The sequence below is a fragment of the Novosphingobium oxfordense genome (genome assembly GCF_044029435.1).
Classification (GTDB): Bacteria; Pseudomonadota; Alphaproteobacteria; order Sphingomonadales; family Sphingomonadaceae; genus Novosphingobium.
This window is the reverse complement of record NZ_CP147005.1, coordinates 2,565,598-2,622,049: the sequence shown is the minus strand read 5'-3', so window position 1 is coordinate 2,622,049 and position 56,452 is coordinate 2,565,598. Positions and strand designations below refer to the sequence as shown.

Genomic DNA, 56,452 nt, shown 5'->3' with positions numbered 1-56,452 from the left:
GCCCGGCGGCCGACGCCGCCGGCTATATCGAGCAGCCCAACGTCAACCCGCTGATCGAGGCGGCCGACATGAAGGCGGCGCAGCGGTCCTACGAAGCCAACCTCAACGCCATCGAATCCGCGCGCGGCATGACCATGCGCACGATCGACCTGCTCAAGTAAGGAAAAGTTCCCATGGCAATCGGAGCCCTCGACGCCGCGGCCGCCTATGGCCGCGCGATCAAGACCACTGCGCCCTCGCTGGGCGGTTCGGAGGATTCCTCCACGTCCGTGACGGGCGCCGCCGGCGGCGGCAGCAGCTTCGGATCGATGGTGGAATCGATGGTTGGCGACGCGGCCGGCGCGCTGCGCACCGCGGAAAGCGAAAGCGCCAAGCAGGTGGCCGGCAAGGGTGACCTGATCGACGTGGTGACCGCCATCGGCGCGGCCGAGACCGCGCTCGATACCGTGGTTTCGGTGCGCGACAAGGTGGTCAACGCCTATTCCGAAATCATGCGGATGCAGATCTAGTCCTGCACCGGTTCCGATAAAGGGGAGAGCGGCGCCATGGATTCGGCTTCCGTCATCGAGCTTACCCGCGCCGCCATGGTGCTGGTGCTGACCATCGCCGGGCCCATGCTGGTTTCTGCGCTGATCGTGGGCGTGCTGGTCGGCCTGCTCCAGGCACTTACGCAAGTGCAGGAAGCGACGCTGACTTTCGTGCCCAAGCTGCTCGTGCTGGGCACCGTGCTGCTGTTCTCCCTGCCGATGATCGGCCATGCGCTTGCCAATTTCATGGATCGCATCGCCGACATGATCATCGTCGGATAGCGCCATGGACGCCGCCGTACTTGCAGCCCTGCCGATCGACGCGGCGACGTTCCTGATCCTGTTCACGCGCGTGGGCGCGATCCTGATGCTGCTGCCGGCGTTTTCCGAGGAATCGGTGCCGATGCAAATCCGCCTGGTGATGGCGCTGGGCCTTACCCTTGGCCTCTACGGCCTGTTGGCGCCGCATATCGCGCCGGCCGTGAAGGGTGGGACCGACCTGCCGATCCTGGTGATTTCCGAGATGCTGGTCGGGCTGGCCTTCGGCACCATCATCAAGATCATGTTCAGCGCGGCGGCCATTGCCGGATCAATGGCTACACACCAGGTGGGGCTTTCCTCCGCGCTGGTGAACGATCCCTCGCTGGGCGGCCAGTCGCCGCTGCTCGCCCGCCTGCTGGGGATGGCGGCAGTGATCGTCTGCATGTCGATGGGCGTACACCACTTGTGGATCGCGGCGATGGTGCAATCCTACACGACCTTTCCCGTGGGCGGCCTGCCGCCGGCGGGGGACTTCGCGCAACTGGCCATCCATGTCGCGGGGCAGGCCATGGCGCTGGGCGTCAGCCTGGCGGCGCCGCTGATCCTCTATGGCGCGCTGTTCAACCTGGGCCTGGGCCTTGCCGCACGCGTGGCGCCGCAGATCCAGGTCTTCTTCATTACCCAGCCGCTGAACCTGATGCTGGGCGTGTCTTTGCTGGGCGTAACCGTGGGCACCATGCTGACCGCCTTCGCCACCGCAATGACGTCCTTCATGCAGGACGGATGGAAGTTCTGACGCCATGGCCGAGAGCGAAAAGGACCAGCGCACACAGGAGCCGACCTCCAAAAAGCTGGAGGATGCGGCCAAGCAAGGCCAGGTGGCAACCGCCCCGGAAGTCCGCCACGCCGCAATGATGGTCGGCGCGCTGGTGGTGACCGGCGGGCTGGGCGCCAGCGCTTTCTCCACGCTGAGCACGCTGATGGTGCGCCTCTGGGGTGATGCCGACGACTTCCGGGTCGATCCCACCGGCGCGCAGAACCTGATTACCGGTCTGGCGCTGCACTTCTTCTGGTCGCTGCTGCCGATCTTCGGCGTGTTGATCGCCTGCGCGCTGGGCATCGGATTCCTGCAGGGCCGCTTCGTGATCAGCTGGACGCGCCTTGCGCCCAAGTGGTCGAAATTCAATCCCTTTTCCGGTCTGGGGCGGATCTTCGGCAAGCGGGCCTTGGTCGAATTCGCCAAGACGCTGGCCAAGTTCATCGGCATTGCCACGGTGGTCTTCACGGTGCTGCGTCCGCGCATCGTCGGGATCGATCAGGTGGTCGGCTATACGCCCGGGGCCCTGGCCCACGCGGCAGGTTCGCTGGTGTTCGAGGCGGTGCGCGCGGCGGCGATCGCGATCATGCTGTTGGCGCTGGCCGACTATGTCTATCAGCGCCGCGCCTTCCTGCAGCGCATGCGCATGACGCTTCAGGAAGTGAAGGACGAACACAAGCAGAGCGAGGGCGATCCCAAGATCAAGGCGAAGATCCGCCAGATCCAGATGCAGCGTTCGCGCCGCCGCATGATGGCGGCGGTGCCCACCGCCAGCGTGATCGTCACCAACCCCACGCACTATGCCGTGGCGCTGAAGTACGACCATGGCCAGATGGCCGCGCCGCTGGTGGTGGCCAAGGGCGTGGACGCCATCGCGCTGAAGATCCGCGAGATCGCCAAGGAGGCGAACGTGCCGATCGTGGAAAGCCCACCGCTGGCCCGCGCGCTGTTCGCCTCCGTCGAGATCGACCGGCCGATCCCCATTGAACACTACGCCGCCGTGGCAGAGATCATCGGCTACGTCATGCGGCTGGCGAAAAAGGGCAGGCGATGACGGGAAAAAGCCCGACGCGCCGTGCCGTGGCGCCATTCCATTTTCCTATAAGGACTGTGATGCAGATGCCCCTGAAATCGAGGATGCGCGCGCCGCTGATCGCACTTGCTGCGGTGCTGGCGCTGGCCGCGCCCGGCACCGCCTTTGCGGACGCGCAGCCGCGCATCAAGGACATCGTCGATGTCGAGAACGTGCGCCCGAACCAGTTGGTCGGCTACGGTCTCGTCGTCGGCCTCCAGGGAACCGGCGACCGCATCCGCAACGTGCCGTTTACCGAGGAAACGTTGCAGGCGATGCTGGAACGCATGGGCGTCAACATCCGTGGCGACCAGATGCTGACCCAGAACGTCGCGGCGGTGACGGTGACGGCCACGATGCCGCCCTTCGCGCGATCGGGCTCCACCATCGACGTGCAGGTCTCCGCACTGGGCGATGCCACCAGCCTTCAGGGCGGCATCCTGCTGGTTTCCTCGCTACGGGCACTCGACGGTGAGATCTATGCCGTGGCGCAGGGGCCGGTCGCGGTTTCCGGCTTCAAGGCGCAGGGCGCGGCCGCCAAGCTAAGCCGCGGCGTGATGACCACTGCGCGGATCGCCGGCGGGGCCATCGTCGAGCGGGAAGTACCTTACGATCTGCGCTCCGCCCAGAACCTGAAGCTGGCGCTGAAAAACCCGGATTTCACCACCGCGCAGCGGATCGCCGCGCGCATCAATGGCGAGGGCAGCGGCTCCGCCGAAGTGCTGGACCCGGCCACCGTGCAGATCACTCCGCGCGGCGGCACCGTGATCGACCTGGTCACCCGGATCGAGAATCTGGCCGTGCCGGTCGACCAGCCGGCGCGCATCGTGATCAACGAGGCGGCGGGAACCGTGGTCATGGGCGCGGACGTGCGCGTCAGCCCGGTGGCTATCGCGCAGGGCGGCTTGACGATCAGCGTCACCGAAAGCCCGATCGTCTCGCAGCCGGGACCGCTGTCCAACGGACAGACGACCACCGTGCCGCGCACCCGCATCCAGGCCGACGACGGCAATGGCGCCTCGCTGGCGATGCTGACCGAGGGCACATCGCTGCGGACGCTGGTTTCGGGGCTGAATTCGCTGGGCGTCAGCCCGCGTGACCTGATCACCATCCTCCAGGCCCTGCAGAGCGCCGGCGCGCTGCAGGCCGAGATCACCGTTCAGTAACGGAGCTTGAGGATGAGCGATACGGCTACCGCTTCGGCCACCGCTTTGGGCGCCACCTCCAGCATTGCCTCGGCATCCGCGCGGCAGACCGTGACGGCGCAGGACAAGTCGCCGGCCGCGGTGGCGCGCCAGTTCGAGGGGGTGTTCGCCGGGCAGATCGCCAAGATCATGCTGGAAACGGTGGAGGTCGACGATCAGTTCGGCGGCGGCCATGGCGAAGAGATGTTTCGCGGCATGATGGCAGAGCAGATCGGCAACCAGATCGCCAAGGGCAAGGGGCTGGGCATCGCCTCTGCCGTGGAGGCGCAGATCATCCGGATGCAGGGGGGCAACCCCAATGCTTCGGCCAGTGCGGCTTCCGGCCCGGCGCCAGGTGCCGCTTCCGGCGGGGCCTCTGGCGTAAAGGCCTATGCCGCGCAGGCCGCAAACGTTCAAAGTGGTGCGACACAGACAGCAGCCAGGCAGGCGGCGGCGGCGGAAGCGATCGCCGCGCAGGCCGGCACCGACCTAGGGGATAGCGGCGATGCCGAATGAAATGATCGAGATCATGACCTCTCTCTCGCTGGTCATGCGTGAGGAGACCGAGCGGCTTCAGCGGCGCGAGCGCGTGCTGGATCTTGCCTCGCTGGCGTCGGCCAAGCAGCGCCTGGTCGCCCAGCTTGAGGAAGTACTGGCGCGCCGCAACCGGCGCGAGCCCGAATGGCAGGTGGCGATGGACGACGAGACGCGCGACCGGCTGACCGAATGCCTGGCAGAGCTGCGCGCCGCCTCGATCGCCAACGCAGCGTTGCTGGAGCGGCAGATCGAACTGTCGATGGAAATGATGACCGCCATCGCCGACGAGGCGAAGCGCCTGAGCGGCAACCGCTCCTACACCTATGTGGCCAGCGGCGACATGTCGCGCGTGGAGGCGGCCACGCCGATCTCCTTCAACGGGGAATACTGAGCGTTATCGAGACGGAAAACGGGTTGGAAAAGATCAGGCGGCTCAGGCGTCCTCGCCCGGGCCGCCTTTTTCGTGCCCGCCATCCTGCTCCGGTGCCGCGCCGATCGCGTTCCGGCGGGCAACGTCGACGGCCACGGTGGCCGGTGCAGGGCGGCCGAACAGGAAACCCTGGCCGAATGCGCAGCCCCGCTCGACCAGAAAACGGGCCTGTTCCTCGGTCTCGATGCCTTCCGCCGTTACCGGCATTCCCAGACTGCGGCCCAGATCCAGCACCGTATTCACCAGCTTGCGGCCCGCATCGCGGTCCAGCGCCTGGATCAGCGTGCGGTCGATCTTGATGGTGTCCAGCGGCAAGTGGCACAGCCGGGCAAGGCTGGCATAGCCGGTGCCGAAATCGTCGAGGGCGATGCGCGCGCCGGCCTTGCGCAGCGCGTCGATGGTGGCGCGGGCATCGGCGACGTTGTTCATCATCGCATTCTCGGTGATCTCCACCGTCAGCCGTTCGGGCAGGAGGCCGCTGGCGAAGACGATCTGCAGCAGCCGCGTGGCCAGCCCGGGATCGCAGACCTGCCGGGGCGACATGTTCACGGCCAGTCCCACGCCATCCGGCCAGTCGCGCGCGTCGCGGCAGGCCTGGCGCAGCAGCGCGAACAGCATGTCGTCGATCAGCCGCAGGTCCTCGCTCAATTGCAGGAACAGGTCCGGGCCCAGCAGGCCGCGATGCGGGTGTTCCCACCGCGCCAGAACCTCGAACCGGGCCACTTCGCGCGACGGGAGCGTGACGATGGGCTGGTAATAGGGAATCAACTCTCCGCGCAGCAGGCCGGAACGCAGCGCCTCTTCCAGAGCGGCGCGATCGGTCAGGCTGGCCAGCATCTCCGGCGTGAAACGGCGCACGGCGGCACCGCCGGAAGCCTTGGCGCGCGACATGGCGATCGAGGCGGCACGCAGCAGCCGTTCGGGCGTGTCGGTGCCGCTGGGATCGCAGGCAATCCCGATCGAGGCGGTAAGGTGGATCATGTGCCGCCCCAGCACGATGGGGGAGGCCAGCACGTCCAGCAGGCTGGCGGCAACGCCGTCCGCAACGTCCACGCCATCGGCGAAAGGCAGCACGCAGGCGAACTCATCGCCGCCGACGTGGACCACCTGGCCCCCAAACCGCGCCGCGATCCGTGTGCAGCGCCCGGCGGCTATGGCGATCACTTCGTCCCCGGCGGCATGGCCGCACAAGTCGTTGACAAGCTTGAACCGGTCCAGATCAAGGATCAGCAGCGACAGCGGCTGTGAAGGGCCGTCGCTATCGCGCAGCAGGCTTACCGCCCGTTCGACGCCGCGCAATGGCGGCTCGTGCCCTTCGAATGAAAGTTCGGCGGCATCGCCACCTGAATGGGGCCGGTCTACCTGCCGTGCATTCGAATCTAGCTGGCCAGCCTTGGGCATCATCCGTCCGTTCTTATCCTATATTCATTATATTGGATAAGATTAGGCGGCGGCCGCTAACTCCCTACAATTTGCAAGTTATTCAAAGATAGCGGAAAGCACCGTGGCAATGCAGGCCGGATCGATAGCGTCCAGCGCCACTTCGTAGTCGGGGTTCAGGCTGAAGCCCAGCGTGTGGCCCTGACGGTCGAAGGTGATTGCGATCACCCGCAAGCCCTGGTCCTGCTCGATCACCGCAAGACCGCCGGCCGAGGGGAAGCGGTCCGGATCGACCACCAGCACCGCGCGGCCGGGAAGCCCGGCGCCCAGCGTCGAGCGGCCGATGCGCAGGCCGTAGGTGCGCGGGCCGGCGCCGCGCGGCGCCTCGACGAAGGCGTCGGTCGGCGTCTGCGCCAGCAGGCCGTCGGGCAGGGGCGAACCGAACACGGGCACCAGCCTGACCACGGCGCTGTCGGTTGCGCAGGCGGAAGCGGCAATGGCCTCGGCTTCGGCCTGGAAGGCCCGCGGCGCGGCGGCATCGAGAACGGGGACCGGGCGTTCGAGCACGGAAGTCTCCAGCGACGGGCGGGCAGAGGTGCCACGCGCCCTTGCGGCAACGACCCGCGACGGCGCGGCGGGCTGGATGGGGGCGGTCAGTTCGGAGCGCAGGGAAGCGGTGCGCGCGCGCGTCTTGGCGATACGCAGTTGCGGGTTGGCGACCAGTGACAGGAAAGGGGCCAGTTCGCCGCGTGCATGGGCGGCGGCGGCGATGGCGGCCAGCGCGGCATCGTCGGCCGCGGCGAAGAGGCGGCGCAGTGCGGCGCGCACTTCGTCGTTCCAGCGCTCATAGGGCTTGTGGGCGTTTTCGATGCGCGAAAGGATGACGGGGGCGATCCCGAACTCGTCCTCAAGCCGGGCGATCGTCAGCGTATCGTCGGCGGCACGGCGCGCGCGCAGGGCGGCCGCGATCAGCACGGCAAGGCGGTCCGCCTCCGGATCGGTGCGGTCGTTGCCCAGGATCGGCTCTGCCCATGCCTCGATATCGAAAGCGGGATCGTCGATGTCGACAAGCAGGTCCAGGGGATCGACGTGAAGGGCGGCGGCGATGGCGCGCATCTCGGCTGCGCGGGCAAATACCTCGCCTCTTTCGATCTTGGAAAGACGAATATAGGTAATATCCGGAAGCTGTTCAGCCAGTTCCAGCAATGAACCTATGTTCCGTTGCTTGCGAAACTTCCTTATCCCGTTTGGAAATACCAGGCTGCGGCAGGCGTCGATCTCAAGGGCTGCGGGTCCGGAGGCGGTCGCCTTCCTTGCCCGCCTGCCGGATCGAACTGATTTTTCTGTCATCGAAGCTCGAATTTCATTGCAATGCCCAAGATGTTTCATGAACTACAAAGGTGGTCAATATCGCACTTGGGGTGATGGCTCAAAACGGGTCACAACAGGATAGCTATCCCGAAACCCGGGTCTTCTCTCTAGTATGACCAGCCAAAGCTGAATGGTCATTGTATCGTCCCGATTGCAGGTTTTTAACCGTTACCTCGGGCCTGTAACGTCGCCGCGATGGCCACCTGCGGTTTGACGCTAGGCGACAAATTATTGAAATAGAGTATCAAATTGCAGGATAGCCGATCGCGGCCGACGCGCGCGAATGCGCGGCGGAAACGCGAACGGCGGCGGAAAACCGCGCTTCGCGATCGGGCAAATTCTGAAAAACCCCTCCTTTGAGGGGAAAACGCCCGAACCGGGAATTTGTTCCTTTAATTCCGGATTCATGCCGAAAAAAAGGAGGGCGCGCTCCGGTGGAGCGCGCCCAGTCTAGTCCCGCCCGATTGTATCTGGGGATGCTTGGACGGGGTTGATGAGAATCGGAAGCGGCCGCGGCGCCGTCTCAGCCGCGCCCAAGCGCGAGCTTGAGCAGGCCGATCTGCTTCTTGTAGACATTGGTCATCGCCGTGTAATCGGCCTGGACCTGCCCCAGCGACAGCAACTGGTCTTCAAGGGTGACGTTGTTGCCATCGGGCTTGGTCTCGCTGGTTTCGCTGTCCAGCACGATGCGCCCGCCGCCTTGCGGGGGCCGCGCGCCCAGCGCCGCCATCGAGGCGGAAAGCTCTATATGCGGGCGCGAGACGTGCGGCGCGCCGGTCGCTTCGCCGTACTGCGACACCAGTGAGGAGAAGTCGGGCGCGGTAACCGTGCGGGCCTTGTATCCGGGGGTTTCGCTGTTGGCGATGTTCTCGGAAATGACGCGCTGGTGTTCGGCCATCGCCTTCATGGAGGCGGCCATGCCGTCGAGCAACGGGGGAAGCGAAGACATCGGGTATTCCTTTAAAAAGGTCCGAAGGATCAGGAGGAACTGGTCAGGCGGGTCAGCGCGGCCTGATAATTGGCCAGTTGTGCCTTCTGGTATGCAGATCCGCCGTCGGAGGAAATGATACCGTCCACCAGCGCGGTCTTGGTCGAATCCCAATAGAGCGAACGATAGGCGGTCTGGATCATCGAAACTGCGGATTTGATCTTGGTCAGCGCGTTGGTAGCGCCGGCCTTGGTGGCAAGGCTCAGCGCGTTGGAAAGCGACAGGCTATAGGATCCGCCCGGTGTGACCTTGGGGTCGTTCTTGCCCTTGACCTTGGGCGTGCTCAGTTTCACCGGCGTCAGACCGAGCTTTGCCAGCGCGTCCTTTCCGGTGGCGCCGGCACCCAGAACCACCGTATGGCCCGAGGCGACGGTGATCTTCAAAGTCGTTTGCCCGTCCACGAGCGAGGTGGCGACGGTCGCGGAAGTGCCTGCGATCTTTTTGATCTTGGCCGCGAGAGTGGTCATCGTCTCATTCTTGTCGATCGTGATCGTCTTGGCATCCGCACCATCGATCGAGAGGCTGAATTCGTCACCTGCGCGCAGACTCGTCTGCGAGGCCAGAGTGGCGGAGGACGTCGGGTTCAACAGTCCACTATGCAGGCCCAGCGCGCTGAGCGCGTTGTCGCCACCGGACAGGGTGGTAATGCGGACCGGCTCTACCGTGGTGGCGGCAAGGCCCCACTGCGAAACTGTTTGTACTTCGCCGGTGCTGCCATCGATGCGGGCGATGAAGCCGTCGACAGTGCCTGCCTTGGTGCCTTCCAGCGTGCCGGCGGTGCGACCGCCGACATAAAGGGTATCGCCCAGCCAGGTCACGCTGTCGCCCTGATCGTCCTCTGATGTGCCGATATAGGTGGTGCTGGCGGAGGTCATGCCTGCATCGATGCGGGTGACGAAGGCGTCGCGCGCCCCGGTGATCGAATTGACCTGATCGCCGTTGACGGCACTGGTGGCGGCGCCGACCACGGCAATCTCGCCACTTTCCGACACTGCGATGGCGCGGGCTTCGACGCCGGTACCCAAGGTGATGGAACCAAGGTCGTTCGATAGCGAATTGGCGTCGATCATGCGCAGCTTGGAGACGCCGTTCTCGTTGGTCAGCGCCAGCAGGTTGCCCGAACTGTCGATCGCCAACGAATTGACAAGATCGTTGCCGCCGCTGTCGATCGTACGCCGTTCCACGGTCTTGCCGGTGGAATCGAGTTTGACGATGACCGCATCGCCGCCGCCTGTGGACGCGCGGCCGGCCACGTAAATGCTGCCGTCGTCGCCGACCGTCAGCGCGCTGGCCGTTTCCGTCCCGATCTGGCGGATCGCGGTGCTCGAAAGCTCTTCGCCGGTAGCGCTGTAGCGGGCCACAAGCAGGTCGGTCTGGCTCGGATCGCTGTTGTTGAATTCGCCACTGACCGAGCCGGCCACAACGATATCGCCGTTCGGCGCGATGGTGACGGCCGATCCGGTGGCGGAACCGGCTGCACCCAGATTGCGCTGCCAGACTACATTGCCTTCGGAGTCTACTTTGGTGAGGAAAAGGTCGTTTGACCCATCCGAGACGTGGCTGTCCAGGTCGCCGGCAGTAGTGCCGACGATATAGCTGAAGCCATTGGAGTCGGTAACCATGCCGCGCGCGGCGGTGGCGGCGTCGACGGTATAGTCTACAGTTGTGGTGCTCGTGGACGAAGAGGAGGTCGTTTTGGTGGTCGTGGTCGAGGCCGCGGCGGCAGCCTTGGCCTGCGCCGTGGCGGTGGCGTCGACGGCGTTGATCGAACTCAGGCGCTGCCAGGTCAACGAGCCGGCAATGTCGCCGAACTTGTAGATTTCGGCATCGGTGGTCGAATCCTTGCGGGTCTCTCCGCTGGCCACCATGATCGCGTCACCAGCATCGACCTGCTCCATCGAGATTTTCTCGATGCCGGATGGTTTGAGGACGAGGCCCCATTTCTCGGTGTCGCTGTCATACGCCACCGTAAACTTGGATTTCCACTCGCTGACGGGATTGCCGTCGGCATCGACCACCGGATTGCCGTTGGAATCGAGCTGCGGCTGTGCGCCGATTGCGGCATTGAGCGCGGCGGCGACAGAATCGAGCGTGGGTGGCTGGGTCGATTGCGAAAGATCGACATTCACCGTCTGCGTAGTCGTGCCCTTGGTCAGGGTGACCTGGAAGACTTCGCTACCGGTCAGTCCGGAAAGCGCATCGCCTTCCTTTGTCGAAACAGTGGTGCCCGCGACCGCGCCGGTTACGTCCGGTTTGTTCACCGCGATCGACTGCACCCTGCTGGCGGAGGTGCCGAAGTTCAGCGTCAGCAGATCGGTGTCCGTGGTGCTGATATAGCTCTGGATGTCGGCAAGGCCCTTGGCGAAGGCCTTTTCGAGCGAGGCGCGCTCGGTCGCGGAAGTGCCGGATTTGGTCGCGGCGTCGGCGAGGACCTGGAGGCTGGTGAGCGCCTTGTAGATCGTGAAAGTGGCGCGCACGTCGGGCAGATCGTCCAGCGAACTGTCGCGGCTGTAGGAACTGTCGATCACCGTCAGCATGTTCTTGATGGCAGTGACTTGGGCACTGGTGGAAGTGGTGGTGGTATCCTCCGTCTTCCACGGCGGCGTCGTCGTCGGCAGGGTGAAGGCCTTCTTGGCCTTCAGCACTGCAGCGCTGTCGGTTGTCGTGCTGGTGGATACGGCTGTCGAATAGGCGCTGCTTCCGCCCAGAATCGAGAGACCGATCAGTCCGCTGTTATAGTTTATCGTCAAATCTGCCTCCCGGGCTTCGCACCCGCCCGCTATCATCCTATAAGATAGACGGTCGCAGGCGCCGACAGGTCGGCATCGCGGACTTTTTTGGGGATGAAAGACGTGACGATGATGGCCCCGGTGGGCGAACCGCCCGAACTCAAGAAGTATTCGGGAATGCAACGCGCTGCCGCTTTGATGCTCTCGCTCGGCCATGAGCAGGGCAGCCCGATCTGGGATCAGCTGACGACGGAAGAGATCAAGGAGCTTTCGGCAACGATCGCCCAGCTTGGCCGCGTGCCTTCGGTGGTGGTCGAGTATCTGCTCGTCCAGTTTTCCGGCGAAGTGTCCAGCATGGCCTCGCTCCACGGCTCCTACGAGACGACCGAGCGGCTGCTGGAGGGCATTCTTCCCGGCGACAAGGTCAAGGAAATCATGGAGGACATCCGTGGTCCTTCCGGCCGCACGATGTGGGACAAGCTGTCCAACGTCAGCGAGGCGGTGCTCGCGGGTTACCTCAAGAACGAATATCCCCAGACGGTGGCGGTGATCCTGCACAAGCTGCGCCCCGATCACGCCGCCCGCGTGCTGTCCGAACTGCCGCGCGATTTCGCCACCGACGTGGTGATGCGCATGCTGCGGATGGATACCGTGCAGAAGGACGTTCTGGTCCAGGTGGAGCAGACGCTGAAGAGCGAGTTCATGACCAATCTCTCGCGCGCGCAGCGCCGCGATCCCCACGAGACGATGGCAGAACTGTTCAACGCGCTGGATCGTTCGACCGAAGAGGCGATGCTGAGCGAGCTGGACGAGAAGGCGCCGGAATCGGCCGAGCGGATCCGCGCGCTGATGTTCACTTTCGAGGATCTGGCCAACCTGCTGCCGGGCGCGATCCAGACGATCGTGCGCAATTGCAACAAGCGCGAGCTGGCGCTGGCCCTGAAGGGCGCGCCGGAAGAAATGAAGCGCGTGTTCTTCAACGCCATGACCGAGCGCGCCGCCAAGCTGATGCGCGACGACATGTCCGCGATGGGCCCCGTCCGCGCGCGCGAATGCGAGGAAGCGCAGACCGCGCTGGTCCGCCTTGCCAAGTCTCTGGGCGATCGGGGCGAGATCATGCTCGTCGATCCCAAGAGCGATGATGCGATGATTTACTGAGGCGTTCGAGAACGTTAGATCAACCCTGGGTGCGCGCGAATGGAGACAACCATGGCTATTGAGCCTTTCGGTTTCGATCGGGTCTTCCGCTTCGCTTCGGCTGAGGCCGAGGAGAAGGAGGGCGGTGAAGCCGTGCACGAGCAGTTGGCCGCGCTGGAAGCGCGGATCGAACGCATGCGTGAAGAACATTCCGCCGAACTGGCACACGCCCGAACCGATGGGTTCGAGGCGGGGCTGGCGCAGGCGCGGCATGAACGCGATGCCGCGCTGCTGGCAGCGGCCGATGCGCTGCATGCCGGGCTGGACGATATTGCCCGTCGTTTCGAAGACGTGGCGGATCACGTGGCGTGCGAAGCGGGATCGGTGGCATTGCTGGCAGCGGAAATGCTGGCCGGCCATGCCGTGGCGCTGGAACCCGCACGCGCCATCGAAGAGGCGCTGGCCCGGGCGCTGGAACAAGTGGCGCGCGGCACGCGGATCACCGTTCGCGTCCACCCCACGATGCGTGAGGATATCGAGCGGATCGTTGCCATGCGCCAGACCAGCGAGCGTCGCTCGCAGACGATCCTGGTGGTCGAGGATGGCAATGTCGCGCCGGCGGATGCCCGGATCGGCTGGGCGGAAGGCGGCCTTGGCGTCGATGCCGCGGCGCGCCGCAAGGCGGTGCTGGCGGAACTTGCCGGCCTGCTGAGCAGCGAGCGCGAAGACGCGTCGTCGGCTTCCCAACATGCTGAAACGGCAGTGGAAGGGGTTGCCGAGGCGGCGGATTCGGCGGTTGAAACGCCGCTGGAAGTGGCTGAAATCCAGGTCGCGACGGGGTTCGACGCCGCCGCGTAAACTTTTCCGGCGACCGGCAAGAGTTGCCTAGTCTCTTATCCTATAATGGACCTGAACGAGACCAGCGGGGTCCCGTCGGGAATAAGAGGCGATCTTGAACGCGTTGCGCAACTTTATCGAGCAGATCGGCACGCGTCGCGCCCTGCTGATGGGGGGCGTGGCCCTTGCCATGCTCGGGGCTCTCGCATGGGTGGCGTTCCGCACGCCGGCCAGCCAGATGGGCTACCTCTACAGCGATCTCGATCCTGCCGCCGCGCAGTCGATCACCGAGAAGCTGAAGGCACAGAACGTGCCTTTCCAGATCTCGGCGGACGGCACGGCGGTCATGGCCCCGGTCGACAAGCTGCCCGAACTGCGCATGTCGCTTGCGGGCGAGCAGTTGGGCGGCAAGATCGGTTACGAAGTGCTGGATGCGGAGGAGCCCTTCGGCGTCTCTTCCTCACGCGCCAAGCTCAACGAGACCCGCGCCATCGAGGGCGAACTCGCCCGCTCGATCGAGACGCTGGAAAAGGTGAGCAAGGCCCGCGTCCACATCGTCATGCCCGAACGCGCGATGTTCGAGACCGAAACGCGCAAGGCCAGCGCTGCCGTTACCGTGAAGACGGCAGGCCGTCTGCCCAACGAGACGGTACAGGCGATCCGCTACCTCGTCTCCTCCTCAGTGCCCGATCTGGCGCCGGAATCGGTTTCGATCGTCGACCAGACCGGCGCGCTGCTGGCGCGCGCGGGCGACGGCGGAGCCGGTGGCTCGGGCGATATCGAGGAACGCCAGTCGGCCATGGAAGGGCGCCTGCGTGACGAGATCGAGGCGATGATCGAACCGATCGTCGGCCAGGGCAAAGTGCGCGCCGAAGTGGCCGCCGTGCTGGAACGCGATCAGGTGCGCGAGGAATCGGAAGTCTACGATCCCGATACCCAGGTCGTCGCCCATCAGGTGACCGTCGAATCCAACGATCAGAACGACGAGAACGCCGCCGGTGCGCGCGGTGCCTCCGTGGCGACGCAGCTTCCCGACAATCAGGGCAACGTCGGCGGCACGGGCGGCGACAGCCGCCGCTCCGCCCGCAACGAAACCTCCGAAGACACCACTTACCAGAACAGCCGCACCAACAAGGTGGCCGTGCGCACGCCGGGCCAGGTCAAGCGCCTGACCGTGGCCGTGATGGTGGACGGCGGCCCGCAGGGTCTGCCCGCGCCGCAAGTGCAGCGCCTGCAGCGCCTGGTCGAGAACGCGGTCGGCTTCGATGCCGCGCGCGGCGACAGCGTGGTGGTGGAGAACATGACGTTCAGCACCCCCGCCGATATCGACGGCGCATCGGCCGGCCTGCCGTTCGGCCTGACCTGGGACCGCCTGTTCGACGTGCTGAAGATCGTGCTCGTCGGCGGGATCGCCCTGATCGGCCTGCGCATGCTGAAGCCCAAGCTGGCCCTGCCGGCCCCGGCGCCGCAGCTTCTCGAAGGCGTGGTGGAGAAGTCCGCCATCGACAGCGAGATGCTGGCGCTGGGCGAGCGCGCCGCCGATGGCGACGAGGAAGCGATGCGCCGCCTCGAACAGCTGCGCGGCGAGAATGGTGAGCCGCTGCTCGACCAGGAAATCGCGCTGGCCCAGGTCGACGGCCGCATCAAGCTCTCCGCCCTGCGGCGCATCGGTGATGCCATCTCCGCAAGTCCCGCCGAGTCCGCCTCGGTGATCCGTCAATGGATGAACAGTTGAAAGGCCCCCTCATGAGCGACGAACTCGAGCCCCGCCAGCTTGCCCCGGCGTTCCTGAACGACGACGAGCCGATGGACGATACCGAGGCGCGCCCCTGGTCGCCCCGTCCGACCACGCCGCCCACGCCCGATGACCTTCAGGCCGTGTTCGATGTGCCGGTGAAGGTGCAGGCCGTCCTCGGCCGCTCGCGCATGGACATCGGCGATCTGCTGCGCCTCAAGCCCGGCATGGTGGTCGAGTTGGACCGCCGCGTGGGTGAGCCGGTGGACATCTTCGTCAACAACCGCCTGATCGCGCGCGGCGAAGTGGTGCTGATCGACAGCGCACTGGGCGTTACCCTGACCGAAATTGTGAGGCAGGACGGATGATACCCGCCGGGAAACCGGATACTCGACCTGAGGTCGGGCCGGAAATCGGGCCGGATACGGGCGTGGATACGCTCATCGGGGCGGACCGCGAACCCGCGGCGGTGGATGGCGCGCAGGCCGATGGCACGCGGCTGATGCTGGTGGGCGAACTGGGCCAGGCGATGGGGCTGGCGGTCGAGATGGTGCGCGGTTCCGCCGCCAGCATCGCCGTCGGCACCGCCGGCGGCGCGATCCGCGAGACCTGGCGCTGCGGCGGCGAAGTGGCGGTGATCGAGATTTCGGTCGACATGCCCGACGTGATCGCGCGGTTGCGCGGGGAGCGTTCGGGCAAGCCGAACTTCCGCCGCTCGGTCAGCGGCCTTGTCGGCCACAGCATCGATCATGTCGAGCGTGAGCTGATCCTGCAGACGCTCGAACGCTGTTCGGGCAACCGCACCAGCGCGGCGTCGATGCTGGGCATCTCGGTGCGCACCATGCGCAACAAGCTGCGCACCTTCCTGTCCGACGGGCAGGTGCTGCCGCCGGGCCTGCTGCGCCATTAACGCAGCCGGGTGCCCGGTAAAAAGCCGAATGCGCCTCAGTCGAATCCACCGTTGAATACAGTCAAAGATTTCGGGTGAAGCGATGAATGCTCTAGCGATTCCCAGGCTCAACCAGTTCCTTGCGCGGCTGGGCCCCAGCCGCGACCTTGCGCTGGCGCTGGGCGTCACCGCGATCATCGCCATGCTCATCCTGCCGATGCCCGGCTGGATGCTGGACATGGGCCTGGCGCTGTCGATCACCGCTTCGGTGCTGATCCTGATGACGGCGCTGTTCATCGAAAAGCCGCTCCAGCTTTCCAGCTTCCCGACGATCCTGCTGATCGTGACGATGCTGCGGCTGGGCCTGAACCTTGCCTCCACCCGCCTGATCCTGGGCCACGGGCATGAGGGGCATCAGGCGGCAGGCGGCGTCATCGCGGCCTTCGGCGAGTTCCTGATGGGCGGCGAGACCGTTATCGGACTCACCATCTTCGCGATCCTGATCGTCATCAACTTCGTGGTCATCACCAAGGGTGCGGGCCGCATCGCCGAAGTGGCGGCGCGCTTCAGCCTCGATGCCATGCCCGGCAAGCAGATGGCGATCGACGCCGATCTCAACGCCGGCACCATCACCGAAGCGCAGGCGCGCGAACGCCGTGCCGAGATCGAGGCCGAGAGCGGCTTCTACGGCGCGATGGACGGTGCGTCCAAGTTCGTGAAGGGCGATGCCGTCGCCGGGCTGCTGATCACCGCGATCAACGTGGTGGTAGGCCTGATCATCGGCGTCGCCATCCACGGCGTGCCGTTCGGCGAGGCGTTCAAGACCTACACGATCCTGACCGTGGGCGACGGTCTGGTCAGCCAGATCCCGGCGCTGATCGTTTCGACCGCTGCCGGCCTGCTGGTGTCCAAGGGCGGCGTCACCGGCAAGACCGGCGCGGCGCTGGGCGATCAGCTGGGCCGCTACCCGAAGGCTTTCGGCATCGTTGCGGTGCTGATGGGCGCGCTCTCGCTGATGCCCGGCCTGCCGTTCATTCCTTTCGCCACGCTGGGCGGCCTCTGCGGTTGGGCGGCCTGGACGATGACGAAGAAGGCGGAAGCGGAAGTCGTGCGTGAGCGTATCGAGGCCGCGCAGGCCAAACAGCGCGAGGCGGCGACGGCCGAGGAGCCGATCGCCCGCACGCTGGCCATCGACGCGCTGCGCATCGAGCTGGGCTATGGCCTGCTGCCGCTGATCAACGACGCCACCGCCGAACCGCGCCTGGACGATCAGGTGAAGGCGCTGCGCCGCCAGATGGCGATCGATTTCGGCTTCGTGCTGCCGTCGGTCCGTATCCTCGACAACATGGCGCTCCAGCCCAACGAGTACATCGTATTCGTCAAGGAGACGGAGATTGCGCGCGGCGAACTGCGCATCGGCAAGCTGCTGCTGATCAACGCCGCCGGCGGCGAGACCGGCCTGCGCGGCGAGCCCACGCGGGAGCCGGTGTTCCAGCTTCCGGCCTTGTGGATCGACCGCGAAATGCGCGAGGAAGCGGGCTTCCGCGGCCTTACCGTGGTGGACTGCGGCACCGTGGTCACCACCCACCTGACCGAGATCGTCAAGGACAACATCGCCGACCTGCTCTCCTATACCGAGACGCAGAAGCTGCTGAGCGAAGTCCACAAGGATACCGAGAAGCTGATCGCCGACCTGATCCCGGCGAAGATCTCGATCTCCGGCGTGCAGCGCATCCTCCAGAACCTGCTGGCTGAGGGCGTCTCGATCCGCGACGTGCCGACGATCCTGGAAGGCATCGCCGAAGCCACCGCGATGACCAACAACCTGACGCAAGTGACCGAGCATGTGCGTGCTCGCCTCGCCCGCCAGATTTCGGCGCAGCAGACGTTCGATGGCACGATCCCGATCGTCACGCTCAGCAGCGACTGGGACGAGGCCTTTGCCGAGGCGATCGTCGGGCAGGGTGACGAGCGCCATCTGGCCATGGCACCGTCCAGCCTGCAGTCGTTCATCGGCAACGTGCGCGAGACTTACGACCGCTTTGCCGCGCAGGGCGAGATTCCGTGCCTGCTCACCAGCCCGCCGCTGCGGCCCTTCGTGCGATCGATCATCGAACGCGTCCGCCCGGCGACAGTGGTGCTCTCGCAAAACGAGATTCACCCGCGCGCGCGCCTGCGCAGCCTGGGCACGATTGGGTGAGCAATCGCGCCGGTCGGCCGTCGAGACCGGGAAGGCGCAAAACGCTCTATGATACAATGTGGCCGGGTTTACCCCGGCGAGGGTAGCGATACATGACAGTTTCCATCAATGCCGTGATTCCAATGGCGGCTCCCGCCGCAAGCTCGCCGGCTGCAGCCGCGCTGGCCAATTCGGGCGCGGGTGGCGGAAGCGGCAAGTCATCGTCGTTCGGCTCGATGGTGGACGACGCTGCGACCACGCGCGCCGACAACCCTTCGGCCACGCCCGCTAAAGGCCAGTCCTCCAAGGATCAGCCTGCCAAGGCCCCCGCCAAGAGCGGCTCGGCCAAGGACGCGCAGTCGTCGAGCGATACGAAATCCGCCGATGCCAGCACCGATGCGGGCGCCACTGCCGATGCGGCGCCGACCGACGCGGCTGCAGCTGGCACCGATGCGCAGGCTGCAGCGGAAACCGCGGCCGAAACCGTTGCCGATACCCTGGCGAGTGCGGAGGACATGGCCCCGACCGTCGATGCCACGCTCGCCTCGGCAGCGGACGTCGCGCAAACCGCCACGACGCCTGCCGCCACGACTTTGCCGACCCCGGGAACGGCCACGGCCAAGCCGATGAACATGGCCGGTCACAAGACGGCGGCCACCGACAAGACATCCGCGGCGACGCCCGCCGCAACCACCGAACTTGCAAGCGCGACGCCGGGGGATGCCACGGCCACCGACGCGGCCGATACCGCCGGAGCCGGCGAACCGGACAAGGCGAACGCCCACGCGCGCACCGCCGATGCGGACGATCAGGCGGTACCCCTGCCGATCCAGCAGGCCACCACGCCGGCCCAGACACCCGTTGCGAGCGCGCAGGTGGCATTGGCCGGCGCGCAGGCGACCACCGCGAGCGCCACCGCCGAAACCACCCCTGCCGATGTCACGGCCAATGCCGACGACAAGGGCGTGAAGGTTGAGGGCACTGCCACCACCGCCACCACGACTTTCGCCCAGGCTGCATCCTCGCGCGGCCAGGCCGCCAAGCATGCCGCGTTCGGAACAGCCGCAGAAGGCGCAGCCGCGAACGCCGGCGGCACCAGCGGCGGAGCCGGCCATGCCTCCGCCGATTCCGCCGGCCCGCGCGATGGGGCGCTGGCCTCGGCCGATACGGCATCCGCGGGCGCGGACGGCTCCACGCTGTCCAGCCCGGTGCTGACCCAGACTTTCGCCACTGCGGCCACTCGCCCGGCGGCGCTGCCCTATCCCACCAGCACGGCGACCACGCAGACCGCGACGGTTGCGGTGCAGGAGGGCCAGTTCGGCAACGACATCGGCGTCCAGATCGCCCGCGCTCTCGACAAGGGCGGCAACGACCTGCTCATCAAGCTGGATCCCCAGCACATGGGCCGCATCGACGTGCGCCTCTCGTTCGATCACGACGGGGTGCTACGTGCGGTGATGTCGGCCGACAGCTCGACCGCGACCGACTTGCTTCGCCGCGAAAGCACCGACCTGAACAGGGCGCTGGCCGATGCCGGCGTGCGCGCCGATGGCCAGTCGCTGCGTTTCGATACGCGTTCGGGCGGCCAGGGCACGGGGCAGGGTAACGGTAGCCAGGGCGGCGGCCAGGGCAACCAGCGCTGGCAGGGCCAACAGGCCGGCGCAGACGATTTCAGCGGGGGCGACGACCCGATCTACCGCTCGCTCAGAAGCAGCGGCCACGTCGATCTCATGGCATAGGACATCAGTATATGACCACTGCAGTTTCCGGCAACTCGTCCTCGACGACGAGCGACAGCACTTCCTCGGCCACCACCAGCCTGCTGTCGGACTACAACCTGTTCCTCAAGCTGCTGACCACGCAGATGACGAACCAGGATCCGCTGAACCCCACCGACACATCGGAATACACCCAGCAGCTGGTGCAGTATTCGCAGGTGGAACAGCAGATCCAGCAGAACGGGACGCTCAGCGACATCCTGTCGCAGCTCACGTCCTCGCAGATGTCGCAGTATTCCAGCTTTATCGGCAAGGAAGCGCGCTTCGATTCCCCGGTGGCCGGCCTCGGCACCGATCCGGCGCACTGGACCTATTATGTGGACGGTACGCCCGCCTCGGTCACCGCGACGATCTCGGATTCCAGCGGCAAGGTCGTGCAGACGGTGACGCTCGATCCCACCTCGCAGGGCGAATACAAGTGGGACGGCACCCAGGCGGACGGCACCACGGCCGCCAGCGGCGCCTACACCATGGCGATCACGGCCACCGACGCGGCGGGCAACACGCTGGACACCACGATCAATTCGGTGGCGAAGGTTTCGGATGTCGTCACGGACGGTTCGACGATCATGCTGGGCGTCAACGGCATCCGCATGTCGGTCGACGGACTGGTCGCACTGGCTGCCACCGACACCGATATCTGACGCCCCGTACAGCCGCCGAGTGGGCTGCGCGGCGGCGGGGTTGGCGGGCCCCGTCGCCGTTTCGGCGGCGGTTCGAATGGAAATGACCCGGTTGCGGGTGCGACAGCGGAAGGCCCGCTTGGAAATGCGTTCATCACGCATTTCCAAGCGGGCCTCTTGCGTTGAGGGAGGGTGGTCAGCTGCGGCCGGAGATCTGGCATCCCGCCAGCATGGCAGCCGTCTGTCCGGGCAGGAAATCCCCTCCCTGATCGTCCAGCGCCACGTCCAGCCGCGTGCAGCCGGGCAGATGCTCGGGCAGGGCCAGCACCATCAGGCAGTCGGCGATCGACGGATCGTCGGACGGGCCGATCATGTCGATCACGTCCTCCTCGCAGATCCCCGGCTGCGCCATGCAGCGCAAGGCTGCGGCCTGCCAGAGCTTGCCTGGTGAATCCACTCTCAGTTTGAGAGAAAACTGGTATTCGATCTGCGACATTGCATGTCTGTCAATCTTTTCCACGCGCCCCAAAGGTAAATTTTCCGTCATTGAACTCTCAAGAATACATCCCGCATTGCTTGAAGTGTCCGCGCCCCTCGGACCCTGGGAGTGACCAGCAAGAAGACCAATGGCTTTCGTATACTGGGCAACCAACTAAGGGATTTCCCGTATGGGTTTTATGCCGCGGGGGGGTGTTTGGAAAAAGCTTGGAAATCAGCGGATTGCCGGGCCTGTATGGGGGTTTTTACCAAGTGGAAAATTGGAAATGTAACACTTGTATGAAACCTCCGATCCGGACCTTTCTCCCATATGCCAAGGGATCGAAAAGACCCGCCGAAGTTGGCGCGAGAAAATGCTCCGAAATGGTACATGGTTTCCGGCCGACCGAAAGTGGAAGCGCTACCACTTTGCATTGAACCCATCGGGTGAACAGCGCGCTTGGGCGAGGGGGCAGAGGCCGGGAGGCGTCAGCGCTAAAGGGCCCTCCCGGAAGCATCCTGGGCCATGCGATCGTCCTGACCGAGCATTGCAATCCGTACTGGAGCCTTCGGCGTAGGTGGGAGGCTTGGGATCGATGTCATTGCTGCCAACCGCCTGCCTAATCTGCCGCATGGATTTGCGGAGGGCGTCCAAGAACGCTCGGCTGAATTTTTCATGAGATGCCAACGATCGGCAACCTGCTCGGCATGCGGCAGCCCTTTTGCGATCGCTTCACCATAGCCACCGCTCCGTCCGGTCTCGGGCGACGATCAATATCGATGGGTGTTTGGCAATGTCTCCATTGCCCTATCCGGCAGGCAGGTAACCTGCCTCCTACGTTCCAGATCGCAAACAATCATTTCGTATGTCTGGCCTCGCCGGAAAGCGAAGTCGTCGATACCAATGACACGAGGCTCCTCATGAGAACCGACGGCGCGCCGACGTACCACCCGCAAAAGGGTGTCCTTGCTCATGGGCATCATCAGGTGTTTGGCAAATTCGGCTCCAGGCCTGCCGCCGGGCGCCAACCCGAGAAGGTGGGCAATTGCCTCAAGTCGTTGGGGTATGTCTTCCATAGCAAGCCAGGAAGCCGAGAACGGCGCGACGCGCAGCCAGCGGAAGATCCAACGGACCACGCATAACGGCTCTGAACTCGTCGGCTTGGACGCCCATTATCCGGCTAAACACCCGAACCACGCCGTGAGCGGAGTGTAATCTGGAAATCACCTCCAACACTTTGTACCGATACAACAGCAAAGCCATCAGGAGCCAGACGCGCACGTTGGAATCGACCATGCATGGCAGATCCTCCCAATGCTGCAGGAGGAGCTTGCTTTCAACAGCAGTAGATGTGAGTCAGGGCCAGCGTTCGGAGAAAATCAACAGGCAGCACTCCAATCGAGAAAGGGAAGGATGCCCTGGGCTTTGTTGGATAGCCCTTGCGCATTCCTTTCCTCGATTATCCGAAGGCTTACCCTAGCTGATCAATCTCTTGTACCGGGGCTGATGTCGAACCCTCGCGTGCTCCATCAGCCCCGTATGCCGGATGGCCTCTTTTCTGGGGTGTGTCTGAAAATCCGCCATAGACGGATTTTGGGGCACTAATCAGGCAACCCGACGGTTCTCCACCGCCTGCGCCTCGGCGCGGGTAATGATCGGGCGGAACACGAGGCTGAGCAGCATCTGGTCCTCGCTCGGCACGGCGGGCACGATAAGGAAGCCTTCCGGCGCCTCGATCCGATAGAGGCCCGGTGCCACTTCCTCCATGCCGTCGGTAACGATGGGCACGGGCGTGGCATCCTCGGTGGTCAGGCTGCTGGCAGGCTGCAAGCTGACCTCCTCGAGTTGCACGAACTGGAACAGGCGGCCCAGGAATAGACCGATCGAGAACTGACCCCTGCCCACCGGCACGATGGCACGGAAGAAACCGTCCGCCGTACGATGCGCGCCGACCGTCTTGGCTACGGATTCACCGCCGCCGTAGACCTGGATCGGCAATTGCAGCGCGTCGACATCCACGTCGCCCTTGGCGAATTCCAGGTTGAAGCGGCGAATGCTGAAAATCGAGAGATTCAGCGGCAGCCCGAATTGCTGGAGTTCGCCCGGCACATAGGTGCGTCCGGCGGTACGCATATAGTAAAGGCCGCGGCGTCGGATGCTCCTCAGTGCGGTTTCGGGGTTGGCCATTTCCAGCATCGCATCGACACCGAAATTGGCGTCATGCCTGAAGTTGCTGAAAATGCCGACTTCCGCCTCCACAGGCATCAGCAACAGCCGGCTTAAGACGGCCATCGCGGCGCGGCGACGACTGTCCTTGTCGTTCGAACGCGGCGGATTGACGAAGCCCTTACCCACTTCGCGGATAAAGTCGAGGCAGGCTTCCTGCCCTTGGTTGCGACACTCGCGCTGCTCGGGCGCAAAGCTGGTCATCTCACGAATCGGAGTGCCATCCGAGTCGTAATCAAGCGCTGATCCGACCGACATGGTGCAGAACTGCTCGATCGTGGAGATCGAATTGAAAACTGTCGTCAGTACGTTGAAGTCGTAGTTTCGGGTGTCGAAATACCCTTTCTTGTCGAGCCCCGAAGGCACGTGTTCGCGTAGCAGCAAGTAGCGACCGGCAACATCCAGCTTCATGTCCGTTCGCAGGAACGTCTCGGTAGCGTTCTGCACCGACCCGTTGCAACCGAGGTCGACCATCATGACCGCATCGCCCTGCTCGACGCCGGCGCTGCGCAGGTGGATCATCATGCGCTCGCGGAACGCAGCCGAGCGCTTGAGCACTTTCTTGAGGTTGTGAGCCTGCATCACCCGCTTGCCGAAACCTTCAAGGTCTCCTTCCAGCAGCTTGGCAGTCTCCTCTCCGTCGAACAGCAACTGGCGTGCACAGATCAGAGCCTTCTCAAGCGTCTTCTCGATGTGCGGGACCAGCCACGGCGTCATGTGTTCACGGACAGCGGCCTCGTCGATGAAGCTGGAGCCGACGGCGATAACCCGGCTGATCGCGACTTCGACTGCCCGCTCGGCCCAATCGGGATGGAGCGCTGCAAAGGCCCTGGCCGGAAGATGGCCGTCGCGCTGAAGGAATAGAAGTTTAACCTTCTTCCCGGTCGCAGCCTCCATAGCTTCGGCTTCCTCGCGGATCCACGAAGCGAAGCCGTGCATGATCGGGCCGAGAATATCGTGCCCAAAGGCATAGGTTGGGTCGTCCTCGGTCCGCAAGGCAATCTGCGCCCGGTGCGGTTGATAGGCCGGCACGGTGACGCGCGTAGCGGGATCGATGATGCTCGCCGCTGCAGCCTCCATACGCAAACGCTGCTGAGCCTGCGTGTCGAACTGTACGAAATGGACGCTGGGAATGTTCAATTGACGCGCCGCGGCAAGATCGGCGGCAAAATTGTCGCCCACGTGCAGCATTTGCTCGGGCTGGATGCGGAGTTCCTTGAGTACAAAACGGAACAGGCCGCCATGCTTGTTCACACCATACTCACAGGAGCAGAAGATCTTATCGATCATCGCCGCAAGGTCCGCTCCGCCAACATCCGAGATCAGGCTGCGCAGTCGCTTTTCAGACAGATAGGTGTCCGAGACGATGATTACCTTGAGCCCCCGCCGCTTCGCATCGAGGATCAATTGGCGAGTTGGCTCGAAGGCAAAGCAGTGTCGTGCCTCGGCGTCGAGTTCCGCCTGAACCATGGCGGCGTGCTCGTCCTTGCCCGCGCCTGGCAGCAGTTCCGCGTGTATTTCGTCCAACGTGACTTCGAAGCGCTTGTTGCGATCGGGCGCAACCATGCGGGCCCGAGTCTCGGCCAACCGGCGTCTCGTGATCGCTCCGCCTGCCAGTGGCAAGTCGGACAAGAGATCATACCAAGACTCTGTGTTACGCCAAATCAATGTGTCGAAGCAATCGAGCGAGAGATATTCGAGTTTGAGGTCTTCCGGCACGATGTCGAGAAGTTTGGGTAGGTCCGCGGCGCGGATGGAGGTCTTGGACATTGCATCCCTCAGATATGGCCGGCCTCCGATAGGCCTTGGATATGGCTGGCCTCGGGTGTGGCTGGCTGGATATAAACGGGCAGAACAGAGAGGGGTCCCGGTTCTCGGTCTTGCCTCAATATAGAGGGAACGCCGCCACTCCGGTGCGGGCGATGCCATGCGCAAAAAAAATGCCGCATCCCCCCACCCATTCAAACTGCCATCCTATAATATCCCCGCGCCCAACGCTGCCGGGTGTAGCTAGGGTGGAGGCTATCTTGCGTATCTTATTTTACCTTCCGGTAGTGACCGAATACTGGTTCCGCACCATCGTCTTGCCCATGATCCGGACGGCAGCGAAAGAGGCGGAAGTCCATATCATTGCTCCGCCGGGGCCTTGGCGACTAACAGGCCTGACGGATGCCATGCTCAAAACTTGCCTGTATATGCCCGAGTTGCACTGGCATATCCTCGACGACGCGGACCATACCTCCTATCGCACGCGCCCGGCATCGCGGGACGACTTTGTGGACTTCGTTCGCCAGATCGACGCCGACTACACCTTCTGCCGCAGCGCCGATGTCGAGACGCCTGCGCGTTTTCCCGGTAAGGTCCGTTTCATCATGGAAGCGACCTTTATGCCGCTGGTCCCTGATCACATGCCGTTCCACGAATGGGTCATGATCCACGATGGACGTGGCCTTTATGATCACGGCATGCTGCCCGCTCTCACCGAGGCGCAGCACGTGCTGCTGCGTGAGCATATACGCCCCATCTGGGACAGCCTCGTCGCAAGCGGCGGCGATTGCCCGCTTGTGCGCGACACTTATCTGACCGCGGCAGGCCTGCCCACCGATCGGAAGATCATCGCCGTACCCCTGGAGTATGACGGGCCGGAAAACTTCTTCAACGTACTCCACGGCATCGGCATGACCAACGATAAGCTGGTCGCGGCCTTGGCCGAACAGATCGACGATGACAGCCTCCTCGCCATCACCGTCCATCCGATTCAGCAGCAGTACAATCCCACCGCCGTCCAGCGCATCGCCGACATGGACCCCGCCAAAGTCCGCATCGTACGAGGGCCGGGACGACGGAACCTGCTGACCAGTGGGCTGCTGCGCCATTGCGACGGTGCGATCGTTCAGGATTCCAAGTCGATCATCAACGCCGCTTTTTTCGAAAAACCGATCCTGCGCCTGTCGCGCTTTGCGACCGCAGACTGGCTTAATGTCTATGACGACACCACCAGCTTCCTCACGGATATCGCTGCAGGCACCGCCCGGGCGCCCAGCCGCGAGGATGCCATGACCTGGCTCGGCTACCATCACGCCAACAATGCGCTGGCAGCCAACGAATTACCCGATGAAGGGCTGAAGGCTCTGCTCGACCGTGTCGACCGCCCGGTAGATCCGGCTCGCTGGGAAGCCAATCTGGCACGCCACGCCGAAAGTTTTGTCGATTGGCTGACAAACGGATCGATGCCGGCCACCACGCAGGCCGCCGCCTGAGCGGCCGTCTGCGATGCAGCCGATCCTCAATTGCTCGACGACGCGCGGACGTTCATCACCGGCCTTCTGCCTGAACTTCGGGCCCGCCGCTATGACGTCACCGGGCTCCGCGAAGACCACGTCGGCGCCCCTGGCAACCTTGGTTTCTTCCGGTTTCCTGTCCGAAAACTGCCTGATTTCATAGAATTCCCGCATGCCGGAGGTTCCGGGGATAAGTTCGGTCCTTTCGATCGACTGAAGCGGAATGAAGATGCGGATGAAGTTGAGCGGCTCGGCAACGTCGCGGTGCCAGTTCTGATTTTGATACGGCGTTCTGCTCGGCTGGCTGATCCATGACTAGGCCCAGGTCAATGCAGCGCGCGGACCCAGCACCTCGCGGCAGAAATCGATCATCGGTTGGGAGAAACAGATTTCGAGGAAGTGCTCGTTCTCGAAAAGAACCTGCGGTTCCATGTAGAGGAACCGGCTATTGCTGTCTTTCGGCCGCCCGACATGCTGGAAATCGGCACGATGGGGCTCGTTGTACCGCTGCGGCCGATAAAGATCGGCGGCGAAGCGCTGCACCAGCGCGCTGTCCAGCAAGGCCGATTCAAAGTGAAGGTCGAGCTTGCCGAATTCGGACGCGCGTTCTGTCTTGCGGCGGCGAGAGGAGAAGGGCATGAAGAAGGATGAGCTCGATCTTTCCAAGACGCGCCACGCTGGCGGGGGGCGTTGGAACGGGTCTTGAACTACCAGATATAGTTGAACGCGTAATTGGCGCGGGCCAGATACCGCAGCCGCCTGAACGGCCCGTCGCGCCGCATGCCGTCGGCGACCTGGGCGCGGTAGGACTTGATGCCGCCTTCGGGTGCATCGTCCAGTCCGAGGAATTGAGCGCGGCCGAATTTAGGTATCACGAAAGGCCCCTCTCTACCGGACAGCCAGAAGGTTAATGCGTACTTTGTAGGTGAATTTCGTGGGCGGCGGTGGGCCGCCCGCGAAGATTTGGTGCTCAGCAGGGCAGGGGTGAAATCGCGCGGCGGTGGAGTGCGAATGGACTTTCGCGGTTCCGCAAAACGTCGCCTTCTTCAGTCCTGCCCGTTCTTCAGAATGCCCCGCACTCGGCCAGAATCTCGCCAACGTCGCGGCCCCGCGCCGCAAAGAGGCGGATGCGGGCTTCATTGGTCATCACGTCCCACGCGGCAGCCTCGACTTCGTCCCAGCGCGCGCGCGGAATGACGATCACGCCATCTTCGTCCGCAAAGACCACATCGTCGTTGCAAATCCGCACGCCGCCGATCGTGATCGGGCGGTTCATGGCGCGGACCGTGCCTTCGTACTTGATGTCGTTGCAGTGGGCGACGCGGGCATAGACGGGGAAGCCAAGCGCGCGCACATCGGCCGTATCCCTGGTGGTGCCGTCCACAATCGCGCCGACGGCACCGGAACGGATTGCCAGATTCGCGTTGAGATCGCCGAAATAGGCACGGTCCGGCCGGTCGGTGGCGACCATGATGACGTCGCCTGGGCGCACGAAGCGATAGGAATCGAGCGCGCTGTAGATGCCCTTCCAGTCATCAACGGGCGCGTTCGCGCCAAGGCCGCCGATCTCCAGCGTCTTCGCCCGGCCCAGCAGTTTGCCACCGCTCGTCGGGCGCAAGTTGGGCGGCAGGATCGCCGGTATCTTCTTGTCCTTGCAAATGTCGGCGAGCACGGTCGACGACAAGTGCGAGATCATCGCGCGGAACCGCGTCACTTCCGCGGTTCGCTGCCCGGCGGCGATCGTTTCGGCGATCGTCAGGTCCGATCCGCGATTGATGTCGATCTGTTCGATGGGATCGAGTTCGAACAGGATGGGCCGCGCGCCGAAGCGGCGCGTGGGCACGATGCCGGAGGCCGGCTTGCGCACGATGTAGAGGCTCATCGCCTCGATCACCGTGGCGGGAAGGTCGACGCTGTTGGGGATGCGGCCGGTGCCATAGGCGGGCGTCCCGCCATCCCAGCAGTATTGCTTGGCGCGTGTTGCGGCGACCAGGCTGTCCGCATCCGGATCTGCGAGAAGTGCGTCTATCGCGCGGGAAATGGTCGCGGCCGATACGAACGGCGCGGTGCACAGGATCTGGATCCAGATGTCCGCATCCGGGCGCTGGCTGCATTCCCAGGCGAACATTTCATGGCCGTCGGTGGCATTGCTGGCCAGCGTGGCAGGACGGGCCAGTCGGGTTACCGGCAGATCGGCGGCAAGGTCTGCCAGCGTGTCCGATTCCGTGTCCAGGCAGACTTCGGTAATCGCCGAGCAATCCAAGGCCTGTCGCAGCTTGCGCTTGAACAAATAGTCGCCGTCCAGCACGGCGACGTTTTTGTCGGGTATCCGCTCACTGTGACCTTTGGCGGGTACGAACGCTACGATCTTCATGGTTCAGCCTTGTGTGAGTTCATTGGTGCGCAGAACGCCGACGAGCTTCCCCGCGGCATCGACGACGGGCGCGACTTGCCAGGCTGCCGAGGTAGCGCTGCGGAGTAACAGGACATCGCCGACCGTCGCGTCGCTGGCGACCGTCTGGGGGGGGGCCTGCATGATCGCTTCGGCGCAGGCCGTGTGGATATCGTTGCCGGACTGGAAGTAACGGCGAACGTCCCCATCGACGATCAGGCCGAGAAGCCGGTCCTCCCGGTCAACGACGCAGGCCGCGCCTAATCGCTTGCTCGACATCACGGTGAGAAGATCAACGAGGGAGGTGGTGCGGCTGACCTTCGGCAGATCTTCCCCCTGGCGCATCAGGCTGGCCACCGGGATCATCTGGCGGCCGAGCAGGCCGGCGGGATGGTGCCGGAGGAAGTCTTCGCGGGTGAACCCGCGCATACGGCTAACCGCAACCGCCAGCGCATCGCCGACAGCAAGATGCAGCGTGGTGCTCGACGTCGGCGCCATGCCGATGTGGTCCGCCTCGCGCTCGACCTCGGCCGGAATGACATGGTCAACCGCCCGGCCAAGCGGCGAGTCCGCGCGGCCCAAGATGCCGATCAGCGAACAGCCGCGTGCCTTCAGCAGCGGCATGATCCGGACGATCTCTTCGGTCGCGCCGCTGTTCGACAGCAGGATCACGACGCTGTGCGATACGATCGCGCCAAGATCGCCGTGCGCCGCTTCGGCGGCGTTGACGTGCAAGGCGGCCGTGCCCAGGCTGGAAAACGTCGCCGCAAGTTTGGCGGCGACGTGCCCTGATTTGCCCACGCCCATCAGGATCACCGGCTGGTCCTGCCGTGCGATCAGCGTCACGGCGTCGGAAATGCCCGGCAGCGGATGGTGCAGGAAATCCGACAAGGCATTCCGCTCCGCCGCGATCACATCGCGGAACCAGGCGGCCGCGAGATCGGGCGAAGTCGGGGAAATGGCGGTTAGGGCATTCATGTGGTTGTCCTATACGGCCGTGGCGTCGAAATGGGTGAAGGCGCGGTGCCAGCGCGTGGGATCGACGGGACGATCCAGCCGCTCCAGAATGCCGGCGGCGGTGAGATCGGGATCGTTCGGATCCAGAACGCTGCTGGCGATGTGGAAGGCGAACCAGGTCTGCGCCAATTCGGGATTGGGACGGCGGGCTTTGCCGGCGGCGATGTCGGCCAGGAAGACTTTCAGATCGGAGTAGGCATTGAGCCATTCGCCGGTCTTGAACTTCGTACGGCGCAGTATTGGCGTCCCGAAGAAGGCCGCCATCGCATAGACCTTCGAATCGCCGACGATCATGCCGTCCGCAATGGAAGCCAGCATGGACGTGTTGTTTTCGCCGTTATGCGCTTCGCTGGGGAGTAGTCGCATCCGCGAGCCGTGTGACGCGATCTCTGCCTCAAGAGCACTGTTATCGACATGCTTCACATTCAGTGGGTGGTTGGTGATCGCCAGGAAGACGGAATCGTCGATGCTTTCGGCCAGTTCCGCGATCAGCGCGCGATTGGGCGCAGCGCCCACGCGATGGATCGGGAAGAAGTTTTCCTCATGCTCGTACTCAAGCGGAACGACCACGATCGGGCGGTCGGTGGGCAGGCTGGCCAGCCGAAGGAATTCCTCGCGGATTTGCGGCGTGGGGCGCGTAAGCTCCTGCATAGCGGTCCAGAGCGGCGCGATGAAGGCATCGAGTTCGCCCCGGCTATCGCCGTCGAAGTCCGGCAGCAGGCCGTGATCGAAAGGGTCTTCCTGCAGGATGACCCAATCGGGCGGCAGCGATAGCGGCGCCGCGCCGCCCTCCATCAGATGGCGGACGATCCCTGGAAATTCGCGGACGGTCGCGCAGTCCGCCGATCGACAGAAGACGTAGTCCGGCGCCAGCGACTTGACGAAATCGACGATCGCAGCGCGCTCGGTGGCGTCGGTCCGCATGGAGGGATGGCTGGCGTCATTGACGATATGCCATTGGACCTGTGGCAAATGCGCCATGGCCTCAAGCTCGCGCTGCCCGATGCCGGTGCCCTTCCACGGAACCGGGGCAAGGATGTGAACCTCGTGCTCATGGACCAGCCGGTTGATCAGGCTCTCGATTATATTGTCGAACCACCAAGGGGTGATCACCGGCAAGTAGAAGAGAATTTTCACGCAGCGCCCTCGCTTGCAGGTTTGAACAGAGATGCTGTCAGCATTTCCGGGGGCGAAATGCGGTCGCTATGCCGCATTATAGGATGAGGTTCTCGGACGCGGTCGCAGGTGGCAAAAATTGCCTAGTTGGGCGCCGGGAGGAAGGGCGCGCTGTACGGTTGAAAACCGCCATCGATGCGGTTCAGCCTGCCGCCCGGCTTGCACGGATGCGACAGCATCAGTTGACATGCTTGTGCGAAAGGAATGTCCAACCGAAGCGCGGGGCGCTCACGCCTTCCGAAGTGCCTGTGATACAAGGCTTCGGATGCAGAATGGAGGCCCGAGCCGGAATCGAACCGGCGTGCACGGATTTGCAGTCCGCTGCGTCACCACTCCGCCATCGGGCCATCCGGTGTGGAGGAGTGCGCCTCTAACGAGGGATTCGATCAGGCGCAACCGGGATTCACGTTTGCGGCGAATTTCATCGACAGCTTCGCCTGGGCGTGGGAACTTGTTACCCGGATCGGGATTTTGACGGAGGCCCGGATCGCGCCTCGATCTCCCGCCCATCCTCTCCCTCAATCCACGGAGCCAGGCCATGATTCTCGGAGCGGTTCTAGCCGGAGGGCGATCCAGCCGGTTCGGCAGAGACAAGGCCCTGGCAGAGCTGGATGGGCACAGTCTGCTGGCGCTTGCGGTCGATGCCCTGTCGGGCTGGTGCGAACACGTCGTGGTGACGGGGCGCGGGGAAGCGCCCGCGCCCACTTTGCCGGATTGGCCACAGGCGGGCATGGGGCCGCTTGGTGGTCTGGCGGCGGCCATGCGCTTCGCGCAGGATGAGGACTATGCCTGGGTGCTTTCGTGCGGAGTGGACGGCGGCTTGCTGCCCGACGACCTGCTTGAGCGGCTGGGGGCGGCACCGGCCTGTCTGGCCGCGCAGCCGATCATCGGGCTCTGGCCGGTTACCGCAACCGCCGATCTTGAAGCGCTGCTCCATCGCGACGAGGTTCATTCCATGAGGCGCTTTGCCGAACTGGTCGGCGCCCGCATGGTTGAGCTGCCGCTCCCCATCGCAAACATCAACACGCCGGAAGACCTTGCCGCTCTGGCGGCCCGGAAAGGATAAGGTCCCATGCGATGGTGTCCGGCCGGACGGCGTTTCCGGGCGGGCGGCCATGCCATCGCATGCGACCGCGCCCGAAACGACCCCTTCCAACATGCCTCAGGCCAAAACACTTTCGGCCGAGGCATGCGTCAGCGCGAGAGCGTTTCCGCCATGGGGGCCATGGGCCGCCCCACTGGAGGAATGTCGGCCGAAGGCATGGCCAGGCGATAGCCCCCGTTCGCCGACGTTTCGATGACGCCGGCAAGTCCCACGAAGGTCAGCTTGCGGCGCAGGCGGGACATGTGGACGGCCACGCTGTTGGTCTCAGGCACGAATCCCATGCGCCATACGTCGTAGATCAGCGTTTCCTTTCTCACCGTCTCGTTCAGCGAATCGGCAAGTCGCCAGATCAGGGCGAATTCCCGCGGATTGAGATTCAGCGGCTGGCCATCGCCAAAGGCTTCGCGGGCCAATAGGTCCAGCATGAGGCGGCCGATGCGCCGCCGGCGTGGCAGGCACTGTGCGAATTGGGCCAGACGGCTGGCGCGTGCGTCCAGCTCTTCCAGCTCTATGCCATCGGTGACCACGTCGCCGAAGCCGACATGGAGCAGCGACGTGCGTTCGCACGCCTGGCTGACGCCAGTCACCAGGACTGTCCGGCGACGGTCGGCAGGCAGGTCGCCCAGCAGCGACAGCCATTGCTGGGCATCGAGGCCCAGCACGTCGATCACGCCGATGCAATCGGCGGATGGCTGCTCATCAAGTTCGAGAATCCATCCACAACGCCGCAGATCGATTCGATCCGGGATGGATTGTTGCGTAAGCCACCGAAAACGTGGCGCGTGACATTCGCTCTTGCCCAGATAGGTCATTCCCCCCCCCTATTCCGCAAGGCTAAACGGTGATCCGGTGCCCCTATCCTGGGCGGATAAGGGCACTGGAACAATACCTATATTTTTACAGTACGAGACAATTCTAGTGGGGATTTTCCACCAAATTGGGCGATATGCGGCCTACTGCACGCAATTGTTGCCCCCTGTCAGGCTGCCGGCGTGTTGACCCCCATCGAGACAAGGTAGCGCTTGATGTTGCGCGCGGCCTGGCGGAGTCGCTGCTCGTTCTCCACCATGGCAATGCGCACGAAGCCTTCGCCGTCCTCGCCATAGCCGACGCCGGGAGCGACTGCGACCTCTGCATGGGTGAGCAGCTGCTTGGAAAACTCCAGGCTGCCCATTTCCTTCAGCGCGGGGGGCAGCGGAGCCCAGGCGAACATCGATGCCTTCGGGCTGGGAATGTCCCAACCGGCGCGGCCGAATGCCTCGACCATGACGTCGCGGCGCTTCTGATAGAGATTGCGGTTCTTCTCGACGATGTCTTGCGGGCCGTTCAGCGCGGCGCAGGCGGCCGCCTGGATCGGCGTGAAGGCGCCGTAGTCGAGGTAGGACTTCACGCGCTTCAGCGCGGCGATCAGCTTCGGGTTACCCACCGCGAAGCCGACGCGCCAGCCGGCCATCGAAAACGTCTTCGACATCGAGGTGAATTCCACCGCCACGTCCTTGGCCCCCGGCACTTCCAGGATCGACCGGGTCGGATTGCCGTCGAAATAGAGTTCCGAATAGGCAAGGTCGGACAGGATCCAGACCTTGTTCTCCTTCGCCCAGGCGACCAGACGTTCGTAGAAGGCCAGGTCCACCGTCTCGGCCGTGGGGTTCGAGGGGTAGTTGACGATCAGGATCGACGGGCGCGGCACCGTGAAGGCCATCGCGCGGTTCAGCGATTCCCAATAGCGCTCATCCGGCGTCGTCGGCACCGAGCGGATCGTGGCGCCGGCGATGATGAAGCCGAACGTGTGGATCGGGTAGCTGGGGTTGGGCGCCAAGACCACGTCGCCCGGCGCGGTGATCGCGGTGGCGAGGCTGGCAAGGCCTTCCTTCGAACCCATCGTCATCACCACTTCGGTCTCGGGATCGAGATCGACGTTGAAGCGGCGGCCATAGTAATTGGCCTGGGCCTTGCGGATGCCGGGAATGCCCGAGGATGCCGAATAGCCGTGGGCGTCTTCCTTGCGGGCCACTTCGCACAGCTTGTCGATCACGTGCGCGGGCGGCGGCAGGTCCGGGTTGCCCATGCCGAGGTCGATGATGTCCTTGCCCGCCTGGCGTGCCGCGTGACGCATCGCGTTGACTTCGGCGATAACGTAGGGCGGCAGGCGCTTGATGCGGTAGAACTCGTCTTCCATGACCTCTGTGAATCCATAAAACACACGGCGAAAAGTGCCGCGCCGTTCCCTGTAGGGGAATAAAGCCCCCGCGCAAATGGGGCTTGCGCAATCGTGTGATGGGAAATCGGGGAGACGCGCAAGTTTTTGTCCGGTTGGCGAGCGGCAGGGCAGTCGATAGGAATGGAGGCGAGGGGATTCGCAACGGATCCGTCCGCGCATTCGGAGTTCGACCGCACATGGCGACCGACGCCACCGACCTGATGGCCCGACTTTTCAAGGATCATGCAAGCCAGGTGACCGGCCTGTTCGGCGGGCTGGTGCCCAAGGAAGGCACGCCCGAGGCTGAGGGCGCCGTGCATTGGGCAGAGATCGCCACCCGCATGCATTCGATCTGGACCGATTTCCAGGTGGAGCAGATCGGCAAGGCGAAGGACGGGCAGGCGCACTGGTCCGACCCGCTGAAATGGATCGCCACCGCCGAATCCGTGGTGCGCCAGCTTCCGCTGTCCGATCCCGAAGTGCAGCAGCGGCTGTGGAACGATGCGGCCGGGCTGATCAATGGCGTGCTGGCCCAGTACGGCCTTGGTCCCGACGCGCGTGAGGAAGGCGTGGCGGAGGCAGACCCTGCGCTGCCACGGTCGGACGGCCGCTTTGCCGATGCCGAATGGCGCCGCCAGCCGTTTTTCGCAGTGCTCCACCAGCTGTACCTGATGCTGGCCGAGCAAGTGGTCGGCATGGCCGAGCAGACGGAGGGCCTCGAGCCTGCCCGCAAGGCGCAGCTGGTCTTTGCCACCCGCGCCATCGTCGACGGGCTGAGCCCCGCCAACTTCCCGATGACCAATCCGGTCGCGCTGGAGGCGGCGCGCCGGTCGCAGGGCGAAACCCTGATCCGCGGGTTCGAGAATCTGCTGGACGACATGCGCAAGGGCCAGCTCACCCACGTCCGCCCCGGCGCCTTCGTGCTGGGCGAGAACATCGCGGTGACGCCGGGCAAGGTGGTGTTCGAAACGCCGCTCTACCAGCTGATCCAGTACACGCCGACCACCGACAAAGTGCTGAAGACGCCGCTGCTGATCTTCCCGCCGTGGATCAACCGCTTCTACATCCTGGATCTCAACGCCAAGAAGAGCTTCGTGCGCTGGGCGGTGGAGCAGGGCGTGACGGTGTTCATGGTCTCGTGGAAGTCGGCCGATGCCACGATGGCGGACCTGACCTGGGACGATTACATCGCCGCGCAGATCGAGGCGGTGGACATGGTGCGCGATCGGTTGGGCGTGCCTTCGGTCCACACCATCGGCTATTGCGTGGCCGGCACCACGCTGGCGGCCATGCTGGCGGTACTGGCGCGCAAGGGGGAGGGCGACAAGGTCGCCAGCGCCACCTTCTTCACCGCGCAAGTCGATTTCGAAGATGCAGGCGACCTCAAGACCTTCGTGGACGACCAGCAGATCGAGACGATCGGCAAGCTTTCGCCAGAGGGCTATCTCGACGGGCGCTACCTGGCCGCGACCTTCAATATCCTGCGCGGGAACGACCTGATCTGGAGCACGGTCGAGAAGAACTACCTGATGGGCGAGCAGTATCCCGCCTTCGACCTGCTGCACTGGAACGGCGACGTCACCAACCTGCCGGCCAAGTGGCATCGCAGCTATCTACGCGATCTCTATCGCGACAACCGGCTGGTGGTGGCGGATTCGCTGCATGCCTGCGGCGTGCCGATCGACCTGCATCGGATCGCCACGCCCGCCTATATCCAGGCCGGGCGGGAGGATCATATCGCTCCGCCCGATAGCGTGTGGAAGCTGACCCACTATCTGGCCGGCCCGTGGACTTTCGTCTTGGCCGGATCCGGCCACATCGCCGGTGTCGTCAATCCGCCATCGGCGAACAAGTACCAGTACTGGACCAACCCGGCGACGGCCGACACGCTGGAAGACTTCGTGGATGGGGCGGAAGCGCATCAGGGTAGCTGGTGGCCGCACTGGGTGGGCTGGCTGCGCGGGCTGGACGAAACCGAAGTACCCGCGCGCGGCAAGCGCCGTCCGGGCGGGCGGGGCGACAAGGTGATCGAGGACGCGCCCGGCCGCTACGTCATGACGCGCTGAGGGCAAAGCGGGGCAGGGCAAGTTTCCGCGCGGCGGGACAAGTTTCCGTCAACGCTTCGCCCCGCGCCGTTACCGGTATATCGAAGTTGCCGGCGCAATCTCTTTCGAGATCTGGCGGTTAAAGCGCAGCCGGCTGCGGCCCTGAGGGCTTGTCGGGGAGATGGACCGCACCCTTCGGGAGCCTTCGCCAGGTTGATCCGTTTCCGGTGCAATCCCGGTATGCACCGGACTTTCAGCAGCTTACGTGTGGGGCAACGACCCAATGCGCCTTCCCCGAACCCGCGACCGGCTATCCCGCCGGAGCCTTCTCGCGCCCTTATGTTGCAGTGCAACATTTTTGTGGCGCGGTGCAGCAAAGCCCGATTGACTTCGCTGCCGGGAATACATATTGTGCAACGCAGCAAAAGAATTTCACGAATCGCAGGAATTTCCAAGTCGCAGTTACGGAGAGCCTGACGGGTTGGCGGATCGCCCTTGCGATCCTGCGGCGCGAATGGCTCGAATATCGCCTATCGGTACGATTCTCGCCAGGAACGCAGGAACAGTCAGATGGCCGGCAACGAAGACAAGGACGACGCGCTCGCCGAAAAGGCCTATGCGGCGGCGGCTGAAAATACACCCGTGGTAAGCAAGACTGAATCGGACAAAGTTGCGCCTGCGAAGGGCGTGGCGGCGAAATCCGGAACCGGCAAACCGGCCCCGCTGGCCAAGCCTGCGGCACCGATTGTCGCAGAAGCGAAGGCGGCGCCAGCAGTGGCAAAGCCGGTGCCCAAGCCGGTCGTTGAGCCAGAGCCGGCCGCGAAGGTGGAGGCTGATAGTAAGCCTCAGCCGGTGACTGCTGCTTCGGTTCCGCCGAAGCCGGCTACGACTCCGGTGACTGCGGCTTCGCCGACGACGGCAGCGGTTCCCGCGAAGCCTTTGGCGCCGAAAGTGGCAGCCAAGCCCGCGCCCAAGCTGAAGGCGCCCGCCGGGCCGAAGCCCAAGGTTGCCGCCAAGACCGCGGTAGCGCCCAAGGCGGCCTTGAAGGCGAAAGCGCCCGCAACGGCCGCTGCAAAGGTCGCGGCTGCAAAGATTGCCAAGCCGGTTGCCCCGAAAGCGGCGGCGAAGGTCAAGATCATTACCAAGCCGGCCCTTACCAATCCGGCGATTGCCAATCCGACAGGCGCTGCGCGCGTGCCCGTCGATATCAAGCCGGCCCTTGCGGCCGGAATCCCGGGCACGGCGAAAGCCGCTCCCGCCAGCGCTGCAAAGTCAGGCCCCGCACCGAAGACGGGCGCCGCAAATACTAGTTTCGCAGGACTGATATCCAACTTCATGCTCGAGGATACGACGATGGACATGAGCGCTAATTTCTCTGCTTTCCAGGATGCCGTGACTGAAGCCCAGGCCAAGGCCAAGGCCGCTTTCGAAAAGAGCTCGGGCCTGTTCGGCGAACTGGGCGACTTCACCAAGGGCAACGTTGAAGCCGTGGTGGAATCGGGCAAGATCCTGGCCGAAGGCCTTCAGGGCATCGGTTCGGAACTGGTTGCCGAAGGTCGCACCTCGTTCGCGACGATGACCGGCGACATCAAGGAACTGGCTGCCGTCAAGTCGCCGACCGACTTCTTCAAGCTGCAGGGCGATATCCTGCGCAAGAACTTCGACACTGCCGTCGCCTACGGCTCGAAGAACAGCGAAACCTTCCTGAAGCTGTTCAGCGACGTGGCCGCCCCGATCTCGGGCCGCGTCAGCGTTGCCATGGAAAAGGCGCGCCACGTAGCCGTCTGATTTTTCGCCGGCGCGCGCTTGCGGGCGCCGGCGGACCTTTCCGGGCAGTCCTAATCGACGTCGATCCATCGGCCGGATGGCACCGCCCATCCGGCCGAAGTCCGGCCTTCGGCCGATACCGGATCGACAATGTTCGATGCAGACCTTGTTTCCCGGGGGGGCGATACGATATTCTCCACCCATGTACTCCCCCGATTTCGATTCCTTTCCGAGCCTTCCTGCGTCCTCGCGTGGCGTGTTGATCCGCGCGGATGCTCATGGCAGCCCGAAATCGGGCCTTACGGTTGGCGGCCCTGAATCCGCTGGCCCTGAAACCGCAGGCCCTGACTCAGGCGGGCCGGATTCGGATGGGCACGATACCGATGGCGGCGAACAGGTCGGCATCGCTACCAAGACCCGTGCCAAGCCCAAGAAGCCCAGCCAGTTCAAAGTGCTGATGCTCAACGACGACTATACCCCGATGGAATTCGTGGTGATGGTCCTCAAGCGCTTCTTCCACATGGACCTGGAGCAGGCGACGCGCGTGATGCTTCACGTCCACCAGAAGGGCGTGGGCGTCTGCGGTATCTTCCCTTACGAGATTGCCGAAACCAAGGTGAACCAGGTGATGGACTTCGCCCGGCAGAACCAGCACCCGCTCCAGTGCACGCTGGAAAAGGCCTGATTCGCGGCCATTGACCGAAGCGCTTTGTCAAAGCGCTTCCTGCGTAGCCCCCTCAGTCGGCCGTGCTCTGCCTTTCGGTATGAACCGCTGCGGCCGTGTCTTCGAAATGGCAGGATAGCGCGCGGAACAGGGCGGCCATGATCGCGGCGCCGCGCGAATTGGCCACCGCTTCCGAATCGACCGCGATGCCGTCCTGCACGATCCGTGCGGATTCGACGCTGGGCTGCAGCGTATCGACAATGACCAGTGCTCCCTGCGGCAGCAGCAGCCGCGCAGCCTGTTCATCCTCTCCCTTGCGCACATGCGCGGCGACCTGGGCGGCGAGTTCGTTCCAGAGCGGCTCGTCGATGCCGCGCCCTGCCTGTCCGAACACCACCAGAGCTTCCAGCGCGAGCACGCCGGCCTGCGCCCGCTCGGCGAATTCCGCGCGCTGTGCGAAGCGTTCCAGATCGCGCGCGAAATCGGTATTTGCGGATCCCAGCATATTGCGGTCACGCATGAAGAAGGCACGGGTATCGAAGTGTTCGGGCGGCATGGTTGGGGGAATCCATGTTCGAAGGGGAGGGGGCGCCCTCGTTCGCGAAAGCTTCGCGGGGGGTGGGGCATGCGCTGCCCGCTCTTCGGAACTTGGCCCTTGCGCGCAATCGTGAAACGGCACCGTTTAACGGTGAAATCGGCCAATCACCGATAGTTGCCGGCGCAGAGGGGATCGGCGCCCAGCCCCCTTTCCACGGTCCGGCAGCCGGGCCCATCCACCTTTCGCGGGCCTCGCGCCGGCGCGTTCTTCACAGGGTCGTGGACAATTCGCTTTGCCCACCTGCGGCAAGCGTTTAAGGGCCACAGATGCACGGTTTTGTGATGACATTCCGGTGAACCTTCCAGCGTGAAATTCCTCAGCGCCATAGATCGATACATTCTCCGCCTGGTGGTGATGCCGATGTTCGGCATCTTCCTGCTGGCGGCCTCCTTGCTCGTGCTCGACAAGATGCTGCGGCTCTTCGACTTCGTGGCGACGGAGGGCGGGCCGGTGGGCGTCGTCTTCAAGATGCTGGCGAACCTGCTGCCCGAATATGCCAGCCTGGCGATTCCGCTGGGGCTGATGCTCGGCATCCTGCTGGCCTTCCGCAAGCTGGCCACTTCCAGCGAGCTGGACGTGATGCGCGCCGTCGGCCTCAGCTATACGCGGCTGCTGCGCGTGCCTTACATTCTGGCGATCCTGCTGGCGGGGGTGAATTTCGCCATCGTCGGCTATCTCCAGCCGCTGGCGCGGTACTACTACGAAGAGCTGAACTACGAGCTGAAGTCGGGCGCGCTCGGCGCCTCGATCAAGGTGGGTGAGTTCACCGCGCTGAAGGACCGTATCGCCCTTCGCATCGACGAGAGCAGGGACGATGGCCGCCGCCTGATCGGCATCTTCGCCCGCGTCGCCAACGACAAGGGGCAGGTGCTGTCGATCTCCGCGCGCGAGGGGCAGTTCCTTGCGCTGAAGGGCGCGCCGGACACGATCATCCTGCGGCTGGACAACGGCCAGATCATTCAGGACATGCCGGGCCGCGATCCGCGCGTGCTGACTTTCACGCGGCACGACCTGCCGATCGAGCTGCCGCAGGTGGAAAAGTTCCGCCAGCGCGGCGGGCAGGACCGCGAATACCTGCTGCCCGAACTGATGCGGCTGGGCTGGAACAAGGGCGTTCCCAAGGAGGAGCGCGTCTCCAGCCAGGCGAATTTCAACTACCGCATGGTCGAAGTGATCATGATGCTGCTGCTGCCCTTGCTGGCGGTGGCGCTGGCGATCCCGCCCAAGCGTTCCACGTCCGCGCTAGGCCTGTTCGTGTCGATCGTGATGGTGGTGGCCTATCACAAGGTCAACCAATACGCGGCCGACGTCGCCGCGCTCGGCAAGATGAACCCGATCCTGGGGCTCTGGGGGCCGTTCCTGGTGTTCGCGGCGCTGATCGTCTGGATGTACTGGCGCGTTGCCTACGTGCCGGGCGGCCAGCCGCTGGGGTGGCTAGAGAAGGGCGCGGACATCGTCGTCAAGCGGCTCAAGTCGCTGCTGAAGCGCCACCGGCAAGGCCCGATCCTGCCCGAACCTGCCTCCGACAGCGGGGCCTGACCTGGGATGCAGATGGAATTCTTCCCTTCGCGCACACTGACCTGGTATCTTGCGCGCCTGTTCGTCACGCGCATCTTCGCCGTGCTGCTGATGCTGGTGATGGTGCTGCAGGTGCTAGACCTGCTGGGTGAGAGCGGCGATATCCTTGCCTATCCCGGCAACGGGCAAGCGCAGCTGTTCTACTACGTCACCTTGCGGGTGCCGCAGCTGGTCGCCCGCTTCCTGCCCTATTCGGTGCTGCTGGCAACGATCATCACGCTGGCCACGCTGAATCAGAACAGTGAAGTCATCTCGATGAAGGCGGCGGGGCTTTCCGCGCATCAGGTGCTGGCGCCGCTGATCCTGGCCGCGCTGGTGATCTCCGTGGGAAGCTTCGCGTTCAACGAACGCGTGGTGACGCGCGCCTCTGCGATGCTCGATGCCTGGCAGGGGGTTAAGTACGGCCCGATTCCAAAGGATTCGGCGGCGAGGGCCAACCTCTACCTGGCCGACGGGCGCGACCTGATGATGGCGGGCAGCATGGACGGCACCGGCAACGACATCGTGCTGCACAATGTCACGTTCTATCGCCGCGACGACAACGGCATCATCACCGAAATGCTCCGGGCCGAGAACGCGCCTTTCGCCAATCCCGGCTGGCGCTTCGAAAATCCGGTGATGTTCGACGTGGCGAAAACGACGACGAGCCGCGTCGCCTCCGTCGTGGTGGCACCGGGAATCACGCCGGCGAAGATCATGATCTCCAAGGTCGATGCCGATTCGCAGAACATCTTCGAACTCAGCCGCTCGATCGAGGCGATGAAGGTGGCCGGCCGCCGCACCAGCGAGCTTGAGGCGGCGTGGTGGCACAAGATTTCCGGCCCGTTCTCCTCGGTGCTGATGCCGCTGCTGGGCGCGGTGACCGCGTTCGGCCTTGCCCGTTCGGGCCAGCTGCTGATCCGCGCCGTGATCGGCATGGCGCTGGGCTTCGCCTACTTCGTGCTGGACAATGCCGCGCTCGCCATGGGCAACTTCGGCGGCTACCCGCCGCTGATCGCGGCCTGGGCGCCCTTCGTGCTGTTCGCGCTGATCGGTGAGACGGTGCTGATCCGAACCGAGGAATAGGGCGGCACCATTCCAGCGCTGCGCTACGAAAAAGGGCCCCGCGTTCGCGAACGCGGGGCCCTTTTTGTTTGCCTGCGATGCCGCCCCTCAATGGGCCTGCATCGTGCTCTTCGCCAGCCGTTCCAGCAGCGGCATCAGGCCGGGATAGTTCGCCTTGGAATAGGTCGATCCCGAACCGAACTGCGCGGCCAGACGGCGGTGCGCCTCGGCCAGCGAGTGATAGGGCATCGAGGGAAGCAGGTGGTGCAGCGCGTGATAGCGCAGGCCCACCGGCGCCCAGAGTTCGGAGAACCGGGCCGGCGGCGGCACGTTCACCGAATCAAGGTACTGCGCGGTGACGGTCATCGGATCGCCGTCGTTCTCCCACAAGTGCGCCACCAGCGTGCGGACCTGGTTGAGGAAGGCGGTCAGCGACATGATGACCAGCGCGATGATCAGCGGGCGCCAGCCATAGGCATAGCTGGCCGCCAGCACCGCGATCGCCCAGACCGAGCAGCCCAGTTCCTGCCAGAACACCATCTGTGCGAACTTGCCTTCGGGCGGGCGGCGGCCGAACTGCGGGTTGATCGCGAGGGCGGAGGCGCGTTCCCACACCAGCTTGCGCAGCGGCGGGATCACCACGCCCAGCGGCACCAGCACGGCGGAGCGGATCAGCAGCGCCACCGGCAGCAGGATCGCAGTGAGCGCGAAGACCGGCAGGCTCCACGGCTTCATCAGCGCGAGGGGCAGGTATTCGGGATCCTCCACGGTGCCGTAGCGAGTGCGGGTGTGGTGGATCGTGTGCACGCCCTCATACATCAGGGAGGGGATCAGCATCGGAATGCCGACGATCAGGTTCCACACGAAGCGGAAGCCGGGCAGCGCATCGCGGTGGATGTGCGTCAGCTCGTGAATGAACAGCAGTGCGCGATAGAGCGCCAGCGCCGAAAGCAGGCCGCAGGCCACCGTGACCCAGGGGTTGCTCGCCAGGATGGCGCCGGCCAGCGCGGCGTAGCCCACGACGGTGGAGGCCAGCATGTCCGGCCAGTAGATTTCCGGGCGCGCGGTGGAAATGTCGCGCGTCAGCTCAACGGCGGCGCGCAGCATCTCCTTGTCGTCGGGGATTTCCGACGAGCGCACGTGTCCCGCCACTTCACGTGGTGCAGCGGGGGACAGGGTGGTGGCATCCTGGGCAATCATACGTCTGGTTCCATAGTCTCCGGGCATAAATCCGGCCGGGTACGGGTTTTGCGAGCGCCTGCGTCCTGCATCTGCTTGACAAGGTGGCGGGTGCGGCCGCAGGTCGCGATCCTGATAGTCCCCATAATGCGGAACAAAGGCAGGATCGTGGCCAAAGCCGAACTAGTCATCACACCCGTTTCCAGCAAGGCCGACAGGAACGCCTTTGTCGATTACGCTTATCGGCACAATGCGTCAGATCAAAACTGGGTGCCCAACCTGCGCTCGGAAGAAGTCTCCAAGTTCACCCCCGGCAAGAACCCGTTCTGGGATCACGCCCGCGGCCAGCTTTTCCTGGCCAAGCGCGGGGATGAGGTTGTGGGCCGCATATCGGCGCACATCGATGAACTGGCGCTGAAACAGCCGCTGGAGCAGGGCATGGGCCCGGGCACCGGCAACTGGGGCGCGATCGAGGCGGAGGACGAGGATGTCGCCAAGGCGCTGATCGCCGCGGCCGAGGACTGGCTGCGCGGCCAGGGCATGACCCGCGTGCTGGCGCCGATGAACCTGTCCGTCTGGGAAGAGCCGGGCCTGCAGGTGCGCGGTTTCGACCATGCGCCGATGGTGATGATGGCCCACCACGACGCGGCCTACCAGCCGTGGATCGAAAGCTCCGGCTATGAGCGGGTGAAGACGCTCTATACCTACGATCTGGACGTATCGAAGCAGTTCCCGCCGCTGGTCCAGCGCATCGTCTCCTCGGGCGAGAAGAACGCCAAGATCCGCATCCGCGAAGTCGATCCCAAGCGCTTCGACGAGGAAGCGGCGCTGATCTGCGACATTCTGAACGATGCCTGGTCGGACAACTGGGGCTTCGTGCCCTTCACCGAGAAGGAAATCGAATATACCGGGAAGGCGCTGAAGCCGCTGGTCCACCCCAGCCTGATCCGCATCGCGGAGTATGAGGGCGAGCCGGTAGCCTTCATGATGACCTGGCCCGATCTCAACCAGGCACAGAAGCGGTTCAACGGGCCCAAGGGCAAGCCGGGCATTTTCGGCCTGATCAAGCTGCTGCTGTGGCTGCGCAAGCCGAACCCGGCGGACATGCGCGTGCCGCTGATGGGCGTGCGCAAGAAGCTGCAATCCTCGCGCCTGGCCAGCCAGTTGGCCTTCATGATGATCGAATACATCCGCCGTTCCGCCACCGCCAAGTTCGGTGCCAAGCGCGGTGAGATCGGCTGGATCCTGGACGACAACCAGGGGATGGTCGCCATCGCCGACGCCATCGACAGCAAGATCAACCGCGAATACGCGGTCTACGAAAAGGCGCTTTGAGTTGGGGGCGGGGCGTCGGCCCCGCCTCACTCGCACTTTCCCCGGGCCTTTCCGCGCGCCTCCGTCCACGCGCGCCTGTCTTTGGGCTCTTTCCGCCCGTTACTGCTTACTTAACACTCGTCGCCCCCGCGAAGGCGGGGGCCCCGCTTACTTGCGCCACAGCGCGACCGTCGTCCGAAGGAAGCGGGATCCCCGCCTTCGCGGGGATGACGGAATGATTGTTTGCGGCCGACTGTCTGAGCCATGGATCGTTGACGCCGCAGGTCCGCACGCAGACTCCATTTCTTAATCGCTCGCCCTCTAGGCTTCGCGCCGATGAAGGAATGGGGGCGCGCGATGAAATATCGATCCTGGCTGATCGTACCCGGTAACAACGAAAAACGGCTCGGCATGACGCAAGGCGTCGGTGCCGACGTGGTGGTGGTGGACCTGTCGGACACCATCCCGCGCGAAGGGCGGGAGATCGGCTGCCGCCTTGCCGCGCAATGGCTGGCCGCCGGGCGCTCGGTGGGGATGACCCGGCCGATGGCGCGCTGGGTGCGGATCAACAGCTTCGAATCGGGCCTGTGGCGAGAGGATCTGGCGGCAGTGATGCCCTCCGCCCCGGAAGGGGTGATCCTGCCGCGGGCCACCGGGCCGGACGCGGTGCGCGAACTCGCCAGCGAGATCTACAGTCACGAGGAACGCAACGGCATCGCCGCCGGCGCGACCCGGATCATGCCTATCGCGGGCGAGACGGCCACTGCTGCCCTGCAGATACCCAGCTACCTCGAATCGGCGCACCAGCGGCTGGACGGGCTGGCCTGGAGCGCGGCGGGTTTGGGCGCGGCGCTGGGCGTGCGCCTCCGCCGCGACGGGCAGGGCGGCTGGAACGATCCCGCCGGCTTCGTGCGTGCGCAAGTCCTGCTCACCGCGCATGCCGGCGGCATCCGCGCCGTGGAAGCCCCGTTCGAACGGTTCGAGGATGAAGTCGGGCTGGAACGCGCCGCGCTGCGGGCCCGTGCCGATGGCTTTACCGGCATGTTCGCCGTCCACCCCGCTCAGGTCGCGGCGATCAACCGCGCCTTTGCGCCGCCGGCCGATGAACTGGACGAGGCGCGGGAGGTGGTTGCCGCCTTTGCCGCCAGCCCGCATCTCGGCTCGCTGGCGGTGGGCGGCCGCATGGTGGACCGGGCGGATCTTGCGTTGGCGCAGCACGTGTTGGCGCAGGCCGAACGGACCGTCGGCGCCGGGATGGCGCTGGGCGGTGTTGGCGCCGAAGACGTGCGCCGAAGCGTTATTCTCCGGCCGGCTTGACCGTGTCGATGCCCGATGCAGCCTCGACATCGGCGGCAGCCGCCGCTGCCGCGTCCGCATCGGCGTCGACCGCCGCCTGGCTGGCGGAGGCTGCCGAGGCTCCACGGTGCGAAGGCGTGGCAGCCTCCGGCGCGGCGTGATCGTTCTGGGACCGCACGGTGTCGTAAGGCGGCATGTCGTCGGCTACCGAGCGCGGCAGCAACGCGGTGCCGCTGGCGGCCTTGTTGTCCGTGGCCTGCTGCTTGTTGCAGCCCGTGAGGGCGAGCGCCGCCAGCACGGGAAGCAGCATGGCGGAGGGGCGAAGCGGCAGGCTCATGCAGGCGTCTCCGAAGGGTTTTGCGGTGAGGCTGGAGGAGGGCAGGGCCGGTCCAGCGCGGACAGGAAGGCATCGGCGTGCGCCAGCATCGCCGCGTCCCAGCGGGCATAGTCGGTATCGTGGCCCAGCCGCTTCAGGCTGGTGACGCCGAATTCGTCGATCCCGCAGGGCACGATGCCAGTGAAGTGGCCAAGATCGGGATGAATGTTCACCGAAAAGCCGTGCATCGTCACCCACTTGCGGATGCGCACGCCGATCGCGCCGATCTTCGCCTCGCGCCCGTCCACATCCTTGGTCCAGATGCCGATGCGGCCTTCGCTGCGGAAGCTGTCCACGCCGAAGTCCTTCAGAGTGTCCATCACCCAGCCTTCCAGCCCATGGACGAAGCCGCGCGCGTCGCGGGCGCGCTTGCGCAAGTCCAGCAGGACGTAGCCGATGCGCTGGCCGGGGCCGTGATAGGTGTAGCGCCCGCCGCGCCCGGCCTCGACCACTTCGAAGCGCGGGTCCAGCAGTTCGTCCACCGCCGCACTGGTGCCGGCGGTGTAGACGGGGGGGTGTTCCAGCAGCCAGATCAGCTCGCGCGCCTCACCCGCGGCGATGGCGGCGTTGCGGGCGGTCATTTCCTCAAGGGCGGCGCGGTAGGGGACCGGTTCGGAGCTGATGCGCAGCTCGATATCACCGGCCAAAGTCGTAGGGAAAGTCATGTTGCGTTGCGTGGCGTCATTCCCTGCGGTTATCAAGCCACTTTGAGATGACCGCCCCATCGCGGCGGTGCCAGGAGCAGCAATGACGTTCGACAGCAACCGGGCCTGGAACGAGGCAAGCCGCGCGGTTTCGGCCAACAGGGAAGTGGTTCTCGCCATCGCGGGGGTCTTTTTCCTGCTGCCGCAGTTGATCTTCACGATCTTCTTCCCAGCCCCGGAAATGGGCACCGGCCTTAGCGAGCAGCAGGTGATGGACGCGGTCAGCGCCTACTACGCTTCGATTCTGCCGGTGATGATTCCGGTGGCGCTGTGTCAGGGGCTGGGCACGCTGTCGCTGCTCTGCCTGCTGGACACCGATCGCCGCCCCACGGTGGGAGAGGCGATCGGCGGCGGCCTGAAGGGGCTGGTGCCCTACCTGCTGGCGCAGATCGTCATGGGCTTCGCGTTGATGGTAATCGGCCTTGGCGTGGCGATGCTGTTTGGCACGATCGGCGGCACGGTGGGCGCGGTGGTCGGCCTTTTCATCGGCCTGTTCCTGGTGATTCCCGTGGGTGTGCGGCTGTCGCTGGTCGGCCCGGTGATCGCGGTGGACAAGCAGCGCAATCCGTTTTTCGCATTGGCCAGTTCCTGGCGGCTGACGCATGGGAACACGGCGCGGATCTTCGGCTTCTATGCGCTGCTGTTCCTGGCGATGATGGCGCTGCTGATCCTGGCCAATGTCGTGACCTTGCCGATCGCGCTGCTGGCGCCCAAGCACATCGCGACGCTGGCGGCATCGGCGATCGAATCGGTGCTGGGGGCGATCATGGCGCTCTATTTCGTGGCGGTGATCGGCCAGGTTCACCGCCAGCTTTCCGGCACTTCGGTAGAGACGCTGACCGGCCCGTTCGAGTGACGGGCCTATGCTGAGTACAAACAAAAAGGCCGGCGCGTGGGCGCCGGCCTTTTTGTTTTGCCGATGGCGGGACGTATCAGTCCTCGTCCTTCCAGCCCCACCACATGAAGCAGGGGGGAACGTTGATCGGCTCGATCGCGTCGTCGATACGCTTGAAGTGGCGCGCCATGAAGCTCTTGGCCTTGGGCGTGAACTGGTAGACCAGGAACGCGCCGCCCTTGCGGATCACGCGGTAGGTGGCGGCGGCGATGGCCGGGCCGACACCGTCGGGCAGGGTGGAGAACGGCAGGCCCGAAAGCACGTAGTCCGCCTTTTCATGACCGTGCGCGCGCACGATCTCTTCCACGTCCGCTGCCGAGCCGAGCACCGGGATGAACCGGCTGTCGGTGATGGTGCGGCGCAGATAGTCGATGAACAGCGGGTTCGTGTCGATCACGATCAGCTGCGCGTCACGGCTCAGGCGATCCAGCACCGGGCGGCAGAAGGTGCCGACACCGGGGCCGTATTCGACGAAGAGCTTGGTGTTCGCCCAGTCGACGGGCGCCAGCATGCGATTGATCGTGAAGCGCGACGAGGGGACGATCGAACCGACCATCACCGGGTTGCGCAGAAATCCTTCGATGAACACGCCCCACGGTCCGAGGCTGTGCTTGATCTTTCGCTTGATTCGCTGGGGGAGCGCCTCTCGGGCAAGCTCGGTACTGGTCATGCTGGCGAAGACTCTCGCGTTGTTGTCGTCCTGCGAAGGGCGAAGGCGTGGCAGATCGGGATGTACATTGCAAGCAAGGCGCGGTGCAATGTTGCAGAGCGATTACAGAATTTCGTGGACCTTTTCCATGGGGCGGCACAGGCGCACGCCCTTGTCCGTCTCCACCAGGGGGCGTTCGATCAGGATCGGTTCGGCGGCCATGGCGGCCAGCACGGTGGCGTCATCGGCCGCAGGCAGGCCGCGTTCCTCGGCATCGGTGCCCCTGATGCGCAGGCCCTGCTGCGGGGTGAGGCCGGCATCCTTGTAGAGCTGCGCCAGCTTTTCGGCGCTGGGCGGGGTCTTCAGATATTCGATCACCGTGACCTCCACACCGGGGGTCTCTTCCAGCACGGCCAGCGTCTTGCGCGAGGTGCCGCACTTGGGATTGTGCCAGATGGTCGCCTTCATGGGCTGTTCCTTATCGTTCGGATGAAGTGGAGTTCAGCGCCGGAACCGCGCGGGCGGCATCCTGCGGGGCGATGCCGGGGGCAGGCGCGGCGCTGATGGTTTCCTCGCGCCGCATCACCCGCCCGGCGCGCTGCACGGCGGCGAGCAGGCGCGGCTGCACGCCGCAGCGGCAGAGGTTCGGGATGGCCGCGCCGATCTCGGCCTCGCTGGGGTTGGCGTTACGCGCCAGCAGCGCGGCGGCGGACATGACGATGCCGGGCGTGCAGAAGCCGCACTGGATCGCCTGTTCGGCCACCATGGCCTGCTGCACCGGGTGCGAACGGTCCTGCGACAGCCCCTCGATCGTGGTGACGAAGCGCCCCTCGCACTCGCCCAGGGTGACGAGACAGGACCGCAGCGCGGCGCCATCGACGATGACCGAGCAGGCCCCGCAATCGCCAGTCCCGCAGCCGTACTTGGTGCCGGTGAGGTTGGCACCTTCGCGCAGGGCCCAGAGCAGCGGTGTCTGCGGATCCATGCGGATCTCGACCGGGTGGTCGTTGAGGGTCAGGCGCGCCATCGGCTTTCCTTAACCATGGTGCGGGCCGGATTCCAGCCTGCGAACAATGGCCTGTCCACGATCACATGGGGATCGATCATGCGAAGCCGGTGGCAAGGGCACGGGCCCAGTCCTCACGCCTGGCGGCGGAGGCATCGTCGGCGGCCGCCTGCCAGTCGTAGGCGACGGGGATCAGTTCGGCGCTCCAGCCTTCCGCCCCGCGTTCGATCACGGCGTAGCGCGCGTGCGGCGTGCCGCTCTCCATTACATGTGCGAAGGGATGATCGTCGGCATAAGCGGGCAGGCCGACCGAGCCGGGATTGACCACTTGTCGCCCATCGGCAAGCCGCAAATGGCGCGGCAAATGGGTGTGGCCGCACAGGATCATCGGTGCATCGATGCCGGAGAGGCGCGCGGCCACTTCGTCTTCGCGCGCCGGGCGGCAGCCTTCGGGCTCGACCGTTTCCAGCAGGTATTCGAGGTCCGATGCCGGAGAGCCGTGGCAGGCATAGAGATCGTGTTCCAGCCACAGCGTTTCGGGCAGGGCCGCCAGCCATTCGAGATGCCGGGGCTCCAGCCGTCCGATCGTCGCGGCATCGGAAAGCCCCATCCGCTCGGTCGGAAGGTTCAGCAACTGCCGCTCGTGATTGCCGCGAATCGTTTCGAGGTTCAGCGCCATCAGCCGATCCGCCGTGCCCACCGGATCGAGCGGACCGCTGAGGATATCGCCCAGATTGACGATCCGCCCGATCCCGCGCCGCTCCGCATCCGCCAGCACCGCGTCCAGCGCGCGCACGTTGCCGTGGATGTCGGAGAGCACGGCGATCTGCATCAGAGCATGACCTTCACGCCCGCCCAGACGGTGCGCGGCACGCCAAGGTCCATCGATCTGGCCTGGTTGCGCGTCACCACCGTCTCGTCCGTCAGGTTCTCGCCTCGCAGCACCAGCGAGACGGGGCCGGCGACGGGCACCTGCACATAGGCGTCGAGCGTGGTGGCGGCGGGCAGCACGTACTGCTCCAGATCGTCCTCATACTGCGCGCCGGTGTGGCTGACCGTTGCCGCAAAGCGCCAGCCCTCGCGCGGCAGCCAGGCCACGGTGCCGCTGGCGACCAGCTTGGGCACTTGCGACGGGCGCATCCCGTCCAGCGCCTTGCCTGCCGCGTCCACCTTGGAATCGGTCCACGCCAGCGATCCGTCCAGCCGCACGGTGCCCAGATTCAGCGCGGCGCTCGCCTCGATGCCTTTCGCGCGGATGGCGTCCACGTTCTGGCGCTGCTGCACATTGGTGGCGACGGTGACGTTGGCGATGGCGTCCTTCAGCCGGTTGTCGAATGCGGTGAGAGAGAGCGTCAGCGGCACAATCGGCGTCACGTCGATCCCCGCCTCATACCCGCGCAGGCGTTCGGGCTTCAGGTTCGGGTTGGCGTTGGTGGTCACGGGGAACACCACATAGGGCCGGTAAAGCTCGTTCAGCGTCGGCAGGCGCATGCCGGTATAGGCGGCGGCGCGCAGGCTGATCGCTTGCGTGGCCTTCCACACGATCCCGCCGCGCGCATTGCCTTCCCAGCCGGAACGGTTCGCATAGGCATCGTCCTGCGTCGTTACGCCGGCGGGCGAGACGGAGGTGTAGAAGCCGTTGCGGATCGTCCAGCGGTCCGCCCGGCCGCCGGCGGTGAGCACCAGATTGCCCAGCGTCCAGTCGTCCTGAACATAGAAACCAAGGTCGGACTGGTCGCCGCCCGCGCGGCGCGTGGCGGTGGCGAGGCCGGTGACGGTCGAATAGGGCATTTCCAGCAAGTGGCCCGAAGACAGCTTCACGTCGGTGCCGATGCGCAGAACATGGTCGCTGCCCACCGGTGGACGCAGTTCGGCCTTGCCGCCGATCGCCGTGGTCGGCGTGCGGTGCTGGTCCAGCGTCTTCTTGTAGTTGGTGGAACTGATCACGATGTTCGAGAAGTCCTGCGCCTGGACATAGCCCAGCACGTCGAACTGCCATGCCCCCCGGCCGACGAAACGCAGCGAGGCCTGCTGGCCTTCGGACGTCGAATCGGCGCCCTTGAAGCGCAAGGTGCGCGAATCGTCATAGGCCATCACGGCGGCCTGCACTTCGACATCGCCGGAGATCGGCGCGACCGCGCGCAAGCTGCCCGAAAGCGTCTCGAACGCGGCGCGGGCGGAGGCCGCGACGCGCTGGTCCTTCGGCGTCGTCCAGAAGCCGTCACCCCGATCCCACTGTACGCTGGCGATCAGGAAGCCGCTGCCCAGCTTCGGCGCGGCGGTCAGCGAGGCCTGCGTCTCGCCCCGATCGTCGACCAGCGCAGTGCCTTGCAGCGTGCCGATCTGGTCCGGCCCGGCGCTCACCATTTCGATGGTGCCGGCCACCGCGCCCGATCCGAATGCGCCCGAACCGCCGCCGCGCGTCACGCGGACCGATCCGATCCGTTCCGGCGCGATGGCGCTATAGGGGATGTAGCCGAAGAACGGGTTGGCCACCGGCACTCCGTCCAGCAGCACCAGCGTACGGCTGGCGGCATTGCCGCCCAGTGCGCGTAAGTTCGCCCCCTGCGCGGAAGGGTTGGCAGAGCGGCTGTCCGACCGGCGGAACTGCGAAAAGCTGGCGACGGAGGAGAGCACGTCCTCGATCCGCCCCGATGCGCTGGCCGTGATCGCGTCGCGGTCGATGATCTGCACATCGTAGGCGGGCGTAGCCGGGCCGTCGTCCAGCCCGTGGCCAGTGACGATGATGGGACTTGCGGGCTCGTCGGCCAGTGCCGGCGTCGCGCAGGCGGCGGTGGCGAGCAGGGCGAAGCGAATCGGGCGGCGCATCCGGTCAGGCTGCCGCGATGGTCAGGACGAGCGACTCCAGCCCTTCCACGCTGCCTTCCAGCCGATCCCCCGGCACGATCGGGCCGACGCCGGCGGGGGTGCCGGTATAGATCAGGTCGCCCGGCGCCAGATGGTACATGCGCGACAGGTCTGCGATCAGTTCGGGGATCGACCAGATCATCTCGTCCAGCGGCGCGTCCTGCTTCACGGTGCCGTTCTGCGACAGCGCGATGCGCTGCGCGGCAGGCATGCCGAAATCGGAGGCGCGGGTAATCGGGGCGATGATCGCGCCGTTCTCGAAATCCTTGCCGGTGTCCCAGGGATAGCCCTTGGCCTTGGACGCGTTCTGCAGGTCGCGCCGGGTCAGGTCGATGCCGCAGGCATAGCCGTAGACAAGGCCCATCGCCGCGTCGGTGGAGACCTCGAATCCCTCACCGCCCAGGGCGACGACGAGTTCCATCTCGTAATGGCAGTCCTTCGTGCCGGGCGGATAAGGGATCGTCGCCGGGGCTTCCGCGCTGGTGTTGCAGAGCGCGGCGGGGGCCTTGTTGAACCAGATCGGCGCCTCGCGGTCCACGGCGTTGCCCAGTTCGCGGGCATGGGCGGCATAGTTGCGGCCGACGCAGAAGATGCGGCGCACGGGATAGCGCGCGCTCTCGCCGATGACGGGAACGCTGGGCACTTCGGGCAATTGGAACAGCAGGGTCACGACCTTTATCACTCCCTCGATTTCGCCATCGCATAGAGCGCCCGGACCGGCGCGAAAAGCGGTAAGGCCCGGTTTGGCCGCTTGCCGTCGCGTCTCAAGCGCTTACATTCGCAGTGTGACCGAGAAACAATACCTTGCCGGGAGGTTGCTGCTGGCGATGCCCGGCATGTTCGACCCCCGCTTCGAACGCACGGTAAGCGTGATGTGCGTGCATGACGAGAACGGCGCGCTGGGCATCGGCATCGGCCGGCTGCGCGACGGCGTTCGCTTCCACGATATCCTTGAAGAACTCGATATCGATCCGGGCCAGGCCCCGAATTGCGAAGTGCATGAGGGTGGCCCGGTGGAGCCCGGACGCGGATTCATCCTCCATTCCACCGATTGGGGCGGCACGGATACCTTGCAGGTCCACCCGCTCTGCGCGCTCTCCGCCTCGATGGACGTGCTGCGCGCGATTGCCGAAGGGCGAGGGCCCAAGCGCTGGCTGATGGCGCTGGGCTATGCCGGCTGGGGCGCCGGCCAGTTGGAAGGCGAGATGCGCCACCACGGCTGGTACGCCGCCGATCCGCATCCGGAAATCCTGTTCGACACCCCGGTCGACGCCCGCTGGAGCGCGACGTGGCGGGCCGAGGGGATCGATCCGTCGCTGTTGGCGAGTGAGACGGGCCGGGCTTAGAGGCCGGCCGTCTTGCGACCCTCCGCCCAAACATAATATCCCGTCATCCCCGCGAAGGCGGGGATCCCGCTTGTTCTTCGATACACAGCGCTACGGTTCAAGAAAGCGGGGCCCCCGCCTTCGCGGGGGCGACGAGGTTTTAGCGGATAGGCCGACTGCCGTCCTGAATCGCGCGCAAGTCTTCCGGCCGATCCACGTCCAGCAGGATCGCCGGATCATCCACCTCGACGAATGCCACGTCGGCGCGAGAGCGCAGCAGCCGTCCGGCACCTTCGTCTCCGCTCAAACTGGCGATCTCGGGAAAGAGCCGTGCCGAAAGCAGCGCCGGATGCCCCGGCCGCCCCTGATGACGAGGCAGGGCGGCGACCGAATCTGCGATCCGCCCAAACAGAACCGCTGCCACGCCAAGCGGCACGCGCGGCATGTCGCCGAGGAAGACGAACACGCCCTCAGATCCCGCAGCGGCTGCGATCCCGGCCTTGAGCGATTGCGACAGCGCCTCGCTCTCGATCCGCACCACCTCGACAGGCGGGCCATCCGGCCATTCGCCGACATCGAGCCCCGGCCGTGCCACCACGATCACCCGGGAGACCGGCGCCGCACGGGCAGCACGGATGGCGTGGAACAGCAGCGGTTCGCCATCGAGCAGGGCGGAAAGCTTGTCGCTGCCGAACCGGCTGGCGCGCCCGGCCGCCAGCACCAGCGCGGCGTAGGTCACGCCCGCTCCGCCGCCGGGTTCATCGCCTGCATGATCTGGGCGATAATGCCGGTCGCCACCTCGAACGGCGATTTGCCTAGCCCGATCACGCCGGGCGAGAGGTGCAGCGGCGCCAGTTCGTCCTCGCTCGCACCGAGTGCGCGCAGGGCGGCCATCCGCCCCTCGGTCCGCGATTTCGCGCCGATCATGCCTACCCACGCCGCCCCGCCGCGCAGGGCTGAGAGGCAGCCGCCAAGGTCGTGGTGATCCTCATGCGTGGCGCCGAGGTAGGCGGTCCAGCGATCGATGCCGAGTTCGGCCACGGCGTCCGTGGGCCGGGCCCGGATGTAGCGGGCAAGCGGGAAGGGCGGGGGAGAGGCCGGGCCGTCCGGCCGCACCAGCACCGTCTCGAACCGCGCCAGCGCGCCCAATTGCGCTGCCGCCAGCGCCCCCGGATCGCCTCCGGAAACGATCAGTCGGCGCGGGGGATCGAAGCGGCGGGTGAGCGAGAAGGGCTCGGCTGTCGTTTCCAGCAGCGGGCCGTCATCGCCGGTAACGCGGCGGGTCGTACCGTCGCTGTGCCAGCGGCAGGGGCGGCGCGCGGCGGCGTGGCGCAGGAGGTCGGCGACGGCGGGGCAATCGGCCGGCACGCGCTCCACCATCACATAGAGCGCACCGCCGCAGCGCAGGCGGATATCGATCCACGGGCTGCCCTGGCCGTAGTGGAGCTGGCGGGGGCGGCCGTCGGCAAGCACTTGCGCGGCGTGGTGGGCCACGTCGCCCTCTATGCAGTCGCCCGAGAAATAGCCGCTCGCCTCGATCGAGCCGTCCGCCAATGCCGTGAACAGCATCTGCGCGCCCGGCCCACGCGGGGCGCTGCCTTCGACGCGGTGGAGCGTGGCGAGGGCGCAAGGCTGGCCAGCGGCGCGCGCGGCGGCGAGAGGCGCGCGGATATCGTCGATCCAGCCGAACAGCGGCCAGTCCGCATTCGCGATCTCGCCGATGATGTCGGCCCCTACCATGTTAGAAGATGGCCATTTCAGAGCACGGCCATGTCAGCCCGCCGTGACGCGGGCCTCGGTCAGGTGAACACCCCGGTCCCCCAGTACCGGCGCGATCACCAGCCGGTGCAGGATCGGCGCGATCTCCTCCGGCGGCATCTGCGGGCCATGGCCCAGCCACCAGGCGAGGATATCGAAGGTGGCGCCGGTGCCGTGGACCACGCCCAGATCGGCCGGCAGCCATTGCACCGGCTCGTCCACCTGTTCGACAAGGCCGCGGGCCTGGCGGATGAATTCGTCCCGCACGATGGCGGCGGCGCCGCCGGCCAGCAGGGCGGACCACAGGCCCCGATGCCCATCGACATAGCGGCACAGGGCCAGTGTGGATTCGAAGCTGTTGGTGTCGTGCAGCACCGGCAGGGTCATCGCCAGCAGTTCGGCGATTTCTTCCGAGGCGACGTCGCCCAGCAGCGCTTCCTTGGTGGGATAGTGCCGGAAGAAGGTGGCATAGCCGATCCCGGCATGGGCGGCGATTTCGCGGATGGTGATCTGGTCGAACGGGCGTTCTTCCAGCAGCGCCAACATGGTTGCGTTCAGCGCCTTGCGCGAACGCACTTGCCGCGCATCGGTAGGCGCGTCTTTCCTGAACCCCGCGAGATGACCATCCATGACAAACCCGTAACACCCCGTTGCGGCGGTGTCTAATTATCGCCCGCGCTGGGCGGGCACCGCCATCAACCTTCGCCGATGCGATCCGAAAACAGCAGGCGGCCGCCGGAAAGGTGGATCAGCGCCTCGTTGAAATCTTCAGGGCTCATCGCGAAGCAGCCTTCGCTGCGGCCGATCTTGCCCCACTTGGAGATCATCGCGGCATCGACGTACCACGCCGGGTGCATGACGATGGCGCGTTCCAGCGCGGCGGAGTTGTCCGTGTCCATGCCCTTGAGGCGGATCGAGGTGCCGTACTTGCCCTGATACCATTCGCAGGTGAGGAAGGCCCCGCGCGATGTGGCTTCGGATCCGGGCAGGTTGGAGAAGCTTTGCAGCCAGCCGCTGTGCATCGGATCCGATCCGCG

The 56,452-nt window shown here is 65.0% G+C and carries 55 protein-coding genes, 1 tRNA gene and 1 pseudogene (2 of these 57 running past the window's edge); 28 read left to right on the top strand and 29 right to left on the bottom strand.

Features of this window, described 5'->3' with window-relative positions; all coding sequences use genetic code 11:
• The 8 genes in view from flgC to WBP07_RS12105 are tightly spaced (at most 59 nt apart) and all read left to right on the top strand, a layout consistent with a single transcriptional unit that may run on beyond the window.
• Positions 1–161 carry the 3' end of a flagellar basal body rod protein FlgC gene (gene flgC, locus WBP07_RS12140; RefSeq protein ID WP_395391302.1) on the top strand. The gene continues 247 nt to the left of window position 1, outside the view, so the window shows 161 of its 408 coding nt (coding positions 248–408); its start codon lies beyond the left edge, outside the window; its stop codon occupies positions 159–161.
• A 12-nt stretch (positions 162–173) separates the two neighbouring features.
• Positions 174–509: a flagellar hook-basal body complex protein FliE gene (locus WBP07_RS12135; RefSeq protein WP_395391300.1), complete on the top strand. Its 336-nt coding sequence runs from the start codon at positions 174–176 to the stop codon at positions 507–509.
• Positions 510–545: 36 nt separating this feature from the next.
• Entirely contained in the window at positions 546–809 is a 264-nt protein-coding gene (locus tag WBP07_RS12130; RefSeq protein ID WP_395391299.1) for a flagellar biosynthetic protein FliQ, read from the top strand.
• 4 nt (positions 810–813) lie between these two features.
• Positions 814–1,584, top strand: coding sequence for a flagellar biosynthetic protein FliR (gene fliR / locus WBP07_RS12125; RefSeq protein ID WP_395391298.1), 771 nt, complete (start codon positions 814–816; stop codon positions 1,582–1,584).
• Positions 1,585–1,588: 4 nt separating this feature from the next.
• The gene (gene flhB / locus WBP07_RS12120; RefSeq protein ID WP_395391297.1) at positions 1,589–2,659 is read left to right on the top strand and encodes a flagellar biosynthesis protein FlhB; all 1,071 of its coding nucleotides are present in this window, start codon (positions 1,589–1,591) and stop codon (positions 2,657–2,659) included.
• A 59-nt stretch (positions 2,660–2,718) separates the two neighbouring features.
• Entirely contained in the window at positions 2,719–3,843 is a 1,125-nt protein-coding gene (locus tag WBP07_RS12115; RefSeq protein WP_395391296.1) for a flagellar basal body P-ring protein FlgI, read from the top strand.
• Between the two features lie 12 nt (positions 3,844–3,855).
• Positions 3,856–4,377, top strand: a complete 522-nt coding sequence (locus WBP07_RS12110) for a rod-binding protein (protein ID WP_395391295.1) — start codon at positions 3,856–3,858, stop codon at positions 4,375–4,377.
• Position 4,378: 1 nt separating this feature from the next.
• Positions 4,379–4,789, top strand: coding sequence for a flagellar biosynthesis protein FlgN (locus WBP07_RS12105; protein ID WP_395391294.1), 411 nt, complete (start codon positions 4,379–4,381; stop codon positions 4,787–4,789).
• Positions 4,790–4,831: 42 nt separating this feature from the next.
• On the opposite strand, the gene WBP07_RS12100 is transcribed toward WBP07_RS12105, so the two are convergent.
• From WBP07_RS12100 to WBP07_RS12085, 4 genes are all read right to left on the bottom strand, one after another.
• Positions 4,832–6,232: a putative bifunctional diguanylate cyclase/phosphodiesterase gene (locus tag WBP07_RS12100; RefSeq protein ID WP_395391293.1), complete on the bottom strand. Its 1,401-nt coding sequence runs from the start codon at positions 6,230–6,232 to the stop codon at positions 4,832–4,834.
• Between the two features lie 75 nt (positions 6,233–6,307).
• Positions 6,308–7,414, bottom strand: coding sequence for an XRE family transcriptional regulator (locus WBP07_RS12095; RefSeq protein WP_395391292.1), 1,107 nt, complete (start codon positions 7,412–7,414; stop codon positions 6,308–6,310).
• Between the two features lie 688 nt (positions 7,415–8,102).
• A complete protein-coding gene (locus tag WBP07_RS12090) occupies positions 8,103–8,528 on the bottom strand; it encodes a flagellar basal body protein (protein WP_395391291.1) in 426 nt (141 codons plus the stop codon).
• 29 nt (positions 8,529–8,557) lie between these two features.
• Positions 8,558–11,317: a hypothetical protein gene (locus tag WBP07_RS12085; protein ID WP_395391290.1), complete on the bottom strand. Its 2,760-nt coding sequence runs from the start codon at positions 11,315–11,317 to the stop codon at positions 8,558–8,560.
• A gap of 108 nt (positions 11,318–11,425) precedes the next feature.
• Between WBP07_RS12085 and WBP07_RS12080 the strand changes: the two genes are divergently transcribed.
• The 8 genes from WBP07_RS12080 (at position 11,426) to WBP07_RS12045 (ending at position 20,495) form a co-directional block, all read left to right on the top strand.
• Positions 11,426–12,454: a flagellar motor switch protein FliG gene (locus WBP07_RS12080; protein ID WP_395395786.1), complete on the top strand. Its 1,029-nt coding sequence runs from the start codon at positions 11,426–11,428 to the stop codon at positions 12,452–12,454.
• Positions 12,455–12,505: 51 nt separating this feature from the next.
• Complete coding sequence (locus WBP07_RS12075; protein ID WP_395391289.1) at positions 12,506–13,291, top strand: hypothetical protein; 786 nt, start codon at positions 12,506–12,508, stop codon at positions 13,289–13,291.
• A gap of 94 nt (positions 13,292–13,385) precedes the next feature.
• The gene (gene fliF / locus WBP07_RS12070; RefSeq protein ID WP_395391288.1) at positions 13,386–15,005 is read left to right on the top strand and encodes a flagellar basal-body MS-ring/collar protein FliF; all 1,620 of its coding nucleotides are present in this window, start codon (positions 13,386–13,388) and stop codon (positions 15,003–15,005) included.
• Between the two features lie 11 nt (positions 15,006–15,016).
• On the top strand, positions 15,017–15,373 hold the full coding sequence (gene fliN / locus WBP07_RS12065) for a flagellar motor switch protein FliN (protein ID WP_395391287.1): 357 nt from the start codon (positions 15,017–15,019) through the stop codon (positions 15,371–15,373).
• Positions 15,374–15,435: 62 nt separating this feature from the next.
• Positions 15,436–15,915: a helix-turn-helix domain-containing protein gene (locus WBP07_RS12060; RefSeq protein WP_395391286.1), complete on the top strand. Its 480-nt coding sequence runs from the start codon at positions 15,436–15,438 to the stop codon at positions 15,913–15,915.
• Positions 15,916–15,997: 82 nt separating this feature from the next.
• Entirely contained in the window at positions 15,998–18,094 is a 2,097-nt protein-coding gene (flhA, locus tag WBP07_RS12055) for a flagellar biosynthesis protein FlhA (protein ID WP_395391285.1), read from the top strand.
• A gap of 92 nt (positions 18,095–18,186) precedes the next feature.
• Positions 18,187–19,812, top strand: a complete 1,626-nt coding sequence (locus WBP07_RS12050; protein ID WP_395391284.1) for a flagellar hook-length control protein FliK — start codon at positions 18,187–18,189, stop codon at positions 19,810–19,812.
• 11 nt (positions 19,813–19,823) lie between these two features.
• Positions 19,824–20,495 (top strand): flagellar hook assembly protein FlgD, encoded by a 672-nt coding sequence (locus tag WBP07_RS12045; protein ID WP_395391283.1) that lies wholly within the window; start codon positions 19,824–19,826, stop codon positions 20,493–20,495.
• Positions 20,496–20,670: 175 nt separating this feature from the next.
• On the opposite strand, the gene WBP07_RS12040 is transcribed toward WBP07_RS12045, so the two are convergent.
• From WBP07_RS12040 to WBP07_RS12030, 3 genes and pseudogenes are all read right to left on the bottom strand, one after another.
• On the bottom strand, positions 20,671–20,970 hold the full coding sequence (locus WBP07_RS12040) for a hypothetical protein (protein WP_395391282.1): 300 nt from the start codon (positions 20,968–20,970) through the stop codon (positions 20,671–20,673).
• A gap of 549 nt (positions 20,971–21,519) precedes the next feature.
• A pseudogene (locus WBP07_RS12035) lies at positions 21,520–22,010 on the bottom strand (transposase); the annotation flags it as partial.
• Positions 22,011–22,557: 547 nt separating this feature from the next.
• Complete coding sequence (locus tag WBP07_RS12030; RefSeq protein WP_395391281.1) at positions 22,558–25,107, bottom strand: HAD family hydrolase; 2,550 nt, start codon at positions 25,105–25,107, stop codon at positions 22,558–22,560.
• 125 nt (positions 25,108–25,232) lie between these two features.
• Between WBP07_RS12030 and WBP07_RS12025 the strand changes: the two genes are divergently transcribed.
• Together WBP07_RS12025 and WBP07_RS12020 are read left to right on the top strand one after the other, a co-directional pair.
• Complete coding sequence (locus WBP07_RS12025; RefSeq protein ID WP_395391280.1) at positions 25,233–26,438, top strand: hypothetical protein; 1,206 nt, start codon at positions 25,233–25,235, stop codon at positions 26,436–26,438.
• A gap of 30 nt (positions 26,439–26,468) precedes the next feature.
• Positions 26,469–26,774, top strand: coding sequence for a hypothetical protein (locus tag WBP07_RS12020; protein WP_395391279.1), 306 nt, complete (start codon positions 26,469–26,471; stop codon positions 26,772–26,774).
• Here WBP07_RS12020 and WBP07_RS12015 read toward each other — a convergent pair whose 3' ends face one another.
• The 6 genes from WBP07_RS12015 to WBP07_RS11990 all read right to left on the bottom strand — a co-directional run bounded on the left by WBP07_RS12015 (position 26,775) and on the right by WBP07_RS11990 (position 31,391).
• On the bottom strand, positions 26,775–27,020 hold the full coding sequence (locus tag WBP07_RS12015) for a hypothetical protein (RefSeq protein ID WP_395391278.1): 246 nt from the start codon (positions 27,018–27,020) through the stop codon (positions 26,775–26,777).
• A 146-nt stretch (positions 27,021–27,166) separates the two neighbouring features.
• Positions 27,167–27,334 (bottom strand): hypothetical protein, encoded by a 168-nt coding sequence (locus tag WBP07_RS12010; RefSeq protein ID WP_395391277.1) that lies wholly within the window; start codon positions 27,332–27,334, stop codon positions 27,167–27,169.
• A gap of 188 nt (positions 27,335–27,522) precedes the next feature.
• Positions 27,523–28,833 (bottom strand): cytidylyltransferase domain-containing protein, encoded by a 1,311-nt coding sequence (locus WBP07_RS12005; RefSeq protein ID WP_395391276.1) that lies wholly within the window; start codon positions 28,831–28,833, stop codon positions 27,523–27,525.
• 3 nt (positions 28,834–28,836) lie between these two features.
• Complete coding sequence (locus WBP07_RS12000) at positions 28,837–29,742, bottom strand: SIS domain-containing protein (protein WP_395391275.1); 906 nt, start codon at positions 29,740–29,742, stop codon at positions 28,837–28,839.
• 96 nt (positions 29,743–29,838) lie between these two features.
• On the bottom strand, positions 29,839–31,005 hold the full coding sequence (locus WBP07_RS11995) for a hypothetical protein (RefSeq protein WP_395391274.1): 1,167 nt from the start codon (positions 31,003–31,005) through the stop codon (positions 29,839–29,841).
• 312 nt (positions 31,006–31,317) lie between these two features.
• A tRNA-Cys gene (locus WBP07_RS11990) sits at positions 31,318–31,391 on the bottom strand.
• A 191-nt stretch (positions 31,392–31,582) separates the two neighbouring features.
• Between WBP07_RS11990 and WBP07_RS11985 the strand changes: the two genes are divergently transcribed.
• Positions 31,583–32,110 carry a molybdenum cofactor guanylyltransferase gene (locus WBP07_RS11985; RefSeq protein WP_395391273.1) on the top strand — a complete coding sequence of 176 codons (528 nt, stop codon included), beginning with the start codon at positions 31,583–31,585 and terminating at the stop codon, positions 32,108–32,110.
• 128 nt (positions 32,111–32,238) lie between these two features.
• On the opposite strand, the gene WBP07_RS11980 is transcribed toward WBP07_RS11985, so the two are convergent.
• Both WBP07_RS11980 and WBP07_RS11975 read right to left on the bottom strand, forming a co-directional pair.
• Positions 32,239–32,820 (bottom strand): DNA-binding response regulator, encoded by a 582-nt coding sequence (locus WBP07_RS11980; protein ID WP_395391272.1) that lies wholly within the window; start codon positions 32,818–32,820, stop codon positions 32,239–32,241.
• Positions 32,821–33,128: 308 nt separating this feature from the next.
• The gene (locus WBP07_RS11975) at positions 33,129–34,328 is read right to left on the bottom strand and encodes an LL-diaminopimelate aminotransferase (protein WP_395391271.1); all 1,200 of its coding nucleotides are present in this window, start codon (positions 34,326–34,328) and stop codon (positions 33,129–33,131) included.
• Between the two features lie 218 nt (positions 34,329–34,546).
• On the opposite strand from WBP07_RS11975, the gene WBP07_RS11970 reads away from it, so the two are divergent.
• From WBP07_RS11970 to clpS, 3 genes are all read left to right on the top strand, one after another.
• Entirely contained in the window at positions 34,547–36,415 is a 1,869-nt protein-coding gene (locus WBP07_RS11970) for a PHA/PHB synthase family protein (RefSeq protein ID WP_395391270.1), read from the top strand.
• Positions 36,416–36,964: 549 nt separating this feature from the next.
• Positions 36,965–38,182, top strand: coding sequence for a phasin family protein (locus WBP07_RS11965; RefSeq protein WP_395391269.1), 1,218 nt, complete (start codon positions 36,965–36,967; stop codon positions 38,180–38,182).
• Positions 38,183–38,564: 382 nt separating this feature from the next.
• The gene (gene clpS, locus WBP07_RS11960; protein WP_132389544.1) at positions 38,565–38,846 is read left to right on the top strand and encodes an ATP-dependent Clp protease adapter ClpS; all 282 of its coding nucleotides are present in this window, start codon (positions 38,565–38,567) and stop codon (positions 38,844–38,846) included.
• A 52-nt stretch (positions 38,847–38,898) separates the two neighbouring features.
• On the opposite strand, the gene WBP07_RS11955 is transcribed toward clpS, so the two are convergent.
• Entirely contained in the window at positions 38,899–39,381 is a 483-nt protein-coding gene (locus WBP07_RS11955; protein WP_395391268.1) for a hypothetical protein, read from the bottom strand.
• 348 nt (positions 39,382–39,729) lie between these two features.
• Here WBP07_RS11955 and lptF point away from each other — a divergent pair, with 348 nt between their 5' ends.
• Both lptF and lptG read left to right on the top strand, forming a co-directional pair.
• Positions 39,730–40,962 carry an LPS export ABC transporter permease LptF gene (gene lptF / locus WBP07_RS11950; RefSeq protein WP_395391267.1) on the top strand — a complete coding sequence of 411 codons (1,233 nt, stop codon included), beginning with the start codon at positions 39,730–39,732 and terminating at the stop codon, positions 40,960–40,962.
• A gap of 6 nt (positions 40,963–40,968) precedes the next feature.
• Positions 40,969–42,066 carry an LPS export ABC transporter permease LptG gene (gene lptG, locus WBP07_RS11945; RefSeq protein WP_395391266.1) on the top strand — a complete coding sequence of 366 codons (1,098 nt, stop codon included), beginning with the start codon at positions 40,969–40,971 and terminating at the stop codon, positions 42,064–42,066.
• A gap of 87 nt (positions 42,067–42,153) precedes the next feature.
• Here the strand turns inward: lptG and WBP07_RS11940 are convergent, their stop codons facing one another.
• Complete coding sequence (locus tag WBP07_RS11940) at positions 42,154–43,245, bottom strand: fatty acid desaturase family protein (protein WP_395391265.1); 1,092 nt, start codon at positions 43,243–43,245, stop codon at positions 42,154–42,156.
• A gap of 147 nt (positions 43,246–43,392) precedes the next feature.
• Here WBP07_RS11940 and WBP07_RS11935 point away from each other — a divergent pair, with 147 nt between their 5' ends.
• A complete protein-coding gene (locus tag WBP07_RS11935) occupies positions 43,393–44,559 on the top strand; it encodes an N-acetyltransferase (RefSeq protein WP_395391264.1) in 1,167 nt (388 codons plus the stop codon).
• A 336-nt stretch (positions 44,560–44,895) separates the two neighbouring features.
• Positions 44,896–45,855: an HpcH/HpaI aldolase/citrate lyase family protein gene (locus WBP07_RS11930; RefSeq protein ID WP_395391263.1), complete on the top strand. Its 960-nt coding sequence runs from the start codon at positions 44,896–44,898 to the stop codon at positions 45,853–45,855.
• On the opposite strand, the gene WBP07_RS11925 is transcribed toward WBP07_RS11930, so the two are convergent.
• Both WBP07_RS11925 and lipB read right to left on the bottom strand, forming a co-directional pair.
• Entirely contained in the window at positions 45,836–46,171 is a 336-nt protein-coding gene (locus WBP07_RS11925; RefSeq protein ID WP_395391262.1) for a hypothetical protein, read from the bottom strand. The genes WBP07_RS11930 and WBP07_RS11925 overlap by 20 nt on opposite strands.
• Positions 46,168–46,875, bottom strand: coding sequence for a lipoyl(octanoyl) transferase LipB (gene lipB / locus WBP07_RS11920; protein ID WP_395391261.1), 708 nt, complete (start codon positions 46,873–46,875; stop codon positions 46,168–46,170). Before lipB ends, WBP07_RS11925 begins: the two co-directional genes overlap by 4 nt.
• 82 nt (positions 46,876–46,957) lie before the next feature.
• On the opposite strand from lipB, the gene WBP07_RS11915 reads away from it, so the two are divergent.
• Positions 46,958–47,770, top strand: a complete 813-nt coding sequence (locus tag WBP07_RS11915) for a hypothetical protein (RefSeq protein WP_395391260.1) — start codon at positions 46,958–46,960, stop codon at positions 47,768–47,770.
• A 76-nt stretch (positions 47,771–47,846) separates the two neighbouring features.
• Here the strand turns inward: WBP07_RS11915 and WBP07_RS11910 are convergent, their stop codons facing one another.
• The 6 genes from WBP07_RS11910 to WBP07_RS11885 all read right to left on the bottom strand — a co-directional run bounded on the left by WBP07_RS11910 (position 47,847) and on the right by WBP07_RS11885 (position 53,002).
• The gene (locus WBP07_RS11910; RefSeq protein ID WP_395328240.1) at positions 47,847–48,479 is read right to left on the bottom strand and encodes a class I SAM-dependent methyltransferase; all 633 of its coding nucleotides are present in this window, start codon (positions 48,477–48,479) and stop codon (positions 47,847–47,849) included.
• A 102-nt stretch (positions 48,480–48,581) separates the two neighbouring features.
• Positions 48,582–48,926: an arsenate reductase family protein gene (locus WBP07_RS11905; protein ID WP_395391259.1), complete on the bottom strand. Its 345-nt coding sequence runs from the start codon at positions 48,924–48,926 to the stop codon at positions 48,582–48,584.
• A 10-nt stretch (positions 48,927–48,936) separates the two neighbouring features.
• A complete protein-coding gene (locus tag WBP07_RS11900) occupies positions 48,937–49,485 on the bottom strand; it encodes a (2Fe-2S)-binding protein (protein ID WP_395391258.1) in 549 nt (182 codons plus the stop codon).
• A gap of 76 nt (positions 49,486–49,561) precedes the next feature.
• On the bottom strand, positions 49,562–50,296 hold the full coding sequence (locus WBP07_RS11895; RefSeq protein ID WP_395391257.1) for a metallophosphoesterase family protein: 735 nt from the start codon (positions 50,294–50,296) through the stop codon (positions 49,562–49,564).
• Entirely contained in the window at positions 50,296–52,293 is a 1,998-nt protein-coding gene (locus WBP07_RS11890) for a TonB-dependent receptor (RefSeq protein ID WP_395391256.1), read from the bottom strand. The genes WBP07_RS11895 and WBP07_RS11890 overlap by 1 nt, the downstream gene beginning before the upstream one ends.
• A 4-nt stretch (positions 52,294–52,297) precedes the next feature.
• Entirely contained in the window at positions 52,298–53,002 is a 705-nt protein-coding gene (locus WBP07_RS11885) for a fumarylacetoacetate hydrolase family protein (protein WP_395391255.1), read from the bottom strand.
• Between the two features lie 166 nt (positions 53,003–53,168).
• Here WBP07_RS11885 and WBP07_RS11880 point away from each other — a divergent pair, with 166 nt between their 5' ends.
• Positions 53,169–53,678 carry a YqgE/AlgH family protein gene (locus tag WBP07_RS11880; protein ID WP_395395785.1) on the top strand — a complete coding sequence of 170 codons (510 nt, stop codon included), beginning with the start codon at positions 53,169–53,171 and terminating at the stop codon, positions 53,676–53,678.
• Positions 53,679–53,817: 139 nt separating this feature from the next.
• Here WBP07_RS11880 and WBP07_RS11875 read toward each other — a convergent pair whose 3' ends face one another.
• The 4 genes from WBP07_RS11875 to WBP07_RS11860 all read right to left on the bottom strand — a co-directional run.
• On the bottom strand, positions 53,818–54,396 hold the full coding sequence (locus WBP07_RS11875) for an NTP transferase domain-containing protein (RefSeq protein WP_395391254.1): 579 nt from the start codon (positions 54,394–54,396) through the stop codon (positions 53,818–53,820).
• Entirely contained in the window at positions 54,393–55,397 is a 1,005-nt protein-coding gene (locus WBP07_RS11870; RefSeq protein WP_395391253.1) for an XdhC family protein, read from the bottom strand. Before WBP07_RS11870 ends, WBP07_RS11875 begins: the two co-directional genes overlap by 4 nt.
• 33 nt (positions 55,398–55,430) lie before the next feature.
• On the bottom strand, positions 55,431–56,045 hold the full coding sequence (locus WBP07_RS11865) for a TetR/AcrR family transcriptional regulator (RefSeq protein ID WP_395391252.1): 615 nt from the start codon (positions 56,043–56,045) through the stop codon (positions 55,431–55,433).
• Positions 56,046–56,110: 65 nt separating this feature from the next.
• Positions 56,111–56,452, bottom strand: the 3' portion of a protein-coding gene (locus tag WBP07_RS11860; RefSeq protein WP_395391251.1) for a murein L,D-transpeptidase catalytic domain-containing protein. It continues 339 nt past the right edge of the window; only the last 342 of its 681 coding nucleotides appear in the window; its start codon lies beyond the right edge, outside the window; it ends in the stop codon at positions 56,111–56,113.

Coding starts and splice junctions, on each gene's coding strand:
- WBP07_RS12135 (WP_395391300.1), top strand. CDS start 174: ATGGCAATCGGAGCCCTCGACGCCGCGGCCGCCTATGGCCGCGCGATC.
- WBP07_RS12130 (WP_395391299.1), top strand. CDS start 546: ATGGATTCGGCTTCCGTCATCGAGCTTACCCGCGCCGCCATGGTGCTG.
- fliR (WP_395391298.1), top strand. CDS start 814: ATGGACGCCGCCGTACTTGCAGCCCTGCCGATCGACGCGGCGACGTTC.
- flhB (WP_395391297.1), top strand. CDS start 1,589: ATGGCCGAGAGCGAAAAGGACCAGCGCACACAGGAGCCGACCTCCAAA.
- WBP07_RS12115 (WP_395391296.1), top strand. CDS start 2,719: ATGCAGATGCCCCTGAAATCGAGGATGCGCGCGCCGCTGATCGCACTT.
- WBP07_RS12110 (WP_395391295.1), top strand. CDS start 3,856: ATGAGCGATACGGCTACCGCTTCGGCCACCGCTTTGGGCGCCACCTCC.
- WBP07_RS12105 (WP_395391294.1), top strand. CDS start 4,379: ATGATCGAGATCATGACCTCTCTCTCGCTGGTCATGCGTGAGGAGACC.
- WBP07_RS12100 (WP_395391293.1), bottom strand. CDS start 6,232: ATGATGCCCAAGGCTGGCCAGCTAGATTCGAATGCACGGCAGGTAGAC.
- WBP07_RS12090 (WP_395391291.1), bottom strand. CDS start 8,528: ATGTCTTCGCTTCCCCCGTTGCTCGACGGCATGGCCGCCTCCATGAAG.
- WBP07_RS12080 (WP_395395786.1), top strand. CDS start 11,426: ATGATGGCCCCGGTGGGCGAACCGCCCGAACTCAAGAAGTATTCGGGA.
- WBP07_RS12075 (WP_395391289.1), top strand. CDS start 12,506: ATGGCTATTGAGCCTTTCGGTTTCGATCGGGTCTTCCGCTTCGCTTCG.
- fliN (WP_395391287.1), top strand. CDS start 15,017: ATGAGCGACGAACTCGAGCCCCGCCAGCTTGCCCCGGCGTTCCTGAAC.
- flhA (WP_395391285.1), top strand. CDS start 15,998: ATGAATGCTCTAGCGATTCCCAGGCTCAACCAGTTCCTTGCGCGGCTG.
- WBP07_RS12050 (WP_395391284.1), top strand. CDS start 18,187: ATGACAGTTTCCATCAATGCCGTGATTCCAATGGCGGCTCCCGCCGCA.
- WBP07_RS12045 (WP_395391283.1), top strand. CDS start 19,824: ATGACCACTGCAGTTTCCGGCAACTCGTCCTCGACGACGAGCGACAGC.
- WBP07_RS12040 (WP_395391282.1), bottom strand. CDS start 20,970: ATGTCGCAGATCGAATACCAGTTTTCTCTCAAACTGAGAGTGGATTCA.
- WBP07_RS12030 (WP_395391281.1), bottom strand. CDS start 25,107: ATGGCATCGCCCGCACCGGAGTGGCGGCGTTCCCTCTATATTGAGGCA.
- WBP07_RS12005 (WP_395391276.1), bottom strand. CDS start 28,833: ATGAAGATCGTAGCGTTCGTACCCGCCAAAGGTCACAGTGAGCGGATA.
- WBP07_RS11985 (WP_395391273.1), top strand. CDS start 31,583: ATGATTCTCGGAGCGGTTCTAGCCGGAGGGCGATCCAGCCGGTTCGGC.
- WBP07_RS11975 (WP_395391271.1), bottom strand. CDS start 34,328: ATGGAAGACGAGTTCTACCGCATCAAGCGCCTGCCGCCCTACGTTATC.
- WBP07_RS11970 (WP_395391270.1), top strand. CDS start 34,547: ATGGCGACCGACGCCACCGACCTGATGGCCCGACTTTTCAAGGATCAT.
- WBP07_RS11965 (WP_395391269.1), top strand. CDS start 36,965: ATGGCCGGCAACGAAGACAAGGACGACGCGCTCGCCGAAAAGGCCTAT.
- WBP07_RS11955 (WP_395391268.1), bottom strand. CDS start 39,381: ATGCCGCCCGAACACTTCGATACCCGTGCCTTCTTCATGCGTGACCGC.
- lptG (WP_395391266.1), top strand. CDS start 40,969: ATGCAGATGGAATTCTTCCCTTCGCGCACACTGACCTGGTATCTTGCG.
- WBP07_RS11940 (WP_395391265.1), bottom strand. CDS start 43,245: ATGATTGCCCAGGATGCCACCACCCTGTCCCCCGCTGCACCACGTGAA.
- WBP07_RS11930 (WP_395391263.1), top strand. CDS start 44,896: ATGAAATATCGATCCTGGCTGATCGTACCCGGTAACAACGAAAAACGG.
- WBP07_RS11925 (WP_395391262.1), bottom strand. CDS start 46,171: ATGAGCCTGCCGCTTCGCCCCTCCGCCATGCTGCTTCCCGTGCTGGCG.
- lipB (WP_395391261.1), bottom strand. CDS start 46,875: ATGACTTTCCCTACGACTTTGGCCGGTGATATCGAGCTGCGCATCAGC.
- WBP07_RS11915 (WP_395391260.1), top strand. CDS start 46,958: ATGACGTTCGACAGCAACCGGGCCTGGAACGAGGCAAGCCGCGCGGTT.
- WBP07_RS11910 (WP_395328240.1), bottom strand. CDS start 48,479: ATGACCAGTACCGAGCTTGCCCGAGAGGCGCTCCCCCAGCGAATCAAG.
- WBP07_RS11905 (WP_395391259.1), bottom strand. CDS start 48,926: ATGAAGGCGACCATCTGGCACAATCCCAAGTGCGGCACCTCGCGCAAG.
- WBP07_RS11900 (WP_395391258.1), bottom strand. CDS start 49,485: ATGGCGCGCCTGACCCTCAACGACCACCCGGTCGAGATCCGCATGGAT.
- WBP07_RS11895 (WP_395391257.1), bottom strand. CDS start 50,296: ATGCAGATCGCCGTGCTCTCCGACATCCACGGCAACGTGCGCGCGCTG.
- WBP07_RS11890 (WP_395391256.1), bottom strand. CDS start 52,293: ATGCGCCGCCCGATTCGCTTCGCCCTGCTCGCCACCGCCGCCTGCGCG.
- WBP07_RS11880 (WP_395395785.1), top strand. CDS start 53,169: ATGTTCGACCCCCGCTTCGAACGCACGGTAAGCGTGATGTGCGTGCAT.
- WBP07_RS11870 (WP_395391253.1), bottom strand. CDS start 55,397: ATGGTAGGGGCCGACATCATCGGCGAGATCGCGAATGCGGACTGGCCG.
- WBP07_RS11865 (WP_395391252.1), bottom strand. CDS start 56,045: ATGGATGGTCATCTCGCGGGGTTCAGGAAAGACGCGCCTACCGATGCG.